Source organism: Laspinema sp. D2d (assembly GCF_025370755.1).
Taxonomy (GTDB): Bacteria; Cyanobacteriota; Cyanobacteriia; order Cyanobacteriales; family Laspinemataceae; genus Laspinema.
This window is the reverse complement of the sequence record NZ_JAMXFC010000033.1, coordinates 1-57,671: the sequence shown is the minus strand read 5'-3', so window position 1 is coordinate 57,671 and position 57,671 is coordinate 1. Positions and strand designations below refer to the sequence as shown.

Sequence of the window (57,671 nt, the reverse complement as noted above, 5' to 3'; positions counted from 1 at the left end):
ATCGGCTTCGGTGCAGATTCCACCATGTCTTTGGCTTCTTTCAGACCTAATCCGGTTAAAGCACGCACAACTTTAAGAACAGCAATTTTCTTGTCTGCGGGAACTTCTTCGAGAATGACATCAAATTCAGTCTTCTCTTCGACTTCTTCAGCAGGAGCAGCGGCACCAGGAGCCATCATCATCATGCCGCCAGCAGGTGCAGCAGCACTCACGCCGAAGGCTTCTTCAATTTGTTTGACCAGTTCAGAAGCTTCCAACAAGGTCAGGGATTTTAGCTTTTCGAGAATTTCATCAGTTGCTGCAGACATGGATTGACTCCTATCAAATATGTTGTAAATGGAATAGTCAGGGGTTCAGGGTCACTAGACAAATGACCCATGACAGTGAAGATCCTTAATCCGTTATCCAAGGACAAATGACAAAGGATAAATGTCAGAGCGATCAATAACCAGCGCTTAGGCAGCTTGGTCTTCGTCGCTGGTGCTGCCGTCTTTGTCGGCGTAGGCTTGGAGACCTCGGGCCAGACCCGAAGGAACTTCTTTGATCCCCACAGCAATTTTCGTGACGACGCCATTGAGGGCACCGGCAATTTGCGCCATGAGTTGTTCCTTGGAGGGCAAGTCTCCGATCGCCTTCACTTGCTCGAAAGTCAGCGCTTTGCCTTCTAATACACCACCGCGAAGTTCACTCTTCTTGGTCGCTTTTTGGAAGTCTTGATACGCCTTAATCGGACCATTCAGGTCATCTTTCAGGAACAAAAATGCAGAGGAATCTTTGAGGAATTCCCCTAAAGATTGCCAGTTTTCATCGCCATCAACCGCCCGTCGCATCAGGGTGTTTTTAGCGACTGCACAGGTAGCACCGCTTTCGCGTAGACGCCGACGTAAATCGGTAATCTCCGCCACGGTTAACCCTTTGTAATCAATCACAAGCGTCATCTGGGACTGGCTCAACTCTTGTTTGAGCTCCGTCACCATCGCTTGTTTATCTTCTAGCGTTTTACCCACTCGTTTTCACCTCCTGATTGGGATGAAGATTAAGAAATTAGAGACATTTGGGAGCCGGAGCATTCATCCCTTGGGAATATGAGTGGAATCTATGACTCTCACTGCTCCCCTATCCCCGACCCAATCAAAAACCCCAGCAGGGTAGCCGGGGTTTTGTCAGTTTCCGATGGCAATCTTGTCAACTCATGACAAGATCAGCACAAGGGGAACGATAACGCAAACCTAGGTAGGAAATTAAGCCCTGTTGGACACCTACTGTCTCCGGCTACTGTGCTATTTAATTTTGGGGTTTGAAGGGATGAATTTTGAGTTTCCTCAAAAATTTGAAGTCGCGCTTAGGCGATTTCCGTCAGCTTAAGATCTCGCAAGGCACTGATATCAATTTCAATGGATGGACCCATCGTAGAAGTGACATACACACTGCGCCAGTAGCGGCCTTTAGCACCGGAAGGACGGTTGCGGTCAATGCTTTCTTGCAACGCCTTCAGGTTAACTAGGAGATCTTCAGCCGGGAAAGCAGCTTTGCCAAACATGACATGGACAATGCCTGTGCGATCGGCCCGAAATTCTAGTTTACCGGCTTTGAACTCGTTAATCGCTTGACCGAGGTCAAAGGTTACCGTACCACCTTTTGGCGAAGGCATCAACCCCCGGGGACCAAGAAGTTTCCCTAATTTTGCCACTTGGGGCATCATGTCCGGGGTAGCAATCAGTTTATCGAAGTCCATCCGGCCTTGTTGGATTTCAGCAATCAGATCTTCTGATCCTGCCAAATCTGCACCGGCATTCGTAGCTTCAGTGACTTTTTCCCCCCGAGCAATGACCGCCACGCGGACGGTTTGACCCGTTCCTTTGGGGAGGGCCACGGTGGTCCGTAGCTGTTGGTCGGTGTACTTGGGATCGATACCTAAGCGAATATGAGCTTCGGCGGATTCAGGAAATTTGGCTGTAGCGGTCTCTTTTAAAAGGTTGATCGCCTCTAAGGGTTGATAAGGCCGCTCTTCAACCTTTTTGGTGAGTTCTTGTAATCTACGCGAGATTTTTTTGGGCATTTTTTTCTCCTGGGGTCATAGCGAGGCGATGCCTCTGCCCCTTGATATGGGTCACTCGGTTGAGATTCTTAGGAGAAGGAAAGCAATAGAATGCGATCGCTCCCTCTTGGAAATCTCATTTAGATCAATCCAGAGATTTCAAACCCCAGTTCCTAGAATCTTAAGAGAATTCTAAAAATCTAAACTCTAAAATCTCTAATCGGTTCCTAATCGCCGACGGTCACACCCATATTCCGGGCGGTCCCTTCGACAATTTTCATGGCTGCTTCAATGTCATTGGCATTGAGGTCAGGCATTTTAGTTTGGGCAATATCGCGGAGTTGATCCCGGGAGATTTGCGCCACTTTCTTGCGATTGGGTTCCCCTGAACCTCTTTCAATCCCTGCTGCCTTGCGAATCAAGACAGAGGCGGGAGGGGTTTTCAGAATGAAGGTGAAACTGCGGTCTTCAAAGACGGAGATTTCTACCGGCACCACGAGACCCGCTTGATCGGCAGTTCTGGCGTTATATTCTTTACAGAACATCATGATGTTCACGCCATGCTGACCGAGCGCAGGCCCGATCGGGGGTGCGGGGTTGGCTTTTCCGGCATTAATCGCCAACTTAATCACCGCAACTACTTTTTTTGCCATTTGCTGTGTTAGCTGCTTTAACTCAATTTGCGGACTTGATTAAACTCCAGTTCGACGGGCGTATCTCGTCCGAAGATAGACAGGAGTGCTTTGAGCTTACTGCGCTCTGGGCTCACTTCTATGACTTCCCCATCAAAATCTTTAAAGGGTCCAGAGACCACTTCAATTTTTTCTCCTGGTGTCAGATAAGTTTTGACTACTGGCTCTGCTTCATCCCGTTGCCTGAATATTCGTTGAACTTCCGAATAACTCAGGGGCATGGGTTTGACGTGACCGCGTCCGCGTCCGTAACGGCGTTTTTGTTCTGCCCCCACAAAGTTAATCACATGGGGGGTGTTTTTGACAACCTGCCAGCTTTCATCATCCATGTCCATTTGGACGAGGACGTAACCGGGGAAGATTTTTTCATCCGTTTGCTGTCTGCTTCCATCCTTGCGGATTTTAAAGGCAGCAGCTTGGGGAATCTCGACTTGAAAAATCCGCTCACCCATATCCAGGGTTTGAATCCGCTGTTCTAGGGTTGCTTTAACCCGTTTTTCACAGCCGGAAGCCACCTGGACGGCATACCAGCGCTTTTGCACTGATGATGTGGATTCTTCCGATTCGTCGGTTTCTGACGGTTGATTGGAATATTGAGAGTCGTCGTCCGATGCAAACATCATCCGAACACCTGTGTAGCTGCCCAACCAAAAAATTTATCGATGAAATAGATTAAGCTGGCAATTAAGGCGACCATCGAGAGGACGGCCAATGATTCACTAATTACCTGCTGCCGAGACGGCCAAACTACCTTAGCTAGTTCTTCTTTTGTTTCTTGGAAAAACTCTGCGGGATTGAAACCGCTTGCTGTTTCTTGGTCTACTTCGTTATTCTTTGCCACAATTGCTTTTCCTCTCCCACTGAACGCAACAACAGGTAGTTTTTTCTGGGCAACAGCTTTCAGGCTTCAAGCCAGTGAATCCCGCCACTTTGGCTGGGGTGGCTGCACAAGTCGCCGTTCTTGCTTAAACTTTCTCTTGTTTCTTCCAATACTTGGTACGAACCACCCAGATAATAATTCTACCCGAAAGTTTTTAGCTGGGTTGCTGTTTTTGCAGCAGACCTACTTTCGGGCAGATATCTTTCGGAAGATGGTTCAGCGCGCCCTGGAGGACTTGAACCCCCGACATCAGGTTTTGGAGACCTGCGTTCTACCAACTGAACTAAGAGCGCACGGGTTGAATCTGCTGGTTAGAGCGATTCACCCATTCCCTATCCTATACCTAAACTTGCGATCGCGTCAACCCACCCGGGGCAATTTTTTTGGATCGCTGTTAGATAGGGCGGTCAAACCGTTGTTTGATGCGGGTGGCTTTACCCACGCGATCGCGCAGATAGTAAAGCTTCGCCCGTCGCGCTTTACCCCGGCGCAATATGGTGATGCTCTCAATCCGGGGTGAGTGCAGTAAAAAGACTCGTTCTACCCCGACCCCTTGGAAAACGCGGCGCACGGTAATGGTTTCGTTAATCCCACCATTGCGCATGGCAATCACGACACCCTCGTATGGTTGGGTTCTTTCTTTGCCCGCTTCTCTAATTCTGACTCCCACTCTTACGCTGTCACCAACGTAAATCTGCGGGAGGTCCGTTTTTAACTGTTCCGCCTCAATGGCACGGATAATTTCTTCAGCCTTCATAGTTATGGTTTTTAACTCACAATCTCCCATCATACTGCTTAATTTGCATTTCAGTCTAGCCAAATTCCCAGAGTTTTTTTCCCCGTCTCTTGCCTGGGTTTTATCCGCGAATTTTACCCAGAGAAACCGGACCCAGAAGGGTAGCTGCACTTCCGGTCCCCTCCCCTTGCCAAGGGGAGGGCTAGGGACTGACAAGGGTAGGTTTGTTAAGCGTAGCTGCACCTCTGGTCCCTTCCCCTTGCTAAGGGACGGGAGGTTCTGTGATGTGGCGATCGCCCAAGAAGAACCCCACCCTAGCCCTCCCCTTGCCAAGGGGAGGGGACAAGAGGTGCAGTTAAGCGTAAGCAACCTACCCTTGTAAGTCCCTTACCTTATCCGCATTTCGGCCCTTCCCATCCGCTCTTCGTTGAACCCTACTGCTCAAGAGAGAGCTTCCAGCCGATGAAAAGCCGAAAAAATGCAAAAAAAGGAGATAATCCTCTGTTATCTAAGCCTAAAGACAGAAATTCGCTAAAAAAACTCAATTTCCAGATTTCAGCCCTGGAATTTTAGTGCTAGAGTATAGTGAAACAGTTGTCTTCTCAAGAGAGGTTGCATAACAACGTTGAAACTCTTTGCTCTAACTGGCTACCCTTGGCGTGGCCTCTGGTATCTGGATATGCAGTTGAAGCGTAAACGGCATTGCGACCCGGCGCTGTCTTGGACCGATCGATGTGAAGCGCCTAGTATGGTCCGATCGGCCTGTTAGATAAGGTTTGCGCTCGGTACCTCTCAAGCTTCTTTATAAGCTGCTGTTAAGACCCTCTGTCTTGACGGGTCCGCAAACTAGGTCGATCGGGGTTTATAGACCCACAAAATTTTGACAATGAGGCAAGTTCCGATAAGCCTCTCTTAACAAGCTGGACTGGTTCTAGCCCTAGCTCTATCAAAAATGGAGCGGATTCCTGACAGAGAAACTCGCATCAGATGAACGAAACATCTGTCAGATCCACTCATTAAGCATCATGCTTGCGCGATAGAGCGTCCGGTTGAGATCTCCAGCTACTGCCTAGGGATGAGGTGGGTTCCCCGGAACCTGACTCCATCCTTCACCTCCGGCAGCGATGTCAATTAACTTGAATATTCATGATTGAACATAGTCAATCGCCTTAGTTGCTTAGTCTGCTAAGGCTACTATGCCCTGTATTTCAACCGTTTGGAGTGGAAAATGTCTCAAATGATAGATCGCAAAATTGCACCCGCCCCCATGACTGAGAACGTGAGCGTCGTGGATTTAATTGATGGTTACTTCACCGCTTATAATTCCGCTCGGTTGCGGGAAATCTGTCACCTGCTGACCCAAAAGGTGATGCGGGAAGGAGTGACTGTGGGACTGAGCCTATCTGGGGCCATGACTCCGGCGGGATTTGGGGTGTCCGCCTTAGCACCACTGATCCGCAACGGCTTTATTGATTACATCATTAGTACCGGCGCAAATCTGTATCATGATATCCATTACGGATTGGGATTAAACCTCTATGCGGGAAATCCGTTCGTGGATGATATCAAGCTGCGGGAAGAGGGTCATATCCGCATCTATGACATCATTTTTGACTACGATGTGTTGTTAGAAACGGATGCCTTTATTCGGACCATTTTGCGAGCCGAACCGTTTCAGAAGCGGATGGGAACGGCTGAATTTCACTATCTGCTGGGCAAATATGTCCGGGAAATTGAGAAACAACGCGGGGTAGAGCATTCCTGCTTGTTGGCAACTGCTTATGAGTGCGGGGTTCCTATTTATACCTCGTCACCGGGAGATAGTTCAATTGGGATGAATGTGGCGGCGCTTGCTTTAGAAGGGTCGGAATTAATCATTGATCCGGCGATCGATGTCAACGAAACAGCGGCGATCGCCTATGCTGCCCGAGACCCCAACCAAGATTTCCCCGGAGAAAGTGCCGCCTTCATTCTCGGTGGTGGTTCTCCGAAAAACTTCCTCCTGCAAACCCAACCCCAAATTCACGAAGTCCTCGGTTTGGAAGAACGGGGACATGACTACTTCATCCAGATTACCGATGCCCGCCCGGATACCGGCGGTTTATCTGGGGCCACCCCCGCTGAAGCCGTAAGCTGGGGCAAAGTCGATCCCAATGAACTGCCCAATACTGTGGTTTGCTACACCGACAGCACGATCGCCCTGCCGATTCTCACCGCTTATGTGATGAATCAGTGCCCTGCACGTTCCCTCAAGCGCTTGTACGATCGCCGCCAGGAAATGCTAACCAAACTGCAATTAGACTACCAATTGGCGCAAGCGAAAAAATCCGAACGAACCGTCCCCCCCGTTTCTGAAAGACCCGCGTCTGTAGCTACTTATCCCTGCGGTACGCCCATCAGCAAAGGGCGTGGTTAGCGACTAAATTAGTCTTCTGCTGATTTCAACCCTCCGAGTTACTAAAACTCGGGGGGTTTTGTATTGTCATATTTTATTTTCATCAACAGCCGGGGTAGATTTTGACGGCAAATACAACAGTTCTCTTACGGTTTGCCCCCCTAAGTAAAAACTGAGATTTTCCTATCCTAGAGTCATGGTCAAACCGGAAGAAGGGTTGAAAACTTTTCGTCCATCGGCGGCAAATACAACAGTCTGCTTACGGTTTACCCCCTGGTTAAGATAGTGTTAGATGACCTACATTAGAGAAAAGTAACCCACTCGAAATAGGCAACATAACTCCCTAAAAAATAGGGATAAAAACCGGGAGTTTCCAAAGGTTACATAAAATTTTATCGGTGTTTTAATCGCCCACTGGTTCGATAAAACCCGATTCTGTCCACTCTACCGATTTCAGAATTCACTCTTATTTTGGAGAGGAAACCCGATGAGAACATCAATGAATTTGGACCTGTTACGCGAGGTCGATGCCTGGGGACGTCAATTTGAACAACTCTTAACTGAACAACCCCCGTGCCAACGTCCCGAAATGGGTAGAGTGTGGCAACCGGCGATCGAACTAGAAGAAACGGAAAATAGCTTTGTATTGCGGTTGGAAGTGCCCGGTTTAACGGGACCGGAGATTGATGTGCAAGCGAGTCGCTTTCAAGTGGCGATCGCCGCCCACCGTCAGCCACCCCAGAACGTGAGTCAGAACAGCGGTTACCTGCGTTCTGAACTCCGTTACGGCAAGTTGCGTCGGGTCGTCCCCTTGACGAAACCGATTGTGCCCGATCGTATCGAAGCCGAGTTAAAGGATGGCATTCTCACCTTAACCTTACCGAAATTTTCGGCCCAACGACCCCCGGTAGTGAAGGTGCGGTTGGATGAGCTTAAATCTGAGGTTAACTCCGTGATGCCAGTGGAGCAGAAACCGGATCTAACCGCTCAGAAAACTGAGGAGAAAATCGCTTCCAGTGAAGGGGAACTGTTAAACGACTTATGGGCCACCCCAGTGTAAATCGGCTCATCCCAAATCCGGAGGTTCAATGGATTCAGGGACAGGGATGTTAAGAGGGGCCGATCGCCAACTTGATGGGACAGACTCAAAAATCACTGGCGATCGGCCCATAAAAACACCCCCTAAGCCTGCTTTCTCGGTAAACCGTCCCTAATGAGGTTCGGTAACCTCCCCTTCAATAGAAGCCCAACCGCCCACACCATATAGATTGGTAGGCTTAAAAAATATTGAATCTGGAAAAACTGCTCTCGTGCAGTTGTGCCGATCGCCCAAATAAACCGGGCTAAATCAGCCCAAACCCTTTGTTAGTAGTAATTGGAGTAAAACATCCCTATGGGTAAAGTAGTTGGAATTGACTTAGGAACCACAAACTCTTGCGTCGCCGTGATGGAAGGGGGTAAGCCCACCGTGATCGCTAACGCAGAAGGCTTCCGCACCACGCCCTCAGTCGTCGCTTACACCAAAAACAGCGATCGCCTCGTCGGTCAAATCGCCAAGCGTCAAGCGGTAATGAACCCGGAAAACACCTTCTATTCCGTCAAGCGGTTCATCGGACGCAAACATACCGAAGTCACTCACGAAACCACCGAGGTTTCCTATAAAGTCCTCAATATCAATGGCAACGTTAAACTCGATTGCCCTGCCTTAAGCAAGCAATATGCTCCCGAAGAAATTTCCGCTCAAGTGCTGCGGAAACTGGTGGATGATGCCAGCACCTACCTGGGTGAAAAAGTCACCCAAGCCGTGATTACCGTTCCCGCCTATTTCAACGATTCTCAGCGTCAAGCGACGAAAGACGCCGGAAAAATTGCCGGGATTGAAGTCTTGCGGATCATCAACGAACCGACTGCCGCATCTCTGGCTTATGGGTTAGACAAGAAGAGTAATGAAACCATTCTGGTGTTTGACTTAGGGGGTGGGACCTTTGACGTTTCCATCTTAGAAGTCGGCGACGGCGTGTTTGAAGTGCTCGCCACTTCTGGAGATACCCACTTGGGTGGGGATGACTTTGATAAAAAAATTGTGGACTTCCTCGCCGAAGAATTCCGCAAAGCAGAAGGCATCGACCTGCGGAAGGATAAGCAAGCCCTGCAACGGTTGACTGAAGCGGCTGAAAAGGCCAAAATTGAGCTCTCTAGCGTGACTCAAACGGAAATCAACCTGCCCTTTATCACCGCAACCCAAGAAGGTCCGAAGCACTTAGATACCACCTTGACGCGGGCGAAGTTTGAGGAACTGACAGCAGATTTAATCGACCGTTGCGGCATTCCCGTAGAAAATGCGGTTCGCGATGCGAAGTTGGATAAGAGTGCGATCGATGAGGTGGTCCTCGTCGGAGGTTCTACTCGGATTCCTGCGGTGAAAGAACTGGTGAAAAAGGTTCTGGGTAAAGAACCGAACCAAACTGTGAACCCCGATGAAGTGGTAGCTGTGGGTGCTGCAATTCAAGCGGGTGTGCTCGCCGGTGAAGTCAAAGACATTCTGCTGCTTGACGTGACTCCCCTCTCTCTGGGTGTGGAAACCTTGGGTGGCGTGATGACCAAGATTATTCCTCGCAACACCACGATTCCCACGAAGAAATCGGAAGTGTTCTCCACTGCAGTGGATGGTCAAACGAATGTGGAAATCCACATTCTGCAAGGGGAACGCGAGATGGCGAACGACAACAAGAGTTTGGGAACGTTCCGCTTAGATGGTATTCCCCCGGCACAACGTGGAATTCCTCAAATTGAAGTGACCTTTGATATTGATGCGAACGGGATCCTGAATGTCCATGCGAAGGATAAGGGGACTGGGAAGGAACAGTCGATCAGTATCACGGGTGCGAGTACCTTGCCTGGGGATGAAGTGGAACGGATGGTTCGGGAAGCGGAATCGAATGCCACGGCAGATAAGGAACGTCGCGAGAAGATTGATCTGAAGAACCAAGCGGATTCGTTGACTTATCAAGCTGAGAAGCAGATGAGTGAGTTGGGAGATAAGGTCCCGGCGGATGAGAAGACGAAGGTGACTGATTTGATTCAGGCGCTTAAGGATGCGATCGCCAAGGATGACTTTGACCAGATGAAGTCTCAAATGACTGAGTTGCAACAAGCTCTGTATGCGATCGGTAGCAAGATCTACGAACAATCCGGCGGTGCTGCCGGTGGCCCTTCCGATGATAATGGTGGCGGTGGCGCTGGTACTCCTCCCTCGGGCGGTTCTGATGAAGATGTAATCGACGCTGAGTTCTCTGAAACGAAGTAAGTCAGCATTATCCTGTATAAGAAGGAAAAGAGGTAGGGTTAACCCTGCCTCTTCCTGAAAGCCCGTTTAGGCGGGCTATTTTTTTGGGGATGGGTTGGGCGATCGGCAATCAACCGGATTGCCAACAATATCCATTAGCCCAAAAACTTGGGCAAAGTATAAAGCTGAAACGTGAGGATTGGCTGGCAGGTGATCCATCTGAGAAAAGTAGTAGAACTCTTGCTCAATTCTGGAATGATCCCCCCAACCCCCCTTGAAAAGGGTTGCTTTGTTTACCTCACATTAGTTAACACCTGCCGCTTCAATTAATCGGGACAGGGCTACTTGAATCGCCAACAATTCCGCTGGAGGGTTTCGCAAAAATTCCGAGTTACTCTGCCGAATCATTTCGTTATAAGAGCGAATTGAATCTAATAAGTCTTGCGCGTTCACTTGTCCATCCGCTAACAGTCGGGCTAATTTAGACGCTAATCGTCTTGTCGCTTCAACGGAAGGAGCGCCTGGAGTGCTAGAGAGTGCAGTGGACAGGGCATTAACGCTATTCACTTCCCCCGTAGTGAGGACCGCCGCCACGAGTTGCTGGGCTTCAAACGAAACGCTTGCGCCTGTCAATCCATTGATATTTCCTGCACTTAGCTGCCCGAGGACATTACTCCCTGCTTCATTCACCGCCGCTTGAGCATCCCCTGTACCGGCAAATATCGTTTGGCTGCCGGTTCCGCTTCCAAGACCCCCTATGTCCCCGGTGGTGGAGATTACCCCTTGTTGCCCTTGAACACCAGTTGAGGTATTTGTGTCACTACTTCCGGATGTTAAGGGTACGTTAGGGGTCTCAGTTGTGATGGGTGGCAGTTGTACATCGGTCGGTTGAATCACTGGTGGCAGTTGTACATCGGTCGGTTGAATCACGGGTGGTGGCTGTACCCCTGTCGGTTGAATCACGGGTGGCGGCTGTACCTCGGTCGGTTGAACCACGGGTGGCGGCTGTACCTCGGTCGGTTGAATCACGGGTGGCGGCTGTACCTCGGTCGGTTGAACCACGGGTGGCGGCTGTACCTCGGTAGGTTGTACCACGGGTGGTGGTTGCACTTGTGTAGGTTCGACCACTGGTAGGGGAGTGATATTTGGTGCTGGGACAATGGGCGGGGGGGGGACTATCTCACTTCCCATCATTGGACCAGCTGTTGGAGAACCTATTGGAAAACCTTCTTGAGCGTGAACTGGGGAGGCACTAAGGAAGATTACCCCACACAATCCTAAGCCAACCGCAGAATATTGATAGAGAGATTTATGATTCATGACGATTACACTAAATGACAACATTTAAAAGGCTAAAGAGTAGCCATAGCCAATGCCGAGAATGAAACGAGCCCCATCCCCTGCATTATTGGTTACATCGGCAAAAGCGGGGGTAATTACTACAGGGAGATCCTTGAATGGGACGATTGAAGCACCGAGAAACAAATCTTGACCTGTCCAGTCTGCAATCAGTGAGATCTGTTCAGCGACTCGCAAACCGACACTGCTAAAGACACCTATCGTGTTGTTGTCATTGATTACATCATCCTCTGAGCGGTAACGACCCCCCCCAACTCCTAAAGATACGGTGAGTTGGCTCAAAGGTTCGGCACTATTTTCTTTGAAGCGAAAGACTTTGGTCACGACGCCATAGGGACTGGTGGTGGTGTCAATATCGCCCCAAGATAGGGCATATTCTATCCCGGCGGCAACGGCAAAATTATTGGGAAGTAAACGGTGGACTTTAAAGCTAACCCCACCATCAGCTAGGGTTTCGTCAATTAAATCGCTCACCACCAGGCTCACTTCTAAACCGACATTTTCGCGAGAGTTCCCTAACCCAAAACCTAATGCTAAAGTTCCATCAGTTTCGGTTGTGTAACGAGTTCTCGCTTGATATCCAAATCCGGTATAGACTCGACCCCAGTTCGCACCAAATGCGGTGGGAGTTCCGATACTTACTCCGGGTGCAGAACTTCCACCGGCTGTGGGGACAACTAGGGTGGCGGGTTCTGGAAGTAGATACTGATTTTGTAAGGTTTCTAGGTCTGAATCGGTAACACCGGGTTCCTGGGCGACGATCTCCTGTTCTGCCCGAAAGAAGGTGTTAAAGCTGCGTTCTTCAACCTGCAATGCCTCAGCGGGTGGAGAGGGAAAGGGTAACGCGAACGGAGTGGTTTTTGCGGGGAGTTCCGAGGCGATCACCTCGGGTTGCGGAGTGCTGGGAGACAGGGGGAGGGGGTTGGCATGGACAACATTGTTATATAATCCTGTCCCTAATAGGGAGGCGATCGCCAGTAGTACCCCCCTCCAAGGTTTTGTATTCCCTTTCCCAAAATGTTTCGTGACTGTTTCTTGATTCATGAATTTCTAAGCTCACTGCTCACACACACTAAATTTCTGAAATTTGTTCAAATTCACCCCTAAAGTGTTCCATAACCCCGGGATCTGCCCTAATCTCGGCCCCTCACTTACCACAACCACCCCGGTTGGGTTTCGGGTTGCGTTTCCGGTTGGGGTTCAGGTGTTGATAATGGGGCTGTCGGTGGCGGTGATGGTGGACTTGGTTGGACTGTGGAGTTAGGCTGGGTTTGAGGCGCTGGAGAATTATCCCTTGGTATTGTTGGAGGAGAGGAATTCGCCATTAAGGGCTGGATTTGGTCTCGCAGTTTCACCACCCATTCTCTTCTCTCTTTTCTTTCGGTCTCTCTGGGAAATTCAGCGATTTGCTTATCAAGAATCGTGATGGCTTGGTTGTAACTCGCAAATGCTTCATCATATTTCTCCTGAAAGGTCTTCACTAATCCTTTCCCATACCAAACCGGATAAAATTCTGAATCGATTGCAATGGCTTTTTCATAAGCCCCCAGCGCTTCTTCGGTCCTCAATGCTCGCCAATACTGATTTCCCTGATTGGCCCAATACACTGCACTATTGGGCTGTGCCGCATTTTGCTCCTGCATTCCTGCAAAAACAAATTCTGTTCCTATTGCATCGATATCATCTTGATTTAATGCTTGAGGCGGATTAGTTTGAACGGTGATATTATTTAAAGGAATACTGGCTTGGGGTGCTAAATTCAAAAATTCAGCAATAGGAATTGATAAACTATAGCCAATTAGCACGGGTTGGCGTCCTGAAGATCCTTCATTAGAAACCCGTGTTCCTTCATTTTGACCATGAACTGCAATGACTCTCCCCTCGGTATCTAATACTGGACCGCCACTCATTCCCGGATAGGTGATACTGGTATAAACTGCTTGATATCCTTCTTCCGGGGGACGGATTCTAAACCCGACCATTCTATTCTCGGGTAGGAGTCTGCCCACACTAAACCGATACTTTAATTCCGAGATATTAGGAGGATTGATTCCAGGCCATCCAGAAGCAAAAACAAAATGTCCATATTCTCGAATAATTTGCCCATTGGGAAGCTGCACTTCTCGTTCGCTATTGTGGTCGGTGTCATAATTCCCTAAAGTTGCTAATTTATAATTTCCATTGCTTTCAAATTTTAGAATGGCTAAATCTACTTGAGGAAGTTTTTTGACGGTGTTAAAATTTAGGCGATGTTCCCGTCCGTCATGGGTCACGACCTTTAGTCCTGGACGAGGGTCGTTACAAGGTTCGGATTGATTTTTACAAACAACATGATTCGCTGTCAGTACCGTATAGGTGTTTCCTTGTCTAGCAATCAGAAACCCTGAACCATTAGCTGTTTTGCCGGACTGGGGATCGGTTTCGGGAATTAATACGGTAATTTCTTGGGCGATCGCTTTGACTTGATCCACGCGATCGGACATAAAAGCGGCCCCCAGGTAGGGTTGTGCTAAAGCAATCGCCACGCCGACTAGGACTGCTAAGAATACATGATAAACTTTCATTATTGTGAATGAAACTCACTACATTAACATCCAATGAAACCCCGGTTTTACCACAAAGCTTCGGACCTTGGATTAGACAAGATGGGAGATTCCTGTACCACGGGTAATGCGGATGGAGACGCCTGGTGAGGTGGCGGGGTCGTTACAGAACCCTCCTGGGTTTCGGACTCTGCGCTAGACTCAGTTGGGGCGATCGGAACTCTGGCGGCTGGCATTTCCACTGGATTGGAAAATCCCCCTGCCAGTTGGACAAAGGTATCGATCGCAATTCCCATGCTCGATCGCACCATAATCTCACGTATAGCGGTACTGGGTCGGGAACCATCGGTAAATAGATAAGGATCACCCCATAAGGGATAGGCGTGCATTCCATTAAGTCCGATGACCTGACCTTGACGATTCAAGATGGGTCCGCCACTCATGCCTTTTTCCACCGGATTAGTGTAGGCAATTTGATATCCCCCCTCGATCGCGCGATCGGCGATTAACGAGATGGTCCCCGTCGTAAAGGTCCAGGCAGAACCTAACTGTTCCGATTCAAAAGGAAACCCCGCTGCAAAGACTTCATCCCCGGGTTTCAACGTTGAAGAAGTCCCTAGGGAGGCTACGGTATAATCAGCACCTGTACTGCGAAATTGCAGCAACGCCAAATCGTTGCTCTCAAAGTTCACTGTTCTAACCACTTCCGCTGCATAGATGCGGCCATCGGTGGTTTGAATTTGATATCCGGAACCCTTTCCAGCGGTCAAAACGTGCTGATTGGTGACAACAGTATAAATGGATCCTTGTTTTTGAATAACAATACCCGAACCTCCACTGCGGCCTGACAACACTTTTACCGTAATTGATTGGGCAATTTGACGGACTTCTTCGGTCAACAGTTGAGCGGACGGTTCTGCGGTGAATCCACTCACGGGAAGGATTTGAGCAGAACTAGATAAGGGAAATAACTGTGTTGGTAGGGTCATTAAGAAGCTACCAACACAGCTCAAAACAATCTGCGATCGCAAATTCACGTTATAATCGCCTTTGAATTAGATTAAAATTACCACACAGAACCACCACTACCGGAGGGTTGAGAAGGCTCAGACGTTGGCACATTTGTCCCACTAGCACTTCCCTCGGAAGGGCCGTTTGGATCAACAGCAGCATTATCCAAGAAGTTGTTGAGGTCGATGGTGATTGCACCGTCATCGCCAGAACTTTCATACAAGGGCCCACCCACTCCAGCCCGGATATCAAAGAGTTGCTGAACGGCTGCCGCAGCATCTGTCCCTGACTTGAGGGTAAATAGCAGATTGCTGCTATTACAACCCCCTCCTTGACCCGCACAAACAACAGGTTGACCGTTTACATAGCCTGTGGTGATGAACCCGAGTTGTCCCTGTCTACTGAGATTGTCGAATCGGGATGATACTTCCTGACACCGGCGTTCTGGAGTATAGCCGGAACCACTGAAATATTCTGCATACCAGCGGACTACCGGGACTGGACCCTTTGAAGTCAGGGCAAAGGTGGTGGGTAAACCCGTTGTGGAACTCATGCCACAAACAAATTGGGTGCTTTGTGCTTGAGAAGGCTGCTGGAGAGTGACGGTTGCCGCGATCGCAACTGCTCCAGCAGTCAACATTGACGTAATGGCGAATTTTGCTTTCATAATGTATGATGAGATACGGATTAGTGGAATCAAGAGCTTGCATCTCTTATTTCACGCTCAGGAATATCCTGGCTTTTTTATATTAACAGAAAAAGCCAGGATATTTTTATGTTTACAAAACTTAATAATTAAAAATATGTCAATTAAAAGCGGTTTATTTAAACTTTAATAAAAAATTAATTAATTACAAATTTTTTAAGCTTTTGATGATTTATAGATATAGTAAAACAAACTTATTGGCTTCAAATACCCGTTGTAAACAGGGTGTTATCAAGGGGAATAAAATTGAGGCTCTATCCGTTCAATACAAAATACCAATTCGCTGCAATAAAAGGTTTTCACTCCTATGACCCTGTGAAGTGCGGCGTCTGGAATGAAAGGCCAGAATTTATTTCAACCTGGACAATAAAGTTTTAAATCAATTTAAATATCGGGCATATAAAAAGATATTGGCATCAAAAATAACAAAAATTTGTTGGGTAATTTATTATTTATAATTACCCAACAAATAAAAACAAGTCTTATCTTATAATGATAAATTTTGATTTTAAACTATCAAATTTTCACTCTTGTTCTGCGAGGAGTGCTTTTAGTTCCATTAGCAAAGACTCCATTTTAGAGCGCTTATCGGGGTTTTCCCATGCCTTAAATTGAGTAAACTGTTGCAGAAGTCCTTCCACATCGCGTTGTTGTGGCGCTGCGGCTCTGGGTGTTTTTTTCTCCCGAATGATTTGTTGAATTTGGCGCAAACTTAGAGAATGAGCGATCGCCCGTTCGAGGAGTGCCAACCGCTCAGACTCCGACTCTAACTTGGCGATCTCCTTTGCTTTGGTCCACTTAATACGTCCATAGCGCAGTGCTTCAAACAGTTCCGGAGGAAGTTTCAGCAACGGCAGGCGATGCGTTCGGAACGATTCGGGAGTGATCCTCCTGCCGATGGTGGCAAACACCTCATGAATTAACTGTTGTTCTCGATTACGGACGGCGCTGTCCGTAAATCCCCGTTTGGTATTCGCCATATAGTTGAGCAGGGAGATAATCCAGTCCCGATCTTTTTGGAGGCGCATTTCCAACAGTTGTAAGATTCCCTCGGTTTCTTCCACGGGATTCAAATCTTCCCGTTGTAAGTTTTCAACCAAGGCGTACTGTAGCACTTCGGTATCAGTCATATCTCTGACTGTCACCGGCACTACGGTTAATCCCAAGGCTTGAGCAGCTTTATACCGACGTTCTCCAGCGACTAACTCATACTGATTCCCGGCGATCGGGCGCACGAGTAGGGGCTGAAGGATACCATGTTCTTTGATACTAGCGGCGAGTTCCTCCATTGCCACTTCGTTGAAGTAGTTTCGGGGTTGAAACTTCGACTGGCAAATTTGCTCAAGTCGCAGGGTCTTGGAGGCAAGGAAGGTGGGGATAAGATCTTGAGTATTCTGGTTGTCCATCTGCTTTTTAAGGGTTGAATGGGAAGCCATTTAAAGAACACGATCGCCGTGGCGCGATCGGGCTGGGTACACCGGGTCAGGGTTGAAAGCAGGGCGGACTCGATGAAAAAACGCTTCCAGAAACTGGATTGGGATGAATTCTCCTGGGAGTTGTAAGTACATGAGCACAATATCTTTTAGGATTCTATATCTATCTCTAGGAGTAGATTCGGGTTTTTATGCGTTTTTTTGGCTTTTTTAGGAAAATTTCAAAAACTTAATGCTCATGGGCCACTGAAACACCGCATATTTTTGATAAAAATTTAGCCCTATTTTGGAGTTGTATTCTTTTGAAATCAAGGGTTTGAGACAAATTTCTTAGATTATCCACAGGAGTATAGAAGCGCTTTTTGAAATTAGACTTTTTATAAGGAGTCTGATTGCCTAACGTCCAAAGTCACTGATCAGACAGAGGCGCTGAAGATGAGCGCTTTGACAATTCTGGTGGCGCGGAGAACCTTGAAGTGCGTTGGCGATCGCAATAGCCTGTGCCTCAGCACATAAGCCTGTGAGGGTTCACTTTGCTCACTATCGTTAGACCAAGCTAATTTAGACTCGCTATAGCGTTTTATACAATTCACGAACTATTTGAGGGCATCATCGCTGATTGTTTATTTTATCAGAGTGTGTTTTGGGGAGATTTAGAAACCCTACTATTAAACCGACATTATCGATGATTATCACCGATGAAAAAACAAGGGGTTGGCCGATTATCCGGTGAAAAAACATCGGGGAATTTTTCCGCACATTTAATAATTTACGGGTTTAGGAGTGTAACTTAAATCGGCTTTTGAGAATTTTGCAAGATGTACTATTATGGAACAAAGTGAGTAAAATGATGATTACGCTATCCTAAAAAAGGGCAATCGACCTCACCCTATGAGAACTGAATAGGGACATCACGGGTCCCGAAGAAGACTTACGGGCATCCCTCACCAGCACTGAACTGCGCTACCCCCTCAAACAACCGCAACTCCGTAACCTCATCCCTCACCAGGGCTTTTTGTTCGCCCAGCGTTTGCGTAGGAGAATTACCTTGCTAACGAATGAACCCTTAAACCCCCTCTTAAACGCCTGTCCCCCGCATCCACTTAATCAAATATCTGCCATTCAAACCGGGTTAGAGGAAATTTAAGCAACTCAAAAACCCGCTTGCTGACTATTTGCGGTAAAATTAGCTAAAATGTCAACGAACCCTAGCCACCGATTCGGACCGTTTAAAAGTCTGGTCAACTAGGGTCGGACGCATCCTGCATAGTGTTAGTTTTAGTTCAATAATTGAGAGGTCTAATTTATGGTAACTACCCCTCAACCCACGAAAATCATCTACCCCGATTGTGATGGAAATCCGATGTCTGATAATACTCGCCAGTTTCGTTGGATTGTTGTGATTAAAGAGAATTTAGAAATTCTGTTTGATGATGATCCGAATGTTTTTGTGGCGGGGGATTTGCTTTGGTATCCCCAGGAAGGAAATAATAAATTGCGTCAGGCCCCTGATGTGATGGTAGCGATTGGACGACCCAAGGGCGATCGCGGTTCTTATAAGCAATGGGAAGAAGGAAACATCCCTCCCCAAGTCGTGTTTGAAATTCTCTCCCCCGGAAATCGTCTCAATGAGATGGCGAAGAAACAGCAGTTTTATGACCGCTATGGGGTGGAAGAATATTATATTTTCGACCCTGATCGTTTCGATTTCAATGGTTGGCTCCGCAATCAGGCGGGTTCTCTGGAACTGATTGAGCAGCCTGAAAATTGGACGAGTCCCCGGTTAGGAATTCGCTTTGAATTGCAGGATGAACAGTTTACTATCTACCGTCCTGATGGTGAGCGATTTTTGACTCCCACGGAGTTAGCCAAACAAGCTGAACAACAACGTCAAGAGGCTGAACAACAACGTCTACGGGCGGAGTCAGCAGAAGCACGTCTTCGGGAATTGGAGGCTCGTTTACGGGAACTAGAAGGCGATCGCCATCCTTAAGGGTAAGATGATCTGGCTCACTACTGGGGAACGGTTTCGCCTGAATGAACTGTTCCGAGGGTTAGGGGCCGATTCTAATGAGTTGGCCCGGGTTGGAGAGGGCGAGGAATCGGGAGGAGTTAGCTAGATCACCCCACAAGCCCTAACTTCAGCTTCCTAAACTTACGGCAAGTGAGGCAGAATAGCTAACTCTAGTCAGTTAGAGTAGCGTGAATTTGTGAAAATCTTGTGAACCGGCATAAAAATATATCGGGAGGGATAGTGTCCGCACTAGGGGCGATCGCCCTCTAGGCAGAGTACGGAATTCCCACTCAATTCTCCCCGCTTCCGATGTGCAAAGCTGCCACTATTCTTCCTAAAATCCGTACAGATCATAGAAGGATTCTTGACCTAAATGGGGGGCATATTTTTTCACCAGTCTTTCTAAATCTTCCCCTTCATCTAAATCAATCCAATCGTCAACTGACCCGCGAAAGCACCACCGTTGTACCCGAACACTCTTCGAGTCTTTCTTTCGTAGAAATCGCATCATTGGGTTATAAGTGAGGAGAGACTCTAAGTCATTTAAAAGCGTGTCTTTTCTTCCTGATGCGGTTAATATTTCGGAGATATTGCCGACATTTTGCTCAGGAAGATGGATAATAATACTATTATCTTTAACATCAAGAATGAAATTTTTAATCTTGCTGTATTTTTTAATCCCCTGATCCACGGCTTCTAATTCGCGATCGCTAAATACCTTGGGCTGGATTTTTCGCAAATAGACTTGAGCATTGGGATTTTCATAAATTTCAAATCCCTCGGGAATTGACTCGATTAAATTTCCCTCTGTCTTGAGAGAAAAATAATACTTAGGCTTGCCAGTTTTAGTAGTGCCTTGGTGTAGAAAGTAAGTTTGACCTCGACGATTGGTATATTGAAGTGCCATGTTTCAACTCCGAACAGGAAAGGATTAATGGATGATTTTATCACCAATTCCTGATGCGAGTCAGATTATTTCGAGGGTTTTCTTAGTCGAGATCTAACCAGTCCTGGATTTCTTCGGCTAACCAGGCACACTCTTCCTCGGTGAGTTTTCGTCCGGTATTTCCAAAGGCATATTGTTGATAATAGCCCGGTTTTGGTCCGGCGGTGAGGGCGACTCCCATGACAAATTTTTTATTGTCGTAGAAGATAGAGACGGTTTGAATCTGGGCGGTGACGCCGAGTTGTCGGCGATAGGTGAATCCTAACCGCTTTTGCTGGATCTCAAAGGTGTTGCGATCGCGTTCTAAACAGACGATCGTTCGTTCAAAATACTCACTCAAACAGGCAACCATCCCCAAGGGAATTAAGATGGGTAGGATCACCGTTGCTACTTGGAGGACCAAGGATAACAGAGATAAAGAACCAATACCGATTAATAGATACACTAACACCTGGGCTATGATATCAGAGGTGCTGAGATTATCTCGTAAGGAGGCGATCGCGCGCTCTATCAGGTTTAGCCCCCGTTGCCACAGGTTTAACGACCAGGTTAGGACTTTTAAGCCCGGTTCGGGTAGGATAATTTCTAGTTTCTGAGGGGTTTTGCGTAGTTGAAGCGGGATGATGTCCGGTTGATACAAGGGGGTGGTGTCTGGGGAAAGAGTAGCGACTCCTTCTAAGGCGGCGATCGCGTCGGTTGCGGTAGGATAGCGATTGTCCACCTGGGTTTCTGTCAGGGTTTGCAACCAATTGATAAAATAGGGGCTAAATTGGGAACTGAGGCGATCGCCAAATTCCAATTGCAAGTTCTTTTGCAGTAAGTCGGCAGGGGGTACGCCGGTGAGCAAATGAACCAAGGTGGCACCGACGGCATATAAATCCGATGCCGGGACCGCCTGTCCCCCAAATTGTTCTAACGGAGTATAGCCATAAGTACCAACTACAGTAAAGCTGCGTCCAGGCGTGAGCAGGTTCCGGTCCTGGACAGCCCCGAAATCCACTAAGTAAATTTCGTTGTCTTCTCCTAAGATAATATTGCTGGGTTTAATATCTCGATGGAGTACGGGAGGATTCAAGTCATGCAGATAACATAAGATATTCAGCAGAGCCGTGGCTACCCCTTCTACTTCCTCCTCAGTAAACCGCCTGCCGCGATCGAGCCAGTCTTGAAGGGAAGCACCGGGAATATACTCTTGAACTAACCCGGACCACAGAATACCATCATCGATCGCAAAATAATCCCGATACCGAGGAATGCGCGGGTGAGCTAAATTTTGCAGGACCTTCGCCTCTCGTTCAAAAAGCTTGAGACTTTCCCAAGCTTTCGCACCTCCCCAGACGAGTAACTTCACCACCACGAGTTCCTCGGTGGTCAAATCTACCGCTAACCAGGTTTCCCGGTTCGGGTTATCATTTAACTGCTCTTGCAGTTGATACCGTTCTTGTAATACCGCCCCTGTTTCCGGCATAGTGTCACAATCCAATCTGGACTAACTTGATTGTTCCCCTCTCTAGGGTAGCAATTCTTGATCCTTGATGGAAAGGGTTTTGGGTTGAGGACCCTCCAGAGCGATTTTCCGGGTGCAGGATGGCTGCTTTAGGGTGAGGAGTTCGCCCTCCCCTGGAGAATCCGGGGGAAACTAGGTGAATGAGGGCAATTAAAGCAATTAGGGCAGTTCTGGCGATCGCCGGGGTGGATGAGTCATTCAAGAGAAAAAACAGGAGGTTTTCGGGGCAGGATTGTGGAGTAACAAGGGCGATCGTTTGATTAGACAGGATAGGGGTTGACCTGCCCCAATCCGCCAAAATCTGCAACAATCTGCAAAAATCCAATTTAGGAGGGAAGTGGGAACAGAAGTCAAGTGATCCGGATAACATTTAATAATTTGAATTAATGCTGAAAAATTTAGCCAGTTTTCCCGCGAATCTGAGGTTCTCACAAGAGGAAAATCCCTTTGGGGATTGACAAAATACCGATTCCACTGTCGGATCAATTTGACCCCAAGGAAAGGAAGCGGGTTGCTTAACATTAAGAAATAAACAACCCCGAGGATGTTAAACCAATCTAAATATTCTTTTAACAAAGTTGCTGAGATTGGCGGGAGAAAATAAGGTAGAATATATTAAATTAGCTACAAAGCTAAGAAATTAAGAGCAAAATCCAATTGTCATAAAAAGTTCAAAAAAAGATTTAAAAGGTTGTCGAATTTTCAAAAAATGAGTTATGATTCACATGGAAAGAAAAAAACACAGCAGTTTAACTTTCTAACACGCTTAAAGACGAGCATCAGGTAATCAGGAGTAGGATATATGGTTTCTACAGCTCCAGAACAACAATCAGCCAAAGTTTCCAAAGAAACACAGTTTGTCTTGGTTTTTGAAGAAGTCGGTTTAGCAGATTTAGGCTTAGTGGGGGGGAAAAATTCCTCATTAGGTGAAATGATCCAACAGCTTAAATCAAAGGGAGTCAACGTCCCCACCGGCTTTGCAACCACTGCTTATGCCTATCGGTATTTTATCGAAAAAGCAGGGTTAGAGCAAAAACTACGGACCTTGTTTGCGGATTTGGATCTCAATGATGTTAACAATCTGCGGGAGCGCGGGAAGCAAGCCCGGGCAATGGTGATGAATACGCCATTCCCGAAAGAATTAGACGATGCGATCGCCAACGCATACCTGAAATTGTGCGAAAACTATGGTGCCAATGCTGAATTCTGCAAACGCTTTGGCCCAGAGTATCAAGAAGTCTGCGAAAAATTCAGCAGCGATCTTGACGTCGCCGTTCGTTCTAGCGCTACTGCCGAAGACTTACCTGATGCGAGTTTTGCCGGACAACAGGAAACTTACCTGAACGTCCACGGCGTCAAAGGGGTGCTTGAATCGTGTCATAAGTGCTTTGCGTCCTTATTTACCGATCGCGCCATCTCCTATCGCCATCAATATGCCTCCAAACGTCCCGACTTTGACGAGTTCAGCGTCGCGCTTTCTGTGGGCGTCCAAAAAATGGTCCGTTCTGACTTAGCCAGTTCTGGCGTCATGTTCTCCATTGACACGGAAACCGGCTTCAAGAATGCCGCTTTAGTCACCGCCGCTTATGGTTTAGGGGAAAACGTCGTCCAAGGTGCAGTCAACCCCGACGAATACTTTGTCTTCAAACCGACCCTCAAAGAAGGCAAACGCCCAATCCTCGAAAAACGCCTGGGCAGCAAAGAAATCAAAATGGTGTATGACGTGGGCGGGTCGAAACTGACCAAGAACGTGCCAGTTTCTGCTCCCGAACGTGATCAATACTGTATCAACGATGATGAAATTCTCACTTTAGCCAAATGGGCTTGTATCATCGAAGACCACTACAGCGAATCTCGGGGCAAATATACCCCAATGGACATTGAGTGGGCCAAAGACGGGATTACCGGCGAACTCTTCATCGTGCAAGCACGTCCCGAAACCGTCCAATCTCAAAAAGCTGGAAACGTCATCCGTAACTTCAAACTCAATGGCACCAGTGACGTTGTGGTTCGGGGTCGTGCCGTCGGTGAAATGATCGGCCAAGGTAAAGCGCGCGTCATCTTAGATGTACACAATCTGGACCTGTTCCAACAAGGTGAAGTCTTAGTTACCAACAAGACGGACCCGGATTGGGAACCGATCATGAAAAAAGCGAGTGCGATCGTCACCAACCAAGGGGGACGGACTTGCCATGCTGCAATTATCGCCCGAGAAATGGGGATTCCCGCTATCGTGGGTTGCGGAACCGCTACCCAGGATATCAAGAGTGGTCAAGAGGTCACCGTATCCTGTTCTGAAGGAGAAGAAGGCAAAGTCTACGAAGGTCTAGTTCCCTTCGAGATTCTCGAAACGGCGATCGACAACCTGCCTCGCACCAAGACCAAAATTTTGATGAACGTCGGCAACCCAGAAGAAGCCTTCGGTTTATCCTCTATCCCCTGCGACGGCGTTGGTTTAGCCCGGTTTGAGTTCATCATCGCCAACCACATCAAAGCTCACCCCTTGGCCTTGATTCACTTCGACAAACTTGAAGATCAAGCTGTCAAGAAAGAGATTGCCGAACTCACGAAACTGTATTCGCACAAACCCGATTTCTTCGTAGACAAGCTGGCTCATGGAATTGGCACGATCGCCGCTGCCTTCTATCCCAACCCAGTCGTTGTCCGGATGTCTGACTTCAAGAGCAACGAATATGCGAACCTCCTGGGTGGTAAGCAATTTGAGCCCAAAGAAGAAAACCCAATGATCGGCTGGCGGGGTGCTTCTCGCTACTACGACCCCAACTATACCGAAGCCTACGGGTTAGAGTGCGTCGCCCTCAAACGGGTCCGGGATGACATGGGTCTAACGAACGTTATTCCGATGATTCCCTTCTGCCGCACCCCAGACGAAGGTCGCAAAGTGTTAGAGACGATGGAAAAATATGGTCTCAAACGCGGCGAAAACGGACTGCAAGTCTATGTGATGTGCGAAATCCCCAGTAACGTCATTCTGGCCGAACAATTCGCTGAAGTCTTCGACGGCTTCTCCATCGGTTCCAATGACTTGACCCAGCTCACTTTGGGTCTGGACCGTGACTCTTCCTTAGTGGCTCACATCTTTGACGAACGCAACCAAGCGGTTAAAGATATGGTTACAATGGTCATCAAAACTGCGAAGAAAACGGGTCGCAAGATTGGGATCTGTGGTCAAGCCCCTTCGGACTATCCCGAATTTGCACGCTTCCTCGTGGAACTGGGGATTGACTCTATCAGCTTGAACCCCGACTCGCTGATGAAGACTCTCCTCGATATCGCCAAGTTGGAAGAAACGATGAAATAATCCAGCTTTCCAAGTAAGATAGGCAGCCGGGAGAAGAGACTCTCCCGCGCCAGAAACAAAGCCCGCATCAGCGGGCTTTTCTTTATTTTCTTTACCGGCTAAAACTATGAGCATCCCACCGATCAATAGGCAAATTCTCATCGGGATTATAGGCAGTCTTTTCCTGTTGCTGTTGCCGGTGCAAAATTGGATGGAATTGGAGATTACCTTGATTGAGGCGATCGCCGTTGTTACTTCGGCATGGAGTGTCTGGTTACTTTCTAAAAATAACCCGTTGGGATGGTGGATTGGTTTAGTGGGAGTGCTTGCCTATACCTGGGTGTTTTATCAGGTTCGACTTTATGGGGAAGTGGCGATTCAACTCTTTTATTTAGTCACCAGTTTGCAAGCGATTTACAGTTGGCTGCGTGGCGGGGAAAATCACACCGAAAAACCGATCGCCCGGATTCCTCCCCGTTGGATACCTTGGCTGGTAGGGATATTAACGGTGAGTGTAATTGGGTTGCGATCGCTGTTAATTGCTATGAATGGGAGCGCCCCATTTTGGGATGCCCTCACCACCGTTGCCAGTGCGATCGCCCAATTATTATTAATGCAGCGCTATGTCGAAAGTTGGTATTTATGGATTGGCGTAGACACCATTTATGTTCCTCTCTATGCCTCTCGGGGTCTTTACCTGACCAGTTTCCTCTATGCCATATTTTGGCTTTTAGCGATCGGGGGATTGCAAAATTTTAAACGACTTTATTCTGAACAAAAACAGGAGAAAACAGAACCATGAAACTCGGGGTTACTGTGGGTAAATTCTATCCTTTCCACCGGGGACATGATTTTTTAATTCGTCAGGCAAAAGCGCAAGTTGATCAATTAGTTGTCGTGGTAGGGGCTAAACCAGAACAAGCGATTCCTGGCAGCTTACGGGCGAACTGGATTCGAGTGATGCATCCCGATGTAGAAGTCTATGAAACTCTGGATGATTTGCCCGAAGCGCCCGAACCTTGGGCAAAACGTACCCTGGAATTACTAAGCGGAAGAAAACCGGATATTGCCTTTACCTCTGAGGCGTATGGGGAACCTTGGGCGGCGTTTATGGGTGTAAGACATATTGCCATTGACTGCCCTCGGGAGGCATTCCCCATTTCTGGAACCCAACTGCGTCAGGACCTCGGGGTTCATTGGCAGATGCTTACACCTCCGGCAAAAGCCTATTTTGCCAAGCGGATCGCAGTGGTGGGGGTAGAATCCAGTGGCACTACCACCCTGGCGCGATCGCTGGCAGAACAGTATCAAACCGTCTGGGTCCCAGAATACGGGCGATCGTATTGGGAGGGACGGCAATATCTACCGGATTCTCACCATTGGGACAGGGACGAATTTATACAAATTGCCCAGGGACAAATCGCCTGGGAAGAGGCCCTGGCAATCCGTGCGAATCGCTTGGTGGCGTGCGATACAGACCCCCTCGCTACCTGTATTTGGCATCGCCGGTATCTCGGTTCACGCTGTGAGAAATTGGAACAAATCGCCGCGAGTCGAAATTATGATTTATATCTTTTGACTACACCGGATTTTGGATTTGTGCAGGATGGGACCCGAGAAAGTGAGTCCCTCCGAATGACCATGCACCAATGGTTTTTGGACGAGTTGGAACGTCAGGGAAGACGATATATTGTGCTAGGGGGAAGTCACGAGGGGCGGATGATGCAGGCAACGGAGGCGATCGCCCAAGTTTTGAAGTTTCCGGCTTTTTAGGCGATCGCTTGAAAAAGCAGCTTATCCCTGGGGTGCTTTGGCGGTAGGCGGCATCACTACTTTTTTGGCTAACCCAACGGTTTTTAAAACCCAAATCGCCCACCAAGTCATATCCAATTCCCACCACCGCCAACCGGCTTTAGCAACATTGGGATAAGCATGATGATTATTATGCCATCCTTCGCCATAAGTGAAAATTGCCGCCCACCAGAGATTTCGGGAATTATCCTCAGTGGGAAAAGTTTTGTATCCCCACAGATGGGTAACCGAATTAATCAGCCAAGTGCTATGCCACAGTAGCACAATTCGCACAAATACCCCATAGACGATAAAGGACCAACCGCCCAAGAGATAAAGGACAACCACTAACGGAACTTGCATCAATAGAGAGTAGCGATCGAGCCAACAGTAGAAAGGGTCCCGGGCTAAATCGGGAGCGAATCGGTTATACAATTCTTTGTTAAAAAATTCGGGACGGGGATAAATCATCCAAAGCAGATGACTCCACCAAAAGCCCTTGCGCGCCGAATAGGGGTCTTTGATTTCATCTTCAGTATAGGCATGATGTAACCGATGTCCGGCAGTCCAAAAAATGGGTCCGCCTTGAAGTGCCGATGCACCAACGAGGGCGATCGCATATTCTAGCCATTTTGGAACTTGAAAACTCCGATGACTCAATAGGCGATGATAGCCCAAACAAATGCCAATACTTCCTAAAAACCAGTGGAGAAATAACATCGCCCCGAATGCGGACCAGGAAAAACACCAAGGTGCTAATAAAGCAAGACAATGAATGGCGATAAAAAACGCTGTAATTACCCAATTAAGCTGGGATTTATTTTTAGGATAATTTGACATTGATTCTAACTGCATACACACTTCCTCAACCACACAATAAATAAATTGGACTTGTTCTCTAACTCTGCCAGAGAATGCCAATTCAAGGCTCTGCCTGCTGTTTATTCCAAACAGGGAACGACTAAAGTCGTTAAAAACACTGAGCTTGAGCTTTCCCTAAATTGCTTTAGAGAAACTATTCAATGCTTTTTGGCCGAGATAAGTATCAAAAACAGCCGCTACATTCCGAACCAACAACCGTCCCACTGGAGTGACCTCAATATGATTAGGAGACAGGCGCACTAATCCATCCGCTTCTAGCTGGCGTAACTCCAATTGCTCTGCTGCAAAATACTCATCAAAATCACAATCGAAGCTGAGATGATATTTTTGCTCAAATTCGTTCTTAGAGAGTTCAAATTGGCACATTAACTCCATAATCACCATCCGGCGCAGGATATCATCAGCACTCAGACTCACCCCCTTTTCAATCGGCAACTCCTGACAATCGATCGCTGCATAATAGTCTTTCAAGCGTTTGTGATTTTGGGTATAGACATCATGCAGCATACTAATTGAAGTCATCCCCAACCCGATTAAATCTGATTCCGGTTTGGTGGTATATCCTTGAAAGTTCCGATGTAGCTTGCCTTCCCGTTGGGCGATCGCCAGTTCATCGTTCGGTTTGGCAAAATGATCCATACCAATAAACTGATAATCCGCTTCCCCTAAATCCTCGATCGCCATTTTTAAGATATCCATCTTTTCCGATGCCGGGGGTAGTGCCTCCTCCGGAATCAATCGCTGAACAGGTTTTAACCAAGGAACATAAGCGAAATTAAACACCGCAATTCGGTCCGGATCCAGTTGCGTGGTTTTATGAATTGTATCCCGGAAGGTTTCCAACGTTTGAAACGGCAACCCATAAATCAGGTCCACATTGACACTTTCAAATCCCGCATCCCGCACCCAATCCATCACCTGAAACAGCATCGCTTCGGGCTGAATTCGATTCACCGCTTGCTGCACTTTCGGATTAAAGTCTTGAATTCCAAAGCTAATCCGGTTAAATCCCAAATCTTTTAAAAACAACAGATAGTTTTTATCTAAAAACCGGGGATTTACCTCAATGGAAACTTCCGCATTGTCCTCAAACTGGAAATACTGATTAATCGTTTTCCACAACTGTTCTACTTGAGGAAGCGATAAATAATTCGGTGTTCCTCCCCCCCAGTGCATTTGATTCACAGAACGACTCGTATCCACCAGTTCTGCCATTGCCCGAATTTGACGAGTTAGATAATCCAGATAAGGTTCAGCTAAGGATTTCCGCTGGGTTATGATGGTATTGCACCCACAGAAATAACAAGGGGTTTCACAAAAGGGAATATGGCAATACAGAGATAAGGGAGTTTTCTTATAGTTGCCAACAGCAACAGCGGCTCTAAATCCGACTTCTTCAAAGTCATATTTCAATTCCGTCGCCGGTGGATAGCTGGTGTACCGTGGCACTGGACGGTCATACTTTTTCAACAAATAAGCGTCAAATTCAACAGTAGAAATTAAAGCATTCATGGGTATTTTTTGTCAGATAGCAACTCAATGGGTTTACAAAATCTCTCCGGTCCCCTCGCCTTAGCGAGGGGAGAGAACCCCACCCTAGCCCTCCCCTTGCTAAGGGGAGGGGACCGGAAGTTCAGTTAAATAGTAAGCTAAATAACCATGAACTTAAAAAACCTACTCTTGTAAGCTCCGGTCCCCTCCCCTTGCTAAGGGGAGGGTTAGGGTGAGGTTCTTTTACCAAATACAGCAAGTCTAAATCCAGCCTCTCATACTTGATTTAAAGTCAAAAAATCAGGCTCCTACTTCCGCCGGTATCGAGGCAGAATGGCGAGAATGTCTCTCGGTACTTCCCGGTTTATCCTGCTTGGTAAGCAACTCAAAGACATGAACCCCGATCGCTGCTTTGACATCATCTTCCAACTCATGCACCACATCTCGATTCAGATGAAACGCATAATTAGCTTCTTCGACAATCCGTTCAATAGTTGCCTCATCCACAGGTAAAGAATTCAAAGCATCCCGATACTTTTCTTTAAACGCTCGTCGTGCTTCGACGGTGGGAATTTCATCAAATTCATGGAGGGATGTGCCTTGATTCTCGGGTAAATCCAAAGCCGATCGGATAATCTTTTTCAAACTTTGACCTCCCGAAAGATCTCCCATATAGCGAGTATAAGCATGAGCAACGAGCAGCGCCGGGTCAGTATCCGCGAGTTGCTGAAGGCGATCGACGTAAATCTGTCCCGCATTTAAGGGGACAATCTGACTGCGCCAGTTTTCACCATAATAAAAGGCGAGGTCTTTTTCCAGATTCGCCGTGCGGTTGAGTTCCGGGAAATACATCGGTCCCACTACCAGATCATCCTGGTGTTGTCGCATTGCTTCTTCCATCACACGATACACCCCATAGAGATTGGCGAGCAACTTGCGGAATGGCTCGCGCTCCACAATCCCTTTCAGGAAGCACTTCATATAAGCTGTATTTTCGGCGGCGGTGTGGGACTTTTGGGTTCCTTCTCTCAAGCGGGTGGCTAAATCGTGGCTCATGTCAAATGACCTTTTTCCTTTTAGATTTATCTGGGTAATGCCGGTTGGGGCCATCTCCAGCAAGGGAACCCGTGACCGACTTCAGCTAGTATATAACCATACAGCGATAAAGTAATAATTTGTTACATAACTTAACAGTTGTTGAACGTTAACGATTGTTACGGTTTTGGGGTAAGGGTCTTTTCAAAATGGAAAAAGTATTATAACTTGAAAGCTATTAAGTTTTTTATGAGGACCCGCCCATGATTGCTACCCCATCCCAGGCCCCTGCGGAGATGTCCGTCACCAAAACTAAGGCCCTGAAGGAAAATATCCTGACCCCCCGCTTTTATACAACGGACTTTGAAAAAACCGCCAACCTCGATTTATCAGCCCAAGAAACCGAGTTGCGGGCGATGTTAGAGGAAATGCGGGCCGACTACAACCGTCATCACTTCGTGCGAAATGAGGAGTTTGCCCAATCTTGGGATCATATTACGGGAGAAGCGCGCCAAGCCTTTATTGATTATTTGGAACGGTCCTGTGTATCGGAATTTTCCGGATTTCTACTGTTTAAAGAACTTTCGCGCAACCTGAAAGAGCGCAGTCCTTTATTGGCCGAAATGTTTAGTTTGATGGCTAGAGATGAAGCGCGTCATGCCGGATTTTTAAATAAGGCAATGGCCGATTTTGGCTGTACAATGGATTTGAGCTATCTGACCAAACATCGGGTTTATACCTTTTTCCCAATTGAGTGGGTATTGTACACGGTTTATCTGTCAGAGAAGATTGGATATTGGCGTTATATTATTATTTATCGCCATCTGGAACAGCATCCAGAGCATCAGTTTTATCCGTTATTTAATTATTTTGAAAGCTGGTGTCAGGATGAGAACCGGCATGGGGATATTTTCAAGGCACTGCTGCGATCGCAACCGAAACTCTGGCAAACCTGGACTTCCCGGTTATGGAGTCGCTTTTTCCTGCTAACCGTGTTTGCTACCCATACCTTGACGGTACATGAACGCACAGGATTCTATCATGCGCTGGGAATCGACCCCACAGAGTTTGATCACGAAGTGATTCGGAAAACCAATGAAACGGCTTTGCGCGCATTCCCCTCGGGTCTAAATACGGAACATCCGGAATTCTTCTCTCGGTTAGAGCGCTGTTGTGACTTGAATGGTAAACTTTCAGAAATTGAGGCCAGTTCTCAACCAAAGTGGATCAAGGCGTTGAAGAAGTTACCCTTTCAATTGTCGATTTTCGGCCATTTGCTGCGGATTTATTTTCTTAAAGGCATTGATGCAGAGGCATTACGGGGAACGGTTCGATAACAGTTCAGGCAGTGAGGCGATCGCCCTTGCTCGTTGAGTCGAAGGGCGATCATAACTAATATCCGGACCTTAACTAGATACCTCCAATTCTCCCTGTTCTTGCAACCGACGTTTGCGAGCATAAAGTTGAATAATTACCGCAAAAGCAATAATTGCAGCAATGGTTCCCCAGGAAACAATATCCGTTGGAAAATTGTTTTTGAAAATGGCTAAAAACACCACTAAAGCGAGGATAATCGTGGGGACTTCATTCAGCCGTCGCATTTGGATTCCACTAATGGTACAAGTTCCCTCCTCCAACTGACGAATTATCCGGCCACAGTAATGATGGAAGCCAACTAAGGCCAAGACTAACAACAGTTTGACATGAAGCCAAGTTTCCTTAAATACACCGGGTTCCTGATAGATAATGCCAGCGGCCATGATAATAGTAAAAATCATCGCAGGCATCATAATTAGTTTGTAGAGCCGTTTTTCCATGCGGTTATATTCAGTTTTGAGCGCGGATCTAACCGCTTCCGGGCGCTCACTGGCTTCAATATGATAGACAAACAACCGGGGTAAATAAAATAACCCGGCAAACCAAGCGACAAAGCCAATAATATGGAAAGACTTAAACCAGAGATACGCCATAAACTTTGATTACTCCTTGGAAGACAAACTGGAAATTGATTAGAGAGGGGAACAGTAGGATGGAGTCCAGACGCCGCCGAAACCGGCGACTGCCCTAGGGCCAGAAATCACTTTAAGATCATACCGATTCACGGCACAAAAACCCATCCCAAATCAGTGTGATTTTCGGTAAAGGCTGCCATCAGGCATGATCGCATCTTCTAAATTGGCATCGATCAGAATTGCGCCGGTCAAATCCGCCCCTCGTAAATCAGCCCCGCGTAAATTCACCCCCGTCAAGTCGGCAAAACTCAGGTCAACCTCGCGTAAAATCGCTTCACTCAGATCCGCTGCCTTCTGTTGAAATGTTCGATTCAGATGAGCGCGACACAGCTTTGCTCGTTCTAAATCTGTTTGATACAACAACGCGCCACTGAGGTTGGCGTAGCATAAATCAGCGTATTTTAAGACAGCTTGCCCCAAATCCGTTACTTGGTCAGAAGTGGGACGGAGATCCGCTGCAAATAAATTCGCCCGAGATAAGCGACTTCCCACTAAATTAGCACCACATAAACTGGCTTTACTGAGGTTTGCTAACTCTAAATTGGCATAAGTCAGCTTGGCACCACTCAAATCAGCTTCTCTGAGATTAGCGCGATATAAATCCGCCTCACTTAATTCAGTTCCCCACAGAATGGCTTCGCTCAAATCCGCCTCCCGAAAACTGGCGCGACTGAAGTCAGTTTTGCCGAGTCGAGCTTGTCGTAAATCGGCCTCATTCAAGTTGATTCCGTGGAAATGACCATCAATTAAATCTGCTTCCCGGAGATTCGCTTTCCGAAAGGTGCGATCGCCTTGTAGATATCGGGTCTGAATATCATCTACGTTCATAGGGGTTCTAGTTAAAAAATTAGTGGACAGTCCTAGGGTTCTCCTCGGCTTATACGCTTGATTGGAGGGATAACTCAATTTTCAAAAGTCTAAAAATACGCCTGAAGAACCCTCATTTTATTAATCCCTCCACCCGGAGTTGACAAAGATTAAAAAAGACAATAGCATAGTCTGCTAACCGTTTTGGATAAAGACTGCACCAACTCTACCACAAATTGGCGCGATCGTTTAGTAATTTTGTTAAAAATTCAACACTTAAGGACCTCATTATGAGCGCATCCCGTAAGTTACTGATTATAGCCAGTTGCTTGGCTCTCATTCTCTTATTCGCTACCCTTCTCACCTTATTAATATTACATAGATTAGGTGTGATCAATGCTTGGTTATTTCCAGTCAAGCCCTTTAGCATTGTACTCGTCTCTATTAGCTTATCTTGCGGGATCCTGGCTTGGAGCAGCAGACGAGCAACCCCTAAAAGAAATCCCTCCATCCAAGGCCAAAACAGTAAACCAGCCAGACCGCGATGGCAAAATAGACTCGGTGCAGTATTGGTCCTGGGTGTCATTCTTTTGAATGTTTCCACCTACCTTTTAGCTTACCAAATGACTCACGTTCGAGTTTCTGGAGAACCCGAACTGGGAATGCTAAAGCCCAGCAATTCCCAGACCCCTTCAGACCGAGGATTAGCCTACACCACTCACAGGATTCCTATCAGCCAAACCGCATGGTTAGAAGCATGGCTCATTCCCCCTAACCTTCCCAATTCAAAAGGCACAGTTCTTTTATTTCCTGGAAATTTAGGCACGAAAGGCAGCCAACTCTTGGGACCAGCCGAGACCTTTAGCAGCCTAGGGTATGATTCAGTTTTAATCGATTTTCAAGGCGTTGGCGGTTCCAGTGGTAACACCATTACGGTTGGCATCAAAGAAGCTGAGGATGTAGTTACCAGCCTGGAATATGTACAAAGTTTAAACTTGCCCTCTCCGCTCATTCTGTATGGAATTTCTATGGGAACTGCCGCTATTTTGCGGGCCATTTCTAAATATGATATTCAACCTGATGCCATTATTTTAGAATTACCGTTTTCTCATTTATTGAATGCTATTAAAGTGCGATTTAATTACCATAAAATTCCCTCTTTTTTAATAGCCGAGCTTGTCGTATTTTGGGCGGGAGTTCAGCAGGGAATTAATGGATTTACCCATAATCCCATTGAGTTTGCTAAGGATGTCAAGTGTCCTGCATTGGTGATTCATGGGGAGCAAGACAAGTGGACTACGGTAGAAGAAATTCAAGACTTATACGAAAATCTACAAGGTCCAAAACAAATTGTAATTTCTCCCGAAGCTGGACATAATAGCCTGATAGGGGTTAATCGAAACCTTTGGAATTCCAGTATTAATCAGTTTTTTGATTCCTTAGATTACCGTCCTGAGTCCTGATAAAGAATCGGAATCTTTCGACAAAACAATCTTAGGAAACACATGGAATTTTTTAAAATATCAAACCTGGAGATAGCACAGCGCTATCCCCAGGTTTGATATTTTAAAATTCTACTGACTATTTCACTTGATTGTAAGGCAGTTTAGCTAATAACATTCCCATTGCACAAGTATTACTAATACCCGCAAAGACTAAACCAGCCCCCACAAACCCACTCAGAATTAAAAACCCGGGGCTAACAAAATAACCGAGCACTGTACCCGTAAACATCAGGGTTCCTGCCACAATTTGCACCTGACGGAAAATAGAAATTGGGGCGTTTTTATTCACTTCGATTGGATATCCCGCTTGTTTCCATCCGGTTATTCCCCCTTTCAGTTGCATCACATCAGGAACTCCTGCCGCTAAGAGTTTTTGCGCTGCTTGTCGGGAACGGTTGCCACTTTGACAGTATAGAACAATATCTTTTTTGCCCTGTAATTTAGGCGAATTGGGGTCAAATTGAGAGAGAGGTAATAGGGTAGCTCCTTTGATATGTTCTCCCGCAAATTCCCCCGGTTCCCGGACATCAATCAAGGTAATTTTTTGCTCTTCTAGGCTATTTTTCAGCGTCAGAGCATCAATATCGAGTAGTTGATTGGTTTGGTTCGTTATCATGGTTAGCCTCTTAGGGGATTAATTTAATTTAGGTTAGGTATAGACAACACTGGGATGTCATGAACGGTGGAAAGATTTAGAACATTTAGTGAAATTAATCTATTTCGGGGAGGGGGTTAGAGGATCTGGGCTGTTTGAGTAGATTTACTCAACAGTTGTCAATTTCAGTTTATTCCATTACTATATAGTAGTACATCCATAAATGTCAAGTTGTCTGGATATGCTCACCGTAGAGGCTACCCATCGGACCCCAGGAGAAAAGGCGATCGCCGCTTAAGGGGACTGATAGACTCGGTTCCAGGCAACGGTACAAGTGGAAAATTGCTAACGGATCAGGAGAAACGACCTATGCTATTCCGCCAACTCTATGATAATGAAACCAGTACATATACTTATTTAATTGCTGACGAAACGACCCAAGAAGCGGTGTTAGTGGATCCTGTGATTGAGCAGGTTGAGCGTGATTTGCAATTGCTGCAAGAGTTGGGATTAACCTTGCGCTATTGCTTGGAAACCCATATTCATGCGGATCACATCACGGGTACGGGAGAGTTGCGATCGCGTACCAAGTGTCAGGGAGTCGTCCCAGATAAAGCCAATGCCGCCTGTGCCGATCTCTTTATCAAAGATGGGGAAATTTTACAGGTTGGAGACATCGAAATTAAAACGATCGCCACCTTGGGACATACCGATAGCCATAATGCTTATCTCGTCAATGGCGATCGCATTTTAACCGGAGACTCCCTACTCATTCGCGGATGCGGACGCACTGACTTTCAAAGTGGAGATGCGGGGTCTTTGTATGATTGTGTTACTCAAAAACTGTTCACATTACCCGATCAAACCTTAGTCTATCCAGGTCATGACTATAAAGGTCGAACCGTCTCCACCATTGGCGAAGAAAAAACCTATAATCCCCGGTTTGTTGGTAAAAATCGGGAGAGTTTTATTCACCAAATGAATAACCTAAATTTGCCCGACCCCAAGAAAATTGCTGAAGCAGTTCCAGCTAATGAACGTTGTGGTAAACAATCGGTCGCCTAACCACAATTTGACTACTTTATCTCAGGAATCCTTCCAACTCGATTCAGGCTAACTTAAGTCTCTTTGACCCCTGTTATTGGTGAATGTCATGAAACATTATCTTCCCGTTTTAACTTGGGGATTAAAATATCGGCGTGAGTATTTAGTCGGAGATATTACCGCTGGGATTATTGTTGCCAGCTTGCTGATTCCTCAAGGGATGGCTTATGCCATGCTGGCGGGATTACCCCCAGAAGTGGGGTTATATGCCAGTATTTTACCCCTGATTGTTTATGCTTGCTTAGGAACGAGTAACAACCTCTCCGTTGCGCCTGTTGCGGTAGATTCTTTAATGGTTGCCGCTGCCGTTAGCACCTTCGGTGCGGAAAATACGGCTGAATATTTAAGATTAGCCTTAACCCTGGCTTTTTTAGTGGGAATCATCGAAATTCTAATGGGAGTCTTTCGCCTTGGATTTTTGGTTAATTTCCTCAGTCAGTCGGTGATTTCGGGATTTATTAGTGCAGCGGCTATTTTAATAGGAGTCAGCCAACTTAAACATTTATTGGGGGTAAAAATCCCCCAAACTGAGTCTTTTTTGCAACTGGTTTATTATTTAGCTACAGAACTGGGAAATACCAACGGAGTTACCTTGATTTTAGGGTTAACGGCTTTGGGTATTTTAATCTTTTTTAACCAAAAAATTAAGGATTATCTGAAACTATGGCGAGTCTCCGAAGCGGCTATCGTCCCGATTACCAAAAGTGCGCCCTTGCTGTTGGTGATTGTTAGTTCTCTCTTGGTTTGGGGATTGAAATTAAATGAAATTGCTGGAGTTAAAGTGGTAGGAACGATTCCTCAAGGATTGCCACCGATTTCCCTCCCAGTTTTGAATGGGACAACCCTAGAACAATTATTTCCGGCTGCTTTAGCGATTAGCTTTGTGGGATTTATGGAAGCCTTTGCGGTGGGGAGTTTTTTAGGCAGTAAAAAACGCCAAAAACTGGATGCAAACCAGGAATTAATTGCATTAGGTGCAGCGAATGCTAGTGCTGCTTTCACCGGAGGATATCCGGTTACCGGGGGATTGAGTCGGTCCGTGGTGAATTTTGCGGCAGGTGCAAATACGGGATTGGCATCGATTATTACGGCGACTGTGATTGCGATTACGGTGATGTTTTTAACGCCCTTATTTTATTTTTTACCGCAAACCATTTTAGCCGCTATTATTTTAATAGCGGTGGCAAATTTGTTAGATTTTGGAACCTTAAAACGACTGTGGGAATATGATAAAGGAGATGCGATCGCCTGGTGTGCTGCCTTTATTTCGGTCCTTGTCACCAGCGTAGAAACTGGGATTCTGATCGGGGCTGCTATTTCTTTGGCCCTCCATTTATGGCGCACCAGCAAACCCCATATTGCGATCGTTGGACGAATTGGAGAAACCGAACATTTTCGCAATAGAGAGCGATATCCGGTCAAAACCTGTTCTCATATTTTAGCTATTCGGATTGATGAAAGTCTATATTTTGCAAATGCTAAATACTTACAAGCTTACGTGCAAAATGCTCTTGTAAATCATCCTGAAGTCAAGCATTTGGTTTTAATTTGTAGTGCTATTAATGTGATTGATGGCAGTGGATTAGAAACTTTAAAAAGCTTAATTGAAGACTTGAAAAGCATCGGCATAGACTTTTATCTAGCCGAAGTAAAAGGGCCGGTTTTGGATAAACTTAAAAAAATTGGATTTACCGAATTCATTGGCAGTGATCGCATATTTCTAACCACGGATATCGCCATGAAAACCTTAGAATGCCGCTAAACCAAAAGTAACTACAGATTACAGAGATTTTCACGGGTAAATTTCTGTGAAAATCTCTGTAATCTGTGGTTACTTACAACAGAAGCTTTCAAGAAAGGGCAATCCGAAAACCTGCGATCGCTTCCCGAGAATCGGGTTCTTTGCCAAACCGTTGCGCTGCGCGAGAATACCAAGGTAAATCATGCCAGGACCCGCCGCGCAGCATCCGAAATTCCGGATTTCCACCGAGTTCCCAGGCACTGCCATCCGTCGGCGCACCCTCGTAGTTATCATGCCATAAATCCTGACACCATTCCCACAGATTCCCATGCATATCGACTAATCCAAACCCATTCGCGGGAAACCTGTCAATCGGGGTCGTTTGATGGGGATGAATTCCCATCAAGACTTCATCATAATTCCCTAAATCTGGGGTGATTTTTTTACCAAAATAAAACGGCGTCGTGCTTTTGGCGCGGCAGGCATATTCCCATTCCGCTTCTGACGGCAGACGATATCCCCGTCCGGTTTTTTGCGCCAGTCGGTGACAAAATTCTACTGCATCATGCCAGGAGACATTTTCTACAGGTAAATTGTCTTGCTGCCAAGTGGAAGGATTGGTTCCCATCACTGCTTGCCACTGTGCTTGAGTGATAGAAGATTGACTTAAAAAAAAGTCCGGCAAAGTCACGAAGTGTTCAGGACCTTCACTGTCATATCGTTCTAATTCTGTAGGAGGAGAACCCATCAAAAAAGTCCCCCCAGGAATCTGAACTAAATTAACCCCCAAACCCTTGCCTAAAGGTTCTTGAAAATATGGGGCTTCTTTGCAGACTTTTTGGATGATTTCTCCCCTTTCATTTACCGTAACCGTGTTAAATTTCAAAGGAGAAAGTTGAGGGAGTGGTTGCCCTTGTGCTTGCGCTATTTTCCCCCCAAAATGGGGACCGCCTAAAGCGGCTAAAAAGCCGATACTGGATAACCCCCCTAATTTCAAGAAGTGACGGCGAGTCAAGGGATGAGAGGGTTTTTTATGGGGATTGAGGATTGGGGATGGATGCATAGTGATTTAAGGGCGATCGCGTTAGGATTTTGAACCTCTACCCCTAGCAAAAGCCCCTTTGTCCCCGTCGGGTGAATCCCCAGAGAAAAAGAGACGATTGGACTGGGTAGGGTTACTGATCTAGCGAGTCTAAATCATGATAACCATTCATTTAGACACGCTATATCCATTATTTCACGGGATTTATTCCTCAACCCGATAAAATTCAGCACGTTGGGTAAAATTAGAGCCTAGAGGTAGAGTTTAAGGGCCAGAGACCTAAAACTGTGATTTTGGCCTCATTGGAGGCGTTGAGGGCAGAAATGTGGCGACTCATTCCCTTTCTCAACTCCAACCTCTATCGATTGATTTAGGGCGGGTTTCAACCGAGTCTAGTTGCGTTATTTTCTTCTTCTGATTGTGCTCACCCGATGGTGACTAAGGGCTTTTGAGAAGCAGGACAACTGGGGTAAAGATGCCACGCTTCCGTAGAAATATCTAAATCTTTAATTAAACCTGAATATAAATCCAGGACCCACCCATGCACTCGGGGGGCACGGTTTTCCCGCAAAGCATTCCGAACGATAGCAGTGTGGTAGAGATTTTTTACCTGAAATTTCACATTTAATTCAGCTAGGTAATTCAGTTTAGTGTCTCGGTTGGGTAAATTGTCTATTTCTTCTTTATTTTCCAGGTAAATTTCTCGAATGGGGGTAACCCAACTATCGACTAGACCCGATGTAGTTCCTTCGAGGGCGGCTTTAATCCCGCCACAACAATAATGGCCGCAAACAATAATATGAGCAACTTGCAAATGCTCGATCGCATATTCTAAGACCGAAAGGAAATTAATATCAGTTAAACAGACCTGATTGGCAATATTTCTGTGTACAAAAATCTCTCCCGGTTCTACTTGCATAAATTGAGTTAATGGCATCCGACTATCAGAACAGCCAATATAGAGATAAGGGGGTTTTTGTCCCCGGGCTAGATTTGTGAAATAGTTAGCGTTTTTTTGCTTCTGTTGCGCGGCCCAGCGTCGATTATTCTGTAAGATTTGTTCAATACTTTGATAGTCCATCATGGGTTCTACTCCTCAATAATAGGAAAAGGGTCTATTTAGTTTCAATCAGCCAGATAATGCTAGAGGTAAGAGGAGATAAAAAACTGTTAATTAGAATACGCTATGGTGTGGGAAAAGAGTTAACATAGATAAAAGTTTTGGGAAAAAGGCGCTAGGAAACAGGACGGCGCAGTTCCTTATCCCGATGGGAAGGGATAAAGATAGAGACGAGATTAGGGAAAAATTCCTAGGTTTGGGGATAGAAGAGGGGGTATTTGGGGCTCGGGTTGGGGGGTAGAATATCCTTTAGTTGATAGAAGCAGTCGCCATGATAGAAGATTTTACCCTAACCTGTCCGATTCCGATTTCTCAATATCCTCATGTGTTGTTAGCGCATGGGGGTGGGGGAACGTTAATGCGACAGTTGATTGAACGAATGTTTTTGCCGGTGTTTGGGACAGCAGATGGGACTCCGCATGATTCGGTGGTGTTGACGTTGCCGGGAAACAAGATTGCAATGACGACGGATTCTTATGTGATTCGTCCTCTCTTTTTTCCCGGTGGGGATATTGGTTCCTTGGCGGTTCATGGGACGGTGAATGATTTGGCGATGAGTGGTGCGCGTCCTTTGTATCTGACGGCAGGGTTTATTTTGGAGGAGGGGTTGCCAATGGAGACCCTGTGGCGGGTAGTCCAGTCGATGCAGGCGGCGGCACAGAGTGCGGGGGTACAAATTGTAACCGGGGATACCAAGGTGGTCGATCGCGGGAAGGGAGATGGGATTTTTATCAATACCGCAGGGGTGGGGATGATTGAACATTCCCTGGCGATCGCCCCGCAATCGGTGCGTGAGGGGGATGTTTTACTGATTAATGGGGATTTGGGACGACATGGGATTGCAATTATGGCAGTCCGTGAGGGATTGGAGTTTGAAACGACGATTGAGAGTGATTCAGTGGCGATCGCCTCCCTTGTCTTACAGTTACTAGATGCAGGTATCGAAATCCACTGTTTGCGTGATTTGACTCGCGGTGGGTTATCCAGTGCGTTAAATGAAATTGCCACATCGGCAGGGGTGGGGATTGCCATTGATGAACGGGCGATTCCCGTTCAAGAACAGGTTCGGGGCGCTTGTGAGATTTTGGGCTTTGACCCGCTATATGTAGCGAATGAGGGGCGATTTGTAGCGTTCGTTCCGGCACACTGTGCGGGTCGTGCTTTGGAGGTGATGAAATCTCATCCGCTGGGGGTGGATGCGGTGGCGATCGGGACGGTGACGGCGACGGGTCAGGGTTTGGTGACGTTGCAAAGTCAAATTGGTGCAAGTCGAATTCTGGATATGCTGAGTGGAGAACAGTTGCCTCGGATTTGTTAACCCGGGAGGGGGTATAACAATTTAAGTCGTTACCACGAACATCTCCCCCATCCTCCCTATCCTCCCCATCCCCCAATTCTCCCTATCTCCCCCCTCCTCCTATTTCGCAATTGTTAAATTAATTTAAAGAGTAAATTTCCGTAACTTTAGCAACGGTTTTATTGTGAAAATACCCCGAATCGGTTCGGGTAATTTCTGACTTAACCGGATGATTATGGCAAATCCCTTATTCTTAACTTTGGCAACTTTTTGATTGTTAAACTAAAGCGATCTCTATCGCAGGGAATAGACCCTCTGTCTCTCTATTCCCTGGGAACTAAAAATTATCAAAATTTGCAGATTTTTTAAATTTAACATTCTCTTAAGAAGTTGATAAGGATTACCGCTTTATAGATGAAATTAGCGGTAAACTACAAGACTAAAGCGGGTTAAGCCGGTTAAGCTTGACCCGAATTTTTTAGGGTTATGGAAGAATTCTTAAGAGGTTTAAAATTATTTCTAGTTTCTCTATTTTCTATGATACCCTCAACAGCTTGGATTAAACTGATTTCCCGCCCAGTCTTAAAAAAACATTACAAAAATTTATAGAATGAATGAAAATGTTTTAAAGTTAAGCGGTAGAGTAGAGAAAGAACAAGGGGAGGTTAGAGTCAAGGGGTTAGGTCCCGTCCTGACTAACGGGAGAGTTAAGGGAGGAAAGAACGGTTCAGTGCCAGGAGATAACGGTTTAGAGTAAGGATATAAGCTATGCAATCAACTGCGGCAAAAAGCGACGATCAACAAGAGAAATCCGCCCCGAAGGAAAAAAAAGCAGCAACTGAACATCCGAGTGGGGATAAGCGCTTTAAGGTACTGGATATCACGATGAAGCGGAACCAGTATCGGCAAGATGCGCTGATTGAGGTACTCCATAAAGCTCAGGAAGCGTTTGGTTATCTGGAAGAAGATGTATTAGTATATGTAGCGCGAAATCTCAAGCTGCCTTTAAGTCGGGTTTACGGGGTTGCAACATTTTACCACTTGTTCTCCCTGAAACCCAGTGGCGCACATACCTGTGTAGTCTGCTTGGGAACGGCCTGCTATGTGAAGGGAGGGGGTGAGGTACTCGCTTCCCTGGAGAAACAGGCGGGGATTCAGCAAGGAGAAACCACGGCAGATGGTGAGGTTTCCCTGATCACGGCCCGGTGTGTGGGGGCCTGTGGAATTGCGCCGGTGGTGGTGTATGACGGCACTGTCGCTGGGAAACAGACTTCGGAACAAGCACTCGATCATATTAAAGGATGGATCAAGTAGGGTGAGATTGGTAGTGGCAAGGAGAAGGTTTCACCCATTGACCCAGACAACCGCCCTCCTTGATTGGAAGAAAGCGAGAGGTTAGAACACTATGGATTTAGCGGAACTTAGGGAGATTGGAGAGAAGGAACGGACGGCCCAGAAACCAGTCCGGGTACATTGTTGTACCTCCACAGGATGTCAGGCGGCGAACTCCCTTGGCGTCAAGAAGAATTTAGAAAATACCTGTAAAGAGAAGAAGATGGGCGATCGCGTCCAAGTGGTGGGCGTCGGTTGTATGGGATTTTGCGGGCGGGGACCGTTGGTCCAAATTGAGGCCCAAAATAAGCTATATGAAGAAGTGACCCCGGAAGATGCCGCCAGCATTATTGAGGCGATCGATGGGGGGACGGCCAGTGCAGTGGAAGGAGACCCCGAACATCCATTTTTTGCGCGGCAGATGCGGATTGTGCGCGAAACCAGTGGAAAAATCGACCCGGAACGGATTGAGGAATATATTGCCGTTGGGGGATATGAACCCCTGTATAAAGCCATTCATGACCTTACTCCCTCGGAAACCGTTGATGAAGTGAGTAAGAGTGGTTTGCGGGGACGGGGTGGCGGTGGATATCCGACAGGGTTGAAATGGGCAACGGTGGCGAAAATGCCCGGACAGCAGAAGTATGTGATCTGCAATGCGGATGAAGGCGACCCCGGTGCATTTATGGATCGGTCGGTGTTGGAAAGTGACCCCCATCGGGTCTTAGAAGGGATGGCGATCGCCGCTTATGCGATCGGGGCCAGTGAGGGATATATTTATGTGCGGGCAGAATATCCCCTGGCGATCGAACGGTTGCAAAAGGCAATTAAACAAGCGAAAAAATACGGAATTCTCGGTAGTCAGATTTTTGATTCCCCGTTTGACTTTAAAATCGAGATTAGAATTGGGGCCGGGGCCTTTGTTTGCGGGGAAGAAACCGCGTTAATTCAGTCCATTGAAGGGGGACGAGGCAATCCCCGCCCGCGCCCGCCCTATCCCGCCCAAGAAGGACTCTGGAAATCGCCGACGTTAATTAATAACGTGGAAACCTTTGCCAATATTCCGGCGATTATCCGAGAAGGCGGCGCGTGGTATGCGGGAATTGGGACCGAAAAGAGTAAAGGAACAAAAGTCTTTGCCCTTACGGGTCAGATTCGGAACAATGGACTGATAGAAGTCCCGATGGGGATTACCCTGCGTGAGATTGTCGAAGAAATGGGCGGCGGCGTTCCTAATGGCAAAGTCAAAGCGGTACAAACTGGCGGACCTTCTGGGGGTTGTATTCCTGAATCGATGTTAGATACATCAGTGGATTACGATTCCTTGGTCAAAATTGGGTCAATGATGGGTTCAGGGGGCATGGTGGTGATGGATGAAAAGACCAGCATGGTTGAAGTTGCCCGATTTTATATGGAGTTCTGCCGGGATGAATCCTGCGGGAAATGTATTCCCTGTCGGGCGGGGACTGTGCAGATGTATCAAATGCTGACCAAAATCTTGAATAAAGAAGCGACGCTTCAGGATATTCAAAACCTGGAACAACTGTGTGACATGGTAAAAAATACCAGTTTGTGCGGGTTAGGCATGACGGCCCCGAACCCGGTGATGAGTACCTTGCGTTACTTCCGAGAGGAATATTTAGCCCTGTTGAAAGACAGTCCGAATGGGAAAGTTCCGGCAGGGACAGCGGCATCGGTCGCCCCATAGGGGAGGAAGGGGCAATGACCCAGTTGCCCCGATCGCAGCTTATCGATCTAACACAGAGAGAAAAGATATGTCAGTCGTTACCTTAAAAATTAATGGAGTTGACCTCGCGATCGAAGAGGGGACAACCATTCTGGATGCCTCAAAGGAAGCGGGGGTTAGGATTCCCACCCTCTGTCATCTCAACGGCGTCAGCGATGTGGGCGCTTGTCGGTTGTGCCTGGTGGAAATTGCCGGGGTGAATAAAATGCTGCCGTCTTGTGTAACTCAAGTGGCAGAAGGCATGGATATCACCACCGATAGCGATCGCCTGCAAGAATATCGGCGAATGATTGTGGAAATGCTATTTTCTGAAGGCAATCACGTTTGTGCGGTTTGTGTCGCCAATGAAAACTGTGAACTGCAAGATTTAGCGATCGAAGTAGGCATGGATCACAGTCGATTCCCCTATCGTTTCCCCGATCGCGAAATTGATATTTCCCATAAACAATTCGGCATCGATCATAACCGTTGCATCCTCTGTACAAGATGTGTGCGAGTCTGTGACGAAATCGAAGGGGCTCATGTTTGGGACGTCGCTTATCGCGGAGTTGCCGCCAAAGTGGTTACCGGATTAAATCAACCTTGGGGAAGCGTTGATGCCTGTACCAGTTGTGGCAAATGTGTCGAAGCTTGTCCCACGGGTTCTATTTTCCGCAAGGGTTCTACCGTTGCCGAAATGACTCGCGATCGCAGCAAATTAGAATTTATCGTGAATGCCAGGGAGAACAAACAATGGACAAGATAAAACTCGCGACCATTTGGTTAGGTGGATGTTCCGGTTGCCATATGTCCTTTCTGGACCTAGACGAATGGTTAATTGAACTCGCCGCGAAAGTTGATGTCGTCTTCAGTCCCGTGGGTTCTGATATTAAAGAATATCCCGAAAATGTCGATGTTTGCCTCGTAGAAGGGGCCGTCGCCAATGAGGAAAATATGGAACTTCTCATTGAAGCTAGAAAGCGCACCAAATTCCTAATTTCTTTCGGAGATTGCGCCGTCACCGCCAACGTTCCGGGGATGCGAAATATGTTAGGAAAAGCGGAACCCGTCCTCAAACGTTGCTACCTAGAATTAAGCGACGAAACCCGCCAACTTCCCCATTTTCCTGGCATCGTCCCCGAACTCCTCGATCGCGTTCGTCCCGTTCATGAAGTCGTCGATGTCGATCTGTTTATGCCCGGTTGTCCCCCTTCTGCCCAACGCATTCTAGCAACCGTCGAACCCCTTCTCCGGGGTGAATTACCCGTGATGAAAGGGCGGCCCATGATTAAATTCGGATAACCCAACTCACAGCGGAGAGAGACCCTCTATCCCCTCTCTCCCCTCTGTGAAAATCAGTGAAATCAGTGGTTAAATTATATGTCTAAAACAATTGTCATTGATCCAGTCACCCGTATCGAAGGTCATGCTAAAATCTCTGTCTTTTTAGACGATGCTGGAGAAGTGGAAAATGCCCGCTTTCACGTCGTCGAATTTCGCGGATTTGAGAAGTTCTGCGAAGGTCGTCCCATGTGGGAAATGGCCGGAATTACCGCTAGGATTTGCGGAATTTGTCCCGTTTCCCATCTCCTCGCCTCAGCGAAAACAGGGGATAAAATTCAAGCGGTCAAAATTCCTCCTGCCGGGGAAAAATTGCGCCGCATGATGAATTTGGCCCAGATTACTCAGTCTCATGCCTTGAGTTTCTTCCATTTGAGTAGTCCGGATTTTCTGTTAGGATGGGATAGCGATCCAGCGAAACGAAATGTCTTCGGATTGATTGCCGCAGACCCGGAGTTAGCGAGAAGTGGAATTCGCTTACGGCAATTTGGACAAAAGATTATTGAACTGTTAGGGGCGAAAAAGATTCATCCCTCTTGGGCAGTTCCTGGCGGGGTGCGATCGCCCTTATCCGAAGAAAGTTGCACCTGGATTCGCGATCGCCTCCCTGAATCGCGCCAAACCATCGAAACCGCCCTCGGTCTATTTAAAACCCTCCTCGACCGCTTTTCTACCGAAGTCGAAACCTTTGGTAAATTCCCCTCCTTATTTATGGGATTAGTAGGAAAAGATGGACTTTGGGAACATTATGATGGCAAGATTCGGTTTACCGATAGTGATGGTAATATTGTCGCTGACAATCTCAGTGAAGATGACTATGAATCTTACCTCGGTGAAGCCGTTGAACCCTGGTCTTATCTGAAATTTCCCTATTATAAACCCTTGGGATATCCTAACGGAATTTATCGCGTTGGACCCTTGGCGAGATTGAATATCTGTAGTCGGATGGGAACCGACGCAGCGGATAGAGAGTTACAAGAATTTCGCGATCGGGCCGGTGGTGTTGCCACCTCTTCTTTCTATTATCATTATGCCAGATTAATCGAAATTCTCTGTGCCATTGAATATATCGAACAATTGGTCAATGATCCAGATATTGTTTCCCCTCGAACTCGTGCAACTGCGGGGATTAACAACCTAGAAGGGATTGGCGTCAGCGAAGCCCCACGCGGGACATTATTCCATCATTATAAAGTGGATGAAAACGGGTTAATTAAGAAAGTTAACCTAATCATTGCTACAGGACAAAATAACCTAGCAATGAACAAAACAGTCACCCAAATTGCCCAACATTTCATTCATGGCAATGACATTCAAGAAGGTCTCTTAAACCGAGTTGAAGCAGGAATTCGCGCTTTTGACCCTTGCCTGAGTTGTTCCACCCATGCAGCAGGCCAAATGCCATTGCATCTGGAATTAATTGATGCCAAAGGGACTGTTATCAATGAGATCTATCGGCATTAAGCAATACCCAAAAAAGCCCCCCTTCTTAAGGGGGGTTGGGGGGATCCATTAGCAAGGGAACTGAGTGAACCCACCTCTATAAAATGGTCAACAACAATCTCAATTTTTGACCCTGTAGGGGTTTCAGTCTGTCACCTGGGTTTTTAAAAGCCGGATTAGGTCCAACTCGGGGAAGAGATAACCGAAACTGGAGACATCATGACCAAAGAAAATCTCTATTTAGGTATGGGTTCTGCTTGTCATCAACTAGGAGTTTATGAAGTATTACCCCAACTTCAATCGTTGATTAGTAGGTATAAACTAAAGGACACACTCTAACTGAAAAGGTAGTTTTACTTAGAGATTAACTAGGTGAAAATTGTCATAAAATTAAAAAAAAGTAATGAATTTATCAGAATCCTTGGCTACCCTAAAATATTTCTACTCGCCGCAGTTTAGTGGAGGAAATTGTTAAGTTCTTGCGGGACAAACAGAAAGAAATTACGTTAGAATAGTGTTAGAGAATCAAATTAAGAAAATGCTGCTAATTCCACAGGAGTCCCCGGCAATTCTGGCGATCGGATATGGAAATGACCTGCGTCGCGATGACGGCGTAGGACAACGAGTAGCGGAGGAAGTGGCATCCTGGAGACTACCGAAGGTGCGATCGCTATCAGAACACCAACTCACCCCAGAATTGGCCGAACCTCTCTCTGAGGTAGACTTGGCAATCTTTATCGATGCCTATCCCGCCACGGCAGAACAAGGACTACAAGTGGTCAAACTCGACGGCGATGACCCCATCTCTCCCCAGAGTTTAGGTCATAGTAGCGACCCTTCAACCCTGCTGATTCTCGCTAAAATCCTCTATGGGAAGTCACCCCAAGGGTGGTTAGTGGCAATTCCGGCGATGGATTTCGAGTTTGGGGATACATTTTCTACAGTGACTGAACGAGGAATGGCGGAGGCATTGGAGGCGATCGCGGAGTTGATTGAAACTGCCGTTAGAGATAGGGGAGATGGGGAGGATGGGGGAGATGGGGAAGGGAGGGGATTATGCATGAAGTTAGTTTGATGGAAAACACTTTGAATATTGCTTTAGATTGTGCTAAATCACAAAATGCCAGCAAAATTCATCGTCTAAAAATGCGAGTGGGTGACTTGTCTGGAGTGGTTCCCGATGCTTTAGAATTTGCCTTTGATGTTGTCACTCAAGGGACGATCGCAGAAGGGGCAAAATTTGAAATTGAACGAGTTGCCGTAGTCTGTCATTGTCCCTCCTGCGATCGCGACTTTCAACCTATTGATTTGTTTTATGAATGTCCCGATTGTCATCAACTCACCCATCAGATTCAAAGCGGACAAGAAATTGAGTTAACATCCTTGGAGGTTTCCTAACTAATGTGTACTAATTGCGGATGTAGCGTCGTCGGAGAAGTGGGAATCCATTCTCATAGTCATGACCATACTCATGATAACGGCCATACTCATAGTCATGACAATGGACATCACCATCATCATGATGATACCCATCAAACTATTGCTGTGGGTCAAGCCGTTTTAGCAAAAAATGACCGCCTTGCCGAACGAAATCGTGGGTATTTCATGGCTAAAAATTTGCTAGTTCTGAATGTACTTTCTTCTCCAGGTTCGGGGAAAACTGCCTTTTTAGAACGAACCATTCAGGATATCGGTAGTCGCATTCCCACCGGCATCATTGTTGGAGACCTAGAAACCGATAACGATGCCGTTCGCCTCAGTAATAGTGGGGCCGCAGCAGTTCAGATTACCACAGGAACTGTCTGTCATTTGGAATCAGATATGGTTTTGAAAGCGGCCCAACAGCTTAATTTAGATGCCTTAGATTTATTAGTGATTGAAAATGTAGGCAACTTGGTTTGTCCTGCTGCTTATGATTTAGGGGAAGATTTGCGAGTGGTGTTATTGTCGGTCACGGAAGGGGAAGATAAACCGTTGAAATATCCGACGATGTTTAAATCAGCCCAAGTGGTGATTATTAGTAAAGTTGACATTGCGGAAGCTGTAGAGTTTGACCGGGAGAAAGCATTGTCGAACATTAGGAAAATAGCCCCCCAAGCGGTAATTTTTGAAGTATCTTCGCGGAAAGGACAAGGGATGAGGGAGTGGTATCAGTATTTAGAACAGCAGTTAAAAAAGTCCCCAATTAGTCCGGTTTCAGGCGTTCGCTGATGTTTGTAGTAACGTCTTGCTGTTGTTAGTCTTCTTAATTAATAACTCTAAAATGCCTGAAGGCGTTACTACAAGGTTGGGAGTATTTATGAATTTATTATTAAACCCTATTATTTTAAAGTCCAACTTATCTCGCCTCTCGATCACCGTTCGAGGGGCGGTACAGGGTGTGGGATTTCGTCCCTTTATTTATCGACTTGCTACGGAACTGAAACTGAACGGATGGGTGAATAATTCCGCCCAAGGGGTGTTTATTGAAGTAGAAGGGACTCAGGAACAATTAGAAACGTTTTTGCTGCGATTGGAACGGGAAAAACCTACTATTTCCTTTATTCAATCCCTGGAATTTTCTTGGGTAGAACCTGTGGGGTTTACTAACTTTGAAATTCGGCCCAGTGTCGCCGGGGAAAAAACGGCGGTGGTGTTGCCGGATATTGCCACTTGTCCCGATTGTTTGCAGGAGATTTTTGACCCCCAGAATCGCCGCTATCGTTATCCCTTTACCAATTGCACCAACTGCGGTCCTCGCTATACGATTATTCGGGAATTACCTTACGATCGCGCCAATACGTCGATGCAAGGATTTCAAATGTGTCCCGACTGTCAGGCAGAATATGACAATCCCTTAAATCGGCGGTTTCATGCGCAACCGAATGCTTGTCCTAACTGTGGTCCACGGTTGGAATTTTGGAAAGGATGGGGGGAGATATTGGCAACGGGCGATCGCGCTTTAAAAGATGCCATTTCTACAGTGAATTGCGGTCAAATTTTGGCGGTTAAGGGATTAGGTGGATTTCATCTGATGGTTGATGCAGGGAACTCAGCAGCAGTCCGTCGTCTGCGGCGTTGTAAGCATCGGGAAGAAAAACCCTTTGCAGTCATGTATCCCTCATTGGAACAAGTTCGCCAAGAGTGTCAGGTAACGGCGATTGAGGAGAGACTGTTGCGATCGCCCGAATGTCCCATTGTCTTATTACGGCGGTTGTCGAACTCGTATAACCAAATCGCCCCAGAAGTGGCCCCGGATAATCCCTATTTGGGGGTGATGTTGCCGTACACACCCTTACATCATCTCCTGTTGGCCGAGTTGGGTAAACCTGTAGTAGCGACCAGTGGCAATCTCTCTGATGAACCGATTTGTATCGATGAATGGGAAGCGGCAGATCGCCTAAAAGACATTGCTGATGGATTTCTCATCCACAATCGCCCCATTGTTCGGGCGGTGGATGACTCGGTTGTGAGAGTCATTGCAGGGCGGGAAATGGTGATGCGGCGGGCCCGAGGGTATGCGCCTTTACCGATTTCCTTGAAGGGTACGCCGGATTCTCCCCCCCCTATTTTAGCAGTGGGTGCTCATTTGAAAAGTGCGATCGCCATTGGCCTATTCCCCCAAATTTTTGTGAGTCAGCATATCGGCGACTTAGAAACCCCTCAAGCATTTCAGGCATTTCAGGAGGCAACGGCCAGTTTACAGCAACTTTATGATACAACGCCGCAAGTTGTCGCCCGCGATGCCCATCCAGACTATCGATCCACCCGTTTTGCCGAGGGATTGGGATTGCCACAAATAGAGGTTCAGCATCATTATGCCCATGTTCTCGCTTGTATGGCAGAAAATCAACTGTTAGAGGAAACCGTCCTCGGAGTGGCCTGGGATGGGACGGGATATGGATTAGATGGGACAATTTGGGGCGGTGAGTTTCTGCGGGTTTCGCCCCAATCCTGGGACCGAGTGGCCCATTTTCGCACGTTTCCCCTGTTGGGAGGGGACAAGGCGGTGAAAGAACCTCGCCGGGTGGCGTTGGGGTTGTTATATAAAGTGTGGGGAAGTCGTCTGTTTACTTCCGAGGGAACTGAAAATTATCAGCATATCCTTGAGGCGTTTACCCCGATGGAGTTGACCCTGCTGCGGTCGATGTTAGAAAAACAAATTAATACTCCCCTTACCTCTAGTGTGGGACGGTTGTTTGATGGAGTGGCGGCGATCGCCGGGTTGAAATCGCAGATTAGTTTTGAAGGACAAGCAGCGATCGCCTTGGAATTTGCCCTAGAAGGTTGGACAACCGACGAGAGTTATCCCTTACCCATTCAGACGGGGGACGGGGTGGGAATCGCCGATTGGGAACCGACAATTTTAGCAATCTTAAGAGATGTAAGCGATCGCGTCCCGAGGGGAATTATTTCGGCTAAATTTCATAATACCTTAGTTGAGGTTATCCTCGCCCTTGCCCAATTTGTGGGACAAGAAAGAATTGTCATGACGGGTGGTTGTTTTCAAAATGCTTATTTAACCGAACGGGCGATTAATAGGTTAAAATCAGAAGGGTTCCGCCCCTACTGGCATCAACGAATTCCTCCCAATGATGGGGGAATTGCCCTCGGACAAGTCATTGCAGCCTATCGAAATCTGACTCAGGAGTAATTTAGAATGTGTTTAGCAGTACCGGGCCAAATTATCAGCATTCATGAAAATGATGAACCGTTGTTGCGATCGGGCCGGGTCAGCTTTGGCGGCGTGGTCAAAACCGTCAATCTGGCCTACGTTCCCGAGGCAAAAGTGGGGGACTATGCGATCGTTCATGTCGGGTTTGCCTTGAGTATCATCGATGAGGGCGAAGCGGAAGAAACTTTAGATTATTTTAAACAAATCCAAGAAGTCTCCACCTGAATCCAGTGCATAGAAAACTTGACAAACCCGATACCCTGCAAGGAATCGGGATTTTTTGTCCCGTTATCCAAACCCCTTTTGATTTAACAAAAAATACCATACTTCACAAATTTAACTCTAAAATCTTAATAAAAATTCAACATTTTTTAGAAGGAATACCCCCTGTCCCCCCGGAAATTACTCAGAAAAAAAGGGCGCGGGAAACCGAGGAGCAAATTCCTAAAAAAAATCTCAAAACTCTCAGCTTTTAGGATGTTATAATAAAAAAGAAAAAACAGGCAAGGGTCGGTCTTGATGCAGATTAAACCTGAGTTAAGAAACATTACTGTTGCCAAACTAAAAAGTTATGGATCAGAAGAATTAAACAAATAAATGGTTGTTTAACTGGACCTCTCCAAGAAAAAATACTGAGAATTGCTTAGACAAAAGGAGAATGCTGAGATTCATCGGAGTTGCAGAAAAAGCAAACTAATTTCCGCCTGATTCCCTCCATTAATGACAGGGTTAATCTGGCACCAGGGCGCATAAAAACAAGAGAGTTGCTCTACAAAGGTTAAAAATATGAGTACGAGAACATTTGCTACCCTAGACGCTAACGAGGCAGTTGCCCGCGTTGCTTACAAATTAAATGAAGTGATTGCTATTTATCCCATTACCCCTGCCTCACCAATGGGAGAATGGGCGGATGCCTGGATGTCAGAAGGGCGTCCGAACCTCTGGGGCACGATTCCCTCGGTGGTAGAAATGCAAAGTGAGGCGGGGGCAGCGGGAACAGTACATGGTGCTTTGCAAACGGGTTCCCTAACGACAACGTTTACCGCGTCTCAGGGATTACTATTAATGATCCCCAATCTCTACAAAATTGCTGGGGAACTCACTTGTGCGGTCATTCATGTTGCCGCCCGATCGCTGGCAGCCCAGGCCCTTTCCATTTTTGGCGATCATAGTGATGTGATGGCGGTCCGTAGTACCGGATTTGCCCTGTTATGTTCCGCATCAGTCCAGGAAGCCCATGATTTCGCCTTAATTGCTCAATCGGCTACCTTGAAATCCCGCGTCCCCTTCATTCACTTCTTTGATGGGTTCCGCACCTCTCACGAAATCCAGAAAGTAGAACTGTTAGAGGATGAGGACCTGCGATCGCTGATTGATGATGAGGGAATCTTTGCCCATCGCGATCGCGCCTTAACCCCCGATCGCCCTGTCTTACGCGGTACTGCCCAAAACCCCGATGTCTATTTTCAAGCCCGAGAAACGGTCAACCCCTTCTATACCGACTGTTCTGACATCGTACAACAGGCAATGGACCAGTTTGGCGAACTCACCGGACGGAAGTATCAACTGTTCGAGTATCACGGTGCACCCGACCCCAGTCGCCTGATTATCTTAATGGGTTCCGGTTGCGAAACCGTTCATGAAACTGTCGATTACCTCAACGCCCAAGGGGAAAAAGTCGGTGTTTTAAAAGTGCGATTGTATCGTCCGTTGGATATGAAACGGCTGGTTGCAGCTATCCCGGAAACCGTCAAGGCGATCGCTGTTTTAGACCGCACAAAAGAACCGGGGGCCGGTGGTGACCCTTTATATCTGGATGTTGTCACCGCCATGCACGAAGAATGGGCGGGAGAAAGCTTACCGAAACTGGTGGGAGGACGCTATGGCTTATCCTCCAAGGAATTCACCCCGGCGATGGTGAAAGCTATCTTTGATAATCTTAGCCAAGCCAAACCCAAAAATCACTTTACCATCGGCATCAATGATGATGTTACTCACACCTCCCTAGATTACGATTCTAACTTCTCCACCGAACCGGACAACGTAGTTCGGGCAATGTTCTATGGATTGGGGGCCGATGGGACGGTGGGGGCGAACAAAAACTCCATTAAAATTATTGGGGAAGAAACAGACAATTATGCCCAAGGTTACTTTGTCTATGATTCCAAAAAATCTGGGGCGATTACTATTTCCCACCTACGATTTGGACCCGAACCGATTCGTTCCACCTACCTGATTGATCGGGCAAACTTTGTCGGCTGTCACCAGTGGATTTTCCTGGAAAAATTAGATGTTTTAAGTGCCGCCGCCCCCGGTGCAATATTCCTCTTAAATAGCCCCTATCCGGCGGAGGAAGTTTGGAATCAACTTCCATTAGAAACCCAAGAGCAAATCGTCCGCAAAGGCTTAAAAGTCTATACCATTGATGCCAACAAAGTGGCCCGGGATAGTGGCATGAGTGGACGGATTAACACCGTCATGCAGGTGTGTTTCTTCGCCTTAGCCGGAGTTCTACCTCGGGATGAAGCGATCGCCCAAATCAAGAAGGCGATCGAGAAAACCTACGGCAAAAAAGGCAAAGAAATCGTCCGAATGAATCTACAAGCCGTCGATAATACCTTGGCGAACCTGTTTGAAGTTCCTCTCGGACAAGCCAATAGTGATCTGCACAAACAACCTGCGGTGCCTGATTTAGCCCCCGCCTTTGTTCGCGAAGTCGAAGGCAAAATGCTCGTGAAAGAAGGGGAAGTTTTACCCGTGAGTGCCTTACCTTGTGATGGCACTTATCCCACCGCAACCTCCAAATGGGAAAAACGGAATATTGCTACAGAAATCCCCGTTTGGGACCCGGATGTCTGCGTTCAATGCGGCAAATGTATCATGGTTTGTCCCCATGCCGTCATTCGAGGAAAAGTTTACGAACCGGCAGAACTTGCCAATGCACCGGCTACCTTCAAGGCAACGGATACTAAAGATAAAGACTTTGCGGGAACTCAGTTTACCATTCAAGTCTCCCCGGAAGACTGTACCGGCTGTGGCATCTGCGTCGAAGTCTGTCCCGCCAAAAACAAATCCATGCCATCCCTGAAGGCGATTAACATGGAACCGCAGATTCCTCTACGGGAACCTGAACGGGAAAACTGGGAATTCTTCCTGAACTTACCCAACCCCGATCGCCGCACATTGCATCTCGATCGCATTCGTCAGCAACAACTCCAAGAACCCCTGTTCGAGTTCTCCGGCGCTTGTGCCGGATGTGGCGAAACCCCTTATCTGAAGTTAGTCTCCCAACTTTTTGGCGATCGCAGTGTCATCGCCAACGCCACCGGCTGTTCCTCCATCTATGGCGGCAACCTCCCTACCACCCCTTGGGCGCAAAACGCCGAAGGACGGGGACCAGCATGGTCTAATTCCCTATTTGAAGATAACGCTGAATTCGGCCTCGGATTCCGAGTTTCCATTGATAAACAAGCCCAATTCGCCGCCGAATTACTCCAAAAACTCAGCAGTGAGATTGGGGATAACCTGGTTACCGGCATTCTCAACGCTACTCAGAAAAACGAAGCCGACATCTGGGAACAACGCGATCGCGTGGCAGCCCTCAAAGAAAAATTACAAGGGATGAACTCCCCCGATGCCAAACAACTCGCCAGTTTAGCCGATTACCTCGTCAAAAAAGATGTGTGGATTATCGGCGGTGATGGTTGGGCGTATGACATCGGCTACGGTGGCTTAGATCACGTCATCGCCTCCGGACGAAACGTCAATATCCTCGTCCTAGATACAGAAGTCTACTCCAACACCGGAGGACAAGCCTCGAAAGCCACTCCCCGGGGGGCCGTCGCCAAATTCGCCGCCGGTGGCAAACCCGCCGCCAAGAAAGACCTCGGCTTAATTGCCATGACTTACGGGAATGTGTACGTCGCCAGCGTCGCAATGGGGGCGCGAGACGAACATACCCTCAAAGTCTTCCTAGAAGCCGAAGCGTATGACGGACCGTCCTTAATTATCGCCTATTCTCACTGTATCGCCCACGGCATCAACATGATGACTGCCATGAATCATCAAAAAGACATGGTAGAAGCGGGACGGTGGCTACTGTATCGCTATAATCCAGACTTGCTGGAACAAGGGAAGAATCCTCTCCAATTGGATATGCGATCGCCCAAGAAAGGGGTCGAATATTCCATGTACAACGAGAACCGATTCAAGATGTTGACCAAAACCAAACCCGCTGATGCCAAGAAGTTATTGGCAGAAGCCCAAAACGACATCAACACCCGTTGGCAGATGTATGAATATCTCGCGTCTCGTCAGGTTGAAACTCACAACGGGGAGGCTGCTGTTGGTGAGGTGACAAAAGCCTAGAGATCCGGAGACCCCACCCAACCCCTCCCCTTGCTAAGGGGAGGGCTCATCCAGTCCCGTCCCCTCCCCTTGTTAAGGGGAGGGTTAGGGTGGGGTTCTTCCCAGATACCCAGTGCCTGTGTCCCGCAGGCTAAAGCCTGGGACTACACAAACAAAGCCCGCCTGCGCGGGCTAAGGGGAAATACATCGGACTACTCCGGTCCCCTCCCCTTAGCAAGGGGAGGGTTAGGGTGGGGTTCTTCCCAAGAATATGACGAAGAAACGATATTTCACTCATCCCGGAAATAACGACTGAAGTCGTTACTAGGAACATTTTCTCTTTTCTTATTACAGGAGAACATAACATAATGGATCTGACTACAGAATATCTCGGTTTACAACTAAAATCTCCCTTAATGCCATCAGCAGCCGCACCTCTAACCGAAGATCTAGATAATATCAAACGGTTAGAAGATGCGGGGGCAGGGGCGATCGTGCTGCATAGTATCTTTGCTGAACAACTGAAAATCGAACAACACGAACTCCATTATCACACAATTTCCCATACCGAAAGCTTTGCCGAAGCCCTCACTTATTTCCCTGACCCGGATACCTATCATGTAGGACCGGAAACCTATCTTGAACATATCCGCCAAGCCAAAGAAAGTGTGGGAATTCCGATTATCGCCTCCTTGAATGGTTCTACCTTGGGCGATTGGGTCGATTATTCTAAACAAATCCAAGAAGCTGGGGCCGATGCTTTAGAGTTGAATATCTATAGTATCCCCACAGACCCTCACTTGACCGGGGCGCAAATTGAGGAGGATTATCTCTCTATTGTAGAAGCCGTTCGCGCCGATGTCACCATTCCCCTAGCGGTGAAACTTAGCCCATTTTTCACCAATTTAGCCAATATGGCGATGCGCCTGGATAAAGCGGGTGCTAATGGGTTAATTTTATTTAACCGCTTCATGCAGGCGGATATTTCCCCAGAGGAATTGGAAGTTTGGCCCCATGTCGTGTTAAGCAATCATCAGGAATCCCTTCTGCCAATGCGTTGGCTGGGATTACTCTATGGTCGCATCAATGCCGACCTAGCGGCAACCACAGGCATTCAAAAAGGACGAGATGCAGTGAAAATGTTGATGGTGGGGGCGAAAGTGACCCAAGTCTGTTCTCCCCTGTTGCGCCACGGCATCGGACATCTGCGGGAAATTGAACGGGAACTGGTGGAATGGCTAGAGGAACATGAATATCACTCCGTGAAACAGGCGATCGGGACCATGAGTCAGATGAATGTCGCCGATCGCAGTGCCTATGAACGGGCGCAATACATGAAAGTGATTCAAAGTTTCGATTACGATCAGGCGGTGGTTACTGCTTCGACTATCTAAGCAATTTTCTCCCCTGACTTATTTTTCCCAATGTCAGGAAATCCCCATTTGGCGGCAATGCCGCCTTTTTTTTGTGGGAGATGGGGGATGGGGAGATGGGGGAGATGGGGGAGATGGGGGAGATGGGGGAGATGGGGGAGATGGGGGAGATGGGGGAGATGGGGG

48 protein-coding genes, 1 tRNA gene and 1 other annotated feature (1 of these 50 running past the window's edge) are annotated in these 57,671 nt (G+C 47.1%); of the genes, 24 read left to right on the top strand and 25 right to left on the bottom strand.

The window, feature by feature from the left end; all coding sequences use genetic code 11:
• From rplL to rplS, 8 genes are all read right to left on the bottom strand, one after another.
• A protein-coding gene (gene rplL, locus NG796_RS19875; RefSeq protein WP_261208684.1) for a 50S ribosomal protein L7/L12 crosses the window boundary here: on the bottom strand, positions 1-308 show its 5' portion. It extends 82 nt beyond the left edge of the window; only the first 308 of its 390 coding nucleotides appear in the window; the start codon lies at positions 306-308; the stop codon falls past the left edge of the window.
• Positions 309-455: 147 nt separating this feature from the next.
• The gene (gene rplJ / locus NG796_RS19870) at positions 456-1,007 is read right to left on the bottom strand and encodes a 50S ribosomal protein L10 (RefSeq protein WP_261208682.1); all 552 of its coding nucleotides are present in this window, start codon (positions 1,005-1,007) and stop codon (positions 456-458) included.
• Between the two features lie 116 nt (positions 1,008-1,123).
• Positions 1,124-1,290, bottom strand: a sequence feature (ribosomal protein L10 leader region).
• Between the two features lie 52 nt (positions 1,291-1,342).
• On the bottom strand, positions 1,343-2,059 hold the full coding sequence (gene rplA / locus NG796_RS19865) for a 50S ribosomal protein L1 (RefSeq protein WP_261208679.1): 717 nt from the start codon (positions 2,057-2,059) through the stop codon (positions 1,343-1,345).
• Between the two features lie 206 nt (positions 2,060-2,265).
• The gene (gene rplK, locus NG796_RS19860) at positions 2,266-2,691 is read right to left on the bottom strand and encodes a 50S ribosomal protein L11 (protein ID WP_261208678.1); all 426 of its coding nucleotides are present in this window, start codon (positions 2,689-2,691) and stop codon (positions 2,266-2,268) included.
• Between the two features lie 17 nt (positions 2,692-2,708).
• Entirely contained in the window at positions 2,709-3,353 is a 645-nt protein-coding gene (gene nusG / locus NG796_RS19855) for a transcription termination/antitermination protein NusG (protein WP_261208677.1), read from the bottom strand.
• Positions 3,350-3,571 carry a preprotein translocase subunit SecE gene (gene secE, locus NG796_RS19850; protein WP_261208675.1) on the bottom strand — a complete coding sequence of 74 codons (222 nt, stop codon included), beginning with the start codon at positions 3,569-3,571 and terminating at the stop codon, positions 3,350-3,352. Before secE ends, nusG begins: the two co-directional genes overlap by 4 nt.
• A 259-nt stretch (positions 3,572-3,830) precedes the next feature.
• Positions 3,831-3,903, bottom strand: a tRNA-Trp gene (locus NG796_RS19845).
• Positions 3,904-4,004: 101 nt separating this feature from the next.
• Positions 4,005-4,367: a 50S ribosomal protein L19 gene (gene rplS, locus NG796_RS19840; RefSeq protein WP_261208674.1), complete on the bottom strand. Its 363-nt coding sequence runs from the start codon at positions 4,365-4,367 to the stop codon at positions 4,005-4,007.
• Positions 4,368-5,574: 1,207 nt separating this feature from the next.
• Between rplS and NG796_RS19835 the strand changes: the two genes are divergently transcribed.
• The 3 genes from NG796_RS19835 (at position 5,575) to dnaK (ending at position 10,048) form a co-directional block, all read left to right on the top strand.
• A complete protein-coding gene (locus tag NG796_RS19835; protein ID WP_261208672.1) occupies positions 5,575-6,762 on the top strand; it encodes a homospermidine biosynthesis protein in 1,188 nt (395 codons plus the stop codon).
• 466 nt (positions 6,763-7,228) lie between these two features.
• On the top strand, positions 7,229-7,801 hold the full coding sequence (locus NG796_RS19830; RefSeq protein WP_261208670.1) for an Hsp20/alpha crystallin family protein: 573 nt from the start codon (positions 7,229-7,231) through the stop codon (positions 7,799-7,801).
• Between the two features lie 333 nt (positions 7,802-8,134).
• On the top strand, positions 8,135-10,048 hold the full coding sequence (gene dnaK, locus NG796_RS19825; protein ID WP_261208668.1) for a molecular chaperone DnaK: 1,914 nt from the start codon (positions 8,135-8,137) through the stop codon (positions 10,046-10,048).
• A 282-nt stretch (positions 10,049-10,330) separates the two neighbouring features.
• On the opposite strand, the gene NG796_RS19820 is transcribed toward dnaK, so the two are convergent.
• From NG796_RS19820 to NG796_RS19790, 7 genes are all read right to left on the bottom strand, one after another.
• Positions 10,331-11,137: a hypothetical protein gene (locus NG796_RS19820; protein ID WP_261208666.1), complete on the bottom strand. Its 807-nt coding sequence runs from the start codon at positions 11,135-11,137 to the stop codon at positions 10,331-10,333.
• A 234-nt stretch (positions 11,138-11,371) separates the two neighbouring features.
• Positions 11,372-12,430 carry a hypothetical protein gene (locus NG796_RS19815; RefSeq protein ID WP_261208663.1) on the bottom strand — a complete coding sequence of 353 codons (1,059 nt, stop codon included), beginning with the start codon at positions 12,428-12,430 and terminating at the stop codon, positions 11,372-11,374.
• A 107-nt stretch (positions 12,431-12,537) separates the two neighbouring features.
• Complete coding sequence (locus tag NG796_RS19810; protein ID WP_261208662.1) at positions 12,538-13,950, bottom strand: tetratricopeptide repeat-containing serine protease family protein; 1,413 nt, start codon at positions 13,948-13,950, stop codon at positions 12,538-12,540.
• A 47-nt stretch (positions 13,951-13,997) separates the two neighbouring features.
• Complete coding sequence (locus tag NG796_RS19805) at positions 13,998-14,918, bottom strand: serine protease (protein WP_261208661.1); 921 nt, start codon at positions 14,916-14,918, stop codon at positions 13,998-14,000.
• Positions 14,919-14,995: 77 nt separating this feature from the next.
• Positions 14,996-15,607 carry a COP23 domain-containing protein gene (locus NG796_RS19800; RefSeq protein ID WP_261208658.1) on the bottom strand — a complete coding sequence of 204 codons (612 nt, stop codon included), beginning with the start codon at positions 15,605-15,607 and terminating at the stop codon, positions 14,996-14,998.
• Positions 15,608-16,170: 563 nt separating this feature from the next.
• Positions 16,171-17,052, bottom strand: a complete 882-nt coding sequence (locus NG796_RS19795) for a ParB/RepB/Spo0J family partition protein (protein WP_261208657.1) — start codon at positions 17,050-17,052, stop codon at positions 16,171-16,173.
• Positions 17,053-17,495: 443 nt separating this feature from the next.
• Positions 17,496-17,672 (bottom strand): hypothetical protein, encoded by a 177-nt coding sequence (locus NG796_RS19790; RefSeq protein WP_261208655.1) that lies wholly within the window; start codon positions 17,670-17,672, stop codon positions 17,496-17,498.
• A 713-nt stretch (positions 17,673-18,385) separates the two neighbouring features.
• Between NG796_RS19790 and NG796_RS19785 the strand changes: the two genes are divergently transcribed.
• A complete protein-coding gene (locus NG796_RS19785) occupies positions 18,386-19,072 on the top strand; it encodes a Uma2 family endonuclease (RefSeq protein ID WP_261208652.1) in 687 nt (228 codons plus the stop codon).
• Positions 19,073-19,427: 355 nt separating this feature from the next.
• Here the strand turns inward: NG796_RS19785 and NG796_RS19780 are convergent, their stop codons facing one another.
• Entirely contained in the window at positions 19,428-20,000 is a 573-nt protein-coding gene (locus NG796_RS19780) for a hypothetical protein (protein ID WP_261208651.1), read from the bottom strand.
• A gap of 82 nt (positions 20,001-20,082) precedes the next feature.
• Positions 20,083-21,507 carry a serine/threonine protein kinase gene (locus NG796_RS19775; protein WP_261208649.1) on the bottom strand — a complete coding sequence of 475 codons (1,425 nt, stop codon included), beginning with the start codon at positions 21,505-21,507 and terminating at the stop codon, positions 20,083-20,085.
• A gap of 841 nt (positions 21,508-22,348) precedes the next feature.
• Here NG796_RS19775 and ppsA point away from each other — a divergent pair.
• From ppsA to NG796_RS19760, 3 genes are all read left to right on the top strand, one after another.
• On the top strand, positions 22,349-24,868 hold the full coding sequence (gene ppsA, locus NG796_RS19770; RefSeq protein WP_261208648.1) for a phosphoenolpyruvate synthase: 2,520 nt from the start codon (positions 22,349-22,351) through the stop codon (positions 24,866-24,868).
• 106 nt (positions 24,869-24,974) lie between these two features.
• The gene (gene pnuC, locus NG796_RS19765; RefSeq protein WP_261208646.1) at positions 24,975-25,649 is read left to right on the top strand and encodes a nicotinamide riboside transporter PnuC; all 675 of its coding nucleotides are present in this window, start codon (positions 24,975-24,977) and stop codon (positions 25,647-25,649) included.
• A complete protein-coding gene (locus tag NG796_RS19760) occupies positions 25,646-26,620 on the top strand; it encodes an AAA family ATPase (protein WP_261208644.1) in 975 nt (324 codons plus the stop codon). The genes pnuC and NG796_RS19760 overlap by 4 nt, the downstream gene beginning before the upstream one ends.
• Before the next feature lie 21 nt (positions 26,621-26,641).
• On the opposite strand, the gene NG796_RS19755 is transcribed toward NG796_RS19760, so the two are convergent.
• The 3 genes from NG796_RS19755 to NG796_RS19745 form a co-directional block, all read right to left on the bottom strand.
• A complete protein-coding gene (locus tag NG796_RS19755) occupies positions 26,642-27,493 on the bottom strand; it encodes an acyl-CoA desaturase (RefSeq protein WP_261208643.1) in 852 nt (283 codons plus the stop codon).
• A 141-nt stretch (positions 27,494-27,634) separates the two neighbouring features.
• Positions 27,635-29,032 carry an oxygen-independent coproporphyrinogen III oxidase gene (gene hemN, locus NG796_RS19750; RefSeq protein WP_261208642.1) on the bottom strand — a complete coding sequence of 466 codons (1,398 nt, stop codon included), beginning with the start codon at positions 29,030-29,032 and terminating at the stop codon, positions 27,635-27,637.
• Between the two features lie 279 nt (positions 29,033-29,311).
• Positions 29,312-30,067: a heme oxygenase (biliverdin-producing) gene (locus NG796_RS19745; protein ID WP_261208639.1), complete on the bottom strand. Its 756-nt coding sequence runs from the start codon at positions 30,065-30,067 to the stop codon at positions 29,312-29,314.
• Positions 30,068-30,309: 242 nt separating this feature from the next.
• Here NG796_RS19745 and acsF point away from each other — a divergent pair, with 242 nt between their 5' ends.
• Positions 30,310-31,383, top strand: a complete 1,074-nt coding sequence (acsF, locus tag NG796_RS19740) for a magnesium-protoporphyrin IX monomethyl ester (oxidative) cyclase (RefSeq protein WP_261208638.1) — start codon at positions 30,310-30,312, stop codon at positions 31,381-31,383.
• A 69-nt stretch (positions 31,384-31,452) separates the two neighbouring features.
• Here acsF and hemJ read toward each other — a convergent pair whose 3' ends face one another.
• Together hemJ and hetL are read right to left on the bottom strand one after the other, a co-directional pair.
• Entirely contained in the window at positions 31,453-32,016 is a 564-nt protein-coding gene (gene hemJ / locus NG796_RS19735) for a protoporphyrinogen oxidase HemJ (RefSeq protein ID WP_261208635.1), read from the bottom strand.
• 153 nt (positions 32,017-32,169) lie between these two features.
• Positions 32,170-32,886 (bottom strand): heterocyst differentiation pentapeptide repeat protein HetL, encoded by a 717-nt coding sequence (gene hetL / locus NG796_RS19730; protein WP_261208633.1) that lies wholly within the window; start codon positions 32,884-32,886, stop codon positions 32,170-32,172.
• Between the two features lie 269 nt (positions 32,887-33,155).
• On the opposite strand from hetL, the gene NG796_RS19725 reads away from it, so the two are divergent.
• Positions 33,156-34,328, top strand: coding sequence for an alpha/beta hydrolase (locus NG796_RS19725; protein ID WP_261208630.1), 1,173 nt, complete (start codon positions 33,156-33,158; stop codon positions 34,326-34,328).
• A 118-nt stretch (positions 34,329-34,446) separates the two neighbouring features.
• Here NG796_RS19725 and NG796_RS19720 read toward each other — a convergent pair whose 3' ends face one another.
• Positions 34,447-34,986 carry a rhodanese-like domain-containing protein gene (locus NG796_RS19720; RefSeq protein ID WP_261208628.1) on the bottom strand — a complete coding sequence of 180 codons (540 nt, stop codon included), beginning with the start codon at positions 34,984-34,986 and terminating at the stop codon, positions 34,447-34,449.
• 348 nt (positions 34,987-35,334) lie between these two features.
• Between NG796_RS19720 and NG796_RS19715 the strand changes: the two genes are divergently transcribed.
• Positions 35,335-36,030, top strand: coding sequence for an MBL fold metallo-hydrolase (locus NG796_RS19715; RefSeq protein ID WP_261208626.1), 696 nt, complete (start codon positions 35,335-35,337; stop codon positions 36,028-36,030).
• A gap of 88 nt (positions 36,031-36,118) precedes the next feature.
• Positions 36,119-37,831, top strand: a complete 1,713-nt coding sequence (locus tag NG796_RS19710; RefSeq protein WP_261208623.1) for a SulP family inorganic anion transporter — start codon at positions 36,119-36,121, stop codon at positions 37,829-37,831.
• 88 nt (positions 37,832-37,919) lie between these two features.
• On the opposite strand, the gene NG796_RS19705 is transcribed toward NG796_RS19710, so the two are convergent.
• Together NG796_RS19705 and NG796_RS19700 are read right to left on the bottom strand one after the other, a co-directional pair.
• Entirely contained in the window at positions 37,920-38,873 is a 954-nt protein-coding gene (locus tag NG796_RS19705) for a formylglycine-generating enzyme family protein (RefSeq protein ID WP_261208622.1), read from the bottom strand.
• Positions 38,874-39,276: 403 nt separating this feature from the next.
• On the bottom strand, positions 39,277-39,936 hold the full coding sequence (locus tag NG796_RS19700) for a carbonic anhydrase (RefSeq protein ID WP_261208621.1): 660 nt from the start codon (positions 39,934-39,936) through the stop codon (positions 39,277-39,279).
• A 307-nt stretch (positions 39,937-40,243) separates the two neighbouring features.
• Between NG796_RS19700 and hypE the strand changes: the two genes are divergently transcribed.
• The 13 genes from hypE (at position 40,244) to NG796_RS19635 (ending at position 57,506) form a co-directional block, all read left to right on the top strand.
• A complete protein-coding gene (gene hypE, locus NG796_RS19695; RefSeq protein ID WP_261208704.1) occupies positions 40,244-41,290 on the top strand; it encodes a hydrogenase expression/formation protein HypE in 1,047 nt (348 codons plus the stop codon).
• Positions 41,291-42,037: 747 nt separating this feature from the next.
• The gene (gene hoxE, locus NG796_RS19690) at positions 42,038-42,583 is read left to right on the top strand and encodes a bidirectional hydrogenase complex protein HoxE (protein ID WP_261208620.1); all 546 of its coding nucleotides are present in this window, start codon (positions 42,038-42,040) and stop codon (positions 42,581-42,583) included.
• A 91-nt stretch (positions 42,584-42,674) separates the two neighbouring features.
• A complete protein-coding gene (locus NG796_RS19685) occupies positions 42,675-44,309 on the top strand; it encodes a NuoF family protein (protein ID WP_261208619.1) in 1,635 nt (544 codons plus the stop codon).
• A gap of 67 nt (positions 44,310-44,376) precedes the next feature.
• Positions 44,377-45,093, top strand: a complete 717-nt coding sequence (gene hoxU / locus NG796_RS19680) for a bidirectional hydrogenase complex protein HoxU (protein WP_261208618.1) — start codon at positions 44,377-44,379, stop codon at positions 45,091-45,093.
• Complete coding sequence (locus NG796_RS19675) at positions 45,081-45,629, top strand: oxidoreductase (protein WP_261208617.1); 549 nt, start codon at positions 45,081-45,083, stop codon at positions 45,627-45,629. Before hoxU ends, NG796_RS19675 begins: the two co-directional genes overlap by 13 nt.
• A gap of 78 nt (positions 45,630-45,707) precedes the next feature.
• Positions 45,708-47,132, top strand: coding sequence for a Ni/Fe hydrogenase subunit alpha (locus NG796_RS19670; protein ID WP_261208615.1), 1,425 nt, complete (start codon positions 45,708-45,710; stop codon positions 47,130-47,132).
• 517 nt (positions 47,133-47,649) lie between these two features.
• Positions 47,650-48,186, top strand: a complete 537-nt coding sequence (locus NG796_RS19665; protein ID WP_261208613.1) for a hydrogenase maturation protease — start codon at positions 47,650-47,652, stop codon at positions 48,184-48,186.
• Positions 48,168-48,509: a hydrogenase maturation nickel metallochaperone HypA gene (hypA, locus tag NG796_RS19660; protein ID WP_261208612.1), complete on the top strand. Its 342-nt coding sequence runs from the start codon at positions 48,168-48,170 to the stop codon at positions 48,507-48,509. The genes NG796_RS19665 and hypA overlap by 19 nt, the downstream gene beginning before the upstream one ends.
• 3 nt (positions 48,510-48,512) lie before the next feature.
• On the top strand, positions 48,513-49,322 hold the full coding sequence (gene hypB / locus NG796_RS19655) for a hydrogenase nickel incorporation protein HypB (RefSeq protein WP_261208609.1): 810 nt from the start codon (positions 48,513-48,515) through the stop codon (positions 49,320-49,322).
• A gap of 88 nt (positions 49,323-49,410) precedes the next feature.
• Positions 49,411-51,744: a carbamoyltransferase HypF gene (gene hypF, locus NG796_RS19650; protein WP_261208608.1), complete on the top strand. Its 2,334-nt coding sequence runs from the start codon at positions 49,411-49,413 to the stop codon at positions 51,742-51,744.
• 6 nt (positions 51,745-51,750) lie between these two features.
• Complete coding sequence (locus NG796_RS19645) at positions 51,751-51,990, top strand: HypC/HybG/HupF family hydrogenase formation chaperone (protein ID WP_261208606.1); 240 nt, start codon at positions 51,751-51,753, stop codon at positions 51,988-51,990.
• A gap of 561 nt (positions 51,991-52,551) precedes the next feature.
• Positions 52,552-56,133, top strand: coding sequence for a pyruvate:ferredoxin (flavodoxin) oxidoreductase (nifJ, locus tag NG796_RS19640; RefSeq protein WP_261208604.1), 3,582 nt, complete (start codon positions 52,552-52,554; stop codon positions 56,131-56,133).
• Between the two features lie 347 nt (positions 56,134-56,480).
• Entirely contained in the window at positions 56,481-57,506 is a 1,026-nt protein-coding gene (locus tag NG796_RS19635) for a dihydroorotate dehydrogenase-like protein (protein ID WP_261208602.1), read from the top strand.
• Positions 57,507-57,671 lie beyond the last annotated feature (165 nt).

Excerpts from the sequence above, each read along its gene's own strand:
- rplA (WP_261208679.1), bottom strand. The coding sequence starts at position 2,059 with ATGCCCAAAAAAATCTCGCGTAGATTACAAGAACTCACCAAAAAGGTT.
- rplK (WP_261208678.1), bottom strand. The coding sequence starts at position 2,691 with ATGGCAAAAAAAGTAGTTGCGGTGATTAAGTTGGCGATTAATGCCGGA.
- nusG (WP_261208677.1), bottom strand. The coding sequence starts at position 3,353 with ATGATGTTTGCATCGGACGACGACTCTCAATATTCCAATCAACCGTCA.
- rplS (WP_261208674.1), bottom strand. The coding sequence starts at position 4,367 with ATGAAGGCTGAAGAAATTATCCGTGCCATTGAGGCGGAACAGTTAAAA.
- NG796_RS19835 (WP_261208672.1), top strand. The coding sequence starts at position 5,575 with ATGTCTCAAATGATAGATCGCAAAATTGCACCCGCCCCCATGACTGAG.
- NG796_RS19830 (WP_261208670.1), top strand. The coding sequence starts at position 7,229 with ATGAGAACATCAATGAATTTGGACCTGTTACGCGAGGTCGATGCCTGG.
- dnaK (WP_261208668.1), top strand. The coding sequence starts at position 8,135 with ATGGGTAAAGTAGTTGGAATTGACTTAGGAACCACAAACTCTTGCGTC.
- NG796_RS19815 (WP_261208663.1), bottom strand. The coding sequence starts at position 12,430 with ATGAATCAAGAAACAGTCACGAAACATTTTGGGAAAGGGAATACAAAA.
- NG796_RS19810 (WP_261208662.1), bottom strand. The coding sequence starts at position 13,950 with ATGAAAGTTTATCATGTATTCTTAGCAGTCCTAGTCGGCGTGGCGATT.
- NG796_RS19805 (WP_261208661.1), bottom strand. The coding sequence starts at position 14,918 with ATGACCCTACCAACACAGTTATTTCCCTTATCTAGTTCTGCTCAAATC.
- NG796_RS19800 (WP_261208658.1), bottom strand. The coding sequence starts at position 15,607 with ATGAAAGCAAAATTCGCCATTACGTCAATGTTGACTGCTGGAGCAGTT.
- NG796_RS19795 (WP_261208657.1), bottom strand. The coding sequence starts at position 17,052 with ATGGACAACCAGAATACTCAAGATCTTATCCCCACCTTCCTTGCCTCC.
- NG796_RS19785 (WP_261208652.1), top strand. The coding sequence starts at position 18,386 with ATGGTAACTACCCCTCAACCCACGAAAATCATCTACCCCGATTGTGAT.
- NG796_RS19780 (WP_261208651.1), bottom strand. The coding sequence starts at position 20,000 with ATGGCACTTCAATATACCAATCGTCGAGGTCAAACTTACTTTCTACAC.
- NG796_RS19775 (WP_261208649.1), bottom strand. The coding sequence starts at position 21,507 with ATGCCGGAAACAGGGGCGGTATTACAAGAACGGTATCAACTGCAAGAG.
- ppsA (WP_261208648.1), top strand. The coding sequence starts at position 22,349 with ATGGTTTCTACAGCTCCAGAACAACAATCAGCCAAAGTTTCCAAAGAA.
- pnuC (WP_261208646.1), top strand. The coding sequence starts at position 24,975 with ATGAGCATCCCACCGATCAATAGGCAAATTCTCATCGGGATTATAGGC.
- NG796_RS19760 (WP_261208644.1), top strand. The coding sequence starts at position 25,646 with ATGAAACTCGGGGTTACTGTGGGTAAATTCTATCCTTTCCACCGGGGA.
- NG796_RS19755 (WP_261208643.1), bottom strand. The coding sequence starts at position 27,493 with ATGCAGTTAGAATCAATGTCAAATTATCCTAAAAATAAATCCCAGCTT.
- hemN (WP_261208642.1), bottom strand. The coding sequence starts at position 29,032 with ATGAATGCTTTAATTTCTACTGTTGAATTTGACGCTTATTTGTTGAAA.
- NG796_RS19745 (WP_261208639.1), bottom strand. The coding sequence starts at position 30,067 with ATGAGCCACGATTTAGCCACCCGCTTGAGAGAAGGAACCCAAAAGTCC.
- acsF (WP_261208638.1), top strand. The coding sequence starts at position 30,310 with ATGATTGCTACCCCATCCCAGGCCCCTGCGGAGATGTCCGTCACCAAA.
- hemJ (WP_261208635.1), bottom strand. The coding sequence starts at position 32,016 with ATGGCGTATCTCTGGTTTAAGTCTTTCCATATTATTGGCTTTGTCGCT.
- hetL (WP_261208633.1), bottom strand. The coding sequence starts at position 32,886 with ATGAACGTAGATGATATTCAGACCCGATATCTACAAGGCGATCGCACC.
- NG796_RS19725 (WP_261208630.1), top strand. The coding sequence starts at position 33,156 with ATGAGCGCATCCCGTAAGTTACTGATTATAGCCAGTTGCTTGGCTCTC.
- NG796_RS19720 (WP_261208628.1), bottom strand. The coding sequence starts at position 34,986 with ATGATAACGAACCAAACCAATCAACTACTCGATATTGATGCTCTGACG.
- NG796_RS19715 (WP_261208626.1), top strand. The coding sequence starts at position 35,335 with ATGCTATTCCGCCAACTCTATGATAATGAAACCAGTACATATACTTAT.
- NG796_RS19710 (WP_261208623.1), top strand. The coding sequence starts at position 36,119 with ATGAAACATTATCTTCCCGTTTTAACTTGGGGATTAAAATATCGGCGT.
- NG796_RS19705 (WP_261208622.1), bottom strand. The coding sequence starts at position 38,873 with ATGCATCCATCCCCAATCCTCAATCCCCATAAAAAACCCTCTCATCCC.
- NG796_RS19700 (WP_261208621.1), bottom strand. The coding sequence starts at position 39,936 with ATGATGGACTATCAAAGTATTGAACAAATCTTACAGAATAATCGACGC.
- hypE (WP_261208704.1), top strand. The coding sequence starts at position 40,244 with ATGATAGAAGATTTTACCCTAACCTGTCCGATTCCGATTTCTCAATAT.
- hoxE (WP_261208620.1), top strand. The coding sequence starts at position 42,038 with ATGCAATCAACTGCGGCAAAAAGCGACGATCAACAAGAGAAATCCGCC.
- NG796_RS19685 (WP_261208619.1), top strand. The coding sequence starts at position 42,675 with ATGGATTTAGCGGAACTTAGGGAGATTGGAGAGAAGGAACGGACGGCC.
- hoxU (WP_261208618.1), top strand. The coding sequence starts at position 44,377 with ATGTCAGTCGTTACCTTAAAAATTAATGGAGTTGACCTCGCGATCGAA.
- NG796_RS19675 (WP_261208617.1), top strand. The coding sequence starts at position 45,081 with ATGGACAAGATAAAACTCGCGACCATTTGGTTAGGTGGATGTTCCGGT.
- NG796_RS19670 (WP_261208615.1), top strand. The coding sequence starts at position 45,708 with ATGTCTAAAACAATTGTCATTGATCCAGTCACCCGTATCGAAGGTCAT.
- NG796_RS19665 (WP_261208613.1), top strand. The coding sequence starts at position 47,650 with ATGCTGCTAATTCCACAGGAGTCCCCGGCAATTCTGGCGATCGGATAT.
- hypA (WP_261208612.1), top strand. The coding sequence starts at position 48,168 with ATGCATGAAGTTAGTTTGATGGAAAACACTTTGAATATTGCTTTAGAT.
- hypB (WP_261208609.1), top strand. The coding sequence starts at position 48,513 with ATGTGTACTAATTGCGGATGTAGCGTCGTCGGAGAAGTGGGAATCCAT.
- hypF (WP_261208608.1), top strand. The coding sequence starts at position 49,411 with ATGAATTTATTATTAAACCCTATTATTTTAAAGTCCAACTTATCTCGC.
- NG796_RS19645 (WP_261208606.1), top strand. The coding sequence starts at position 51,751 with ATGTGTTTAGCAGTACCGGGCCAAATTATCAGCATTCATGAAAATGAT.
- nifJ (WP_261208604.1), top strand. The coding sequence starts at position 52,552 with ATGAGTACGAGAACATTTGCTACCCTAGACGCTAACGAGGCAGTTGCC.
- NG796_RS19635 (WP_261208602.1), top strand. The coding sequence starts at position 56,481 with ATGGATCTGACTACAGAATATCTCGGTTTACAACTAAAATCTCCCTTA.